This window comes from Geodermatophilus poikilotrophus, assembly GCF_900111455.1.
Lineage (GTDB): Bacteria > Actinomycetota > Actinomycetes > Mycobacteriales > Geodermatophilaceae > Geodermatophilus > Geodermatophilus poikilotrophus.
Map to the genome: position 1 here is coordinate 115,344 of NZ_FOIE01000005.1, position 57,339 is coordinate 172,682.

Sequence of the window (57,339 nt, forward strand, 5' to 3'; positions counted from 1 at the left end):
CCTCGCGAAGACGCACACCATCTGCCCCTACTCGCGTGCCACGGCGGGCAACGTCGAGGTCGGGCTCCACGTCGTCCCGGCGTCCTCCGCCGCCTGAGGGCGGCCCCCTCCCGGGCACCGCCCCGAGCTCGCGAGGGGTGGGGAGGAGGGGGTCCTCTCTCAGCCGCGGGCGGAGGGCTGCGCCGAGCGGGAGGCGCGGAAGGTCCAGAACGAGGGCACGGCCAGCGCCACGACGACCATCGCCACGACGACGAGCACGCCGCCGGAGACCATCGCCGTGGTCACGCCCGCCGCGCTGGCGATCGCGCCGGCCCGCAGGTCGCCCAGCCGCGGACCGCCGGTGACCACGACGATGAACACGCCCTGCATCCGCCCGCGCATGTGCTCGGGCGCGGCCAGCTGCAGCATCGACGAGCGGAGCACCGCGCTGACCATGTCACCGGCACCCGCGACCGCGAGGCAGAGCACCGCCAGCCACAGCGTCGGCGCGAACCCGAAGCCGATGATCGCCACACCCCACACGGCGATCGCCACGACGACGACGGCACCCTGCCGGTCCACCCGCGAGACCCAGCCCGACGTCAGCCCCATGAGCAGCGCGCCGATCGAGACGCCGGCGAACAGCCAGCCCAGGCTGTTCGGCGAGTCGGCGTAGCGGCCCTCGGAGAGCTCCGGGAACACCGCCTGCGGCCAGGCGAACAGCATCGCGATCACGTCGACGACGAAGGTCATCAGCAGCACCGGCTGGGTGCGCAGGAAGGCGAACCCCTCGGCCACGCCGCGCACGGCCGCACCCAGCCGCAGCGGCCCGGCCTCCCGCCCCGGGGGCAGCGGCGGCAGCCCGCGCAGCAGCAGGACGGCGACGAGGAAGCCGAGCGCGTCGACGGCGTAGGTGACCGGCAGGTCCCCGACGGCGATGAGCAGGCCGGCCAGCAGCGGCCCGGCGATGACGCCGACCTGGCGCACGGTCATGGCCAGCGCGTTGGCCGCCGGCACGCCCGCCGGCCCGACGATCGCGGGGATCACCGCGCTGCGGGTGGGCTGGTTGACCGCCGTGAACCCCGAGACGCAGGCGGTGAGCACCCACAGCAGCGCCAGGTTCCCGCCGCCGGGCAGCAGCGCCTGCACGCCCAGCAGGGCACTGGTCACGGCGGAGCCGACCCCGGTGACCAGCATCAGCCGGCGGCGGTCCATCGAGTCGGCGATCGCGCCGCCCAGCAGGCCGAAGACGACGAGCGGCACGAGGGCCACCACCGAGGTGACGCCGACCAGCAGCGAGGAGCCGGTGAGCGCGTAGACCTGGTACGGGACGGCCACCAGCGTCATCTGCTGGCCGAGCATCGTGGCCGCGACGCCCCAGAACAGCCGCCGGTAGTCGGGGTTGCGCAGCGGGGTGGTGTCGAGGGCCCACGCGCGGCGCGGGGACCGGCCCCGGTGCAGGGACCCGCGCCGCGCTCGCGAGGGGTGGGGGGCAGCGGGGTCCTCCTTCACGGGGCCAGGCGCTGGACGACCCAGCCGCCCCCCTCCGCGTCGTCCCGGACGAACCGGAGCCGGTCGTGCAGCCGGTCGGCCCCGCCCTGCCAGAACTCGACGGTGTCGGGCACCACCCGGTAGCCGCCCCAGACCTCCGGGCGCGGCAGCTTCTCCCCGTGCGTGTCGGCGTCCAGCCGGCGCAGCCGCTCGACGAGCTCCTCGCGGGAGTCGACCGGCGTCGACTGGAGGGAGGCGGCGGCGGCCAGCTGCGCGCCGCGCGGACGGGGGTCCCACAGGTCGTCGCTGGCCGTCGGGCCGACCCGCTGCACCCGGCCGGTCACCCGCACCTGCCGCTGCAGCGCGTGCCAGGGGAAGACCAGCGCGGCGCGCGGGTTGACCGCCAGCTGGGCCCCCTTGGCCGAGGCGTAGCTGGTGACGAAGACGAAGCCGTGCTCGTCGTAGCCCTTCACCAGCACGATCCGCGCGTCGGGTGCGCCGTCGGCGTCCGCGGTGGCGACCACCACGGCGTTGGGCTCGGGCAGCTCCGCGGCGACGGCGTCGGCGAACCAGCGGTCGAACTGCTCGACCCAGGTGGGCGCGAGGTCGTCCTCCCGGAGGCCCCGGGTCTCGTAGTCCCTGCGCATGCGGGAGAGGTCGGGCACGCCGTCCATGCTGTCACCCGCCTGCCCCGCGAGATCTGCACAGTGGTGGTCATCGGGCACCCGATCAGCACCACTGTGCAGATCTCGCCGGGAGGGGAGCCGGGCCGCGCCCCGGGTGTCCCCGGCGCGCCGGCACGGCCTAGGGTCGCGGAGGCAGTCGTGCGCCGCCTCCCGTGCGCGCACGAGTCCCGCGCGCAGAGGAGCATGCGAGATGGCGGACGACTTCGTACCCGGCCTGGAGGGCGTCATCGCCTTCGAGACGGAGATCGCCGAACCGGACAAGGACGGCGGCTCCCTCCGGTACCGCGGCGTCGACATCGAGGACCTGGTCGGCAAGGTCACCTTCGGCAACGTCTGGGCGCTGCTGGTCGACGGCAAGTTCGGTCCCGGCCTGCCGCCGGCCGAGCCGTTCCCCATCCCGGTGCACAGCGGGGACGTGCGCGTCGACGTCCAGGCCGCGCTGGCCATGCTGGCGCCCTTCTGGGGCTACCGCCCGCTGCTGGACATCGACTCCGAGACCGCGCGCGACCAGCTGGCCCGCGCCGCGGTCATGGCGCTGTCCTACGTCGCGCAGTCCGCCCGCGGCATCGGCGTCCCGGCCGTTCCGCAGGCGCGCATCGACGAGGCCGCCACGATCGTCGAGCGGTTCATGGTCCGCTGGCGCGGCGAGCCCGACCCCCGCCACGTCGCCGCCGTCGACGCCTACTGGACGTCGGCCGCCGAGCACGGCATGAACGCCTCCACCTTCACCGCCCGCGTCATCGCCTCCACCGGCGCCGACGTGGCCGCCTCCCTCTCCGGTGCCATCGGCGCGATGTCCGGCCCGCTGCACGGCGGCGCCCCCTCCCGGGTGCTGCACATGCTGGACGGCGTCGAGCAGGCCGGCGACGCGGACAAGTACGTCAAGGACCTCCTCGACCGGCACGAGCGGCTCATGGGCTTCGGCCACCGGGTCTACCGCGCCGAGGACCCGCGCGCCCGGACGCTGCGCAAGGCCGCCAAGGAGCTCGGCGCCCCGCGCTTCGAGGCCGCGCTGGCCCTCGAGCAGGCCGCGCTCAGGGAGCTGCGCGAGCGCCGTCCCGACCGGCCGATCGAGACCAACGTGGAGTTCTGGGCGGCGATCGTCCTCGACTTCGCCGAGGTGCCCAGCCACATGTTCACCTCGATGTTCACCTGTGCCCGCACCGCCGGCTGGTGCGCGCACATCCTCGAGCAGAAGAACACCGGCCGCCTCGTGCGCCCGTCGGCCCGCTACATCGGCCCGGCCCCGCGCAAGCCCGAGGAGGTCGAGGGCTTCGACACCATCAAGGTCAAGGCCGTCGACCAGCCGGCCTAGGGGGAGGACCTCCTGCCCCCACCGTGCAAGGACCCCGTTCTCCCCGCCCCCGCAAGCCCAGGGCGGGACCCGCGACGGGGCCGCCGCGGGCCCCTGCAGGGGGCCACCGGCGCCCGACCCCGCCCGTGATCCCCGAGAGGCACCCCCGGATGAGCATCACCATCCCCGCCGACCTCCTGCCCTCCGACGGCCGCTTCGGTTGCGGCCCGTCCAAGGTGCGCCCCGAGGCCCTCGAGGCGCTGGCCGGCAGCGGCGCCTCCCTGATGGGGACCTCCCACCGGCAGGCGCCGGTCAAGGGCCTGGTCCGCCAGGTCCGCGAAGGGCTGACCGAGCTGTTCGACCTGCCCGACGGCTACGAGGTCGTCCTCGGCAACGGCGGGACGACGGCGTTCTGGGACGCCGCGATCATCGGGCTGATCCGCGAGCGCAGCGCCCACGGCAGCTACGGCGAGTTCTCGTCGAAGTTCGCGACCGGCGTCGCCGAGGCGCCCTTCCTCGCCGACCCGGTGGTGGCCAAGGCCGCGCCCGGCTCGCTGGCCCTGCCCTCCGCCACCGACGGCGTCGACGTGTACGCGTGGGCGCACAACGAGACCTCCACCGGCGTCATGGCCCCGGTGCAGCGACCGCACGCCACCGACGACGCGCTCGTGCTCATCGACGCCACCAGCGCCGCCGGTGGGCTGCCGGTCGACGTCACGCAGACCGACGTCTACTACTTCGCCCCGCAGAAGAACCTCGGCGGGGACGGCGGGCTGTGGGTGGCGCTGATGTCCCGCGACGCCCTCGACCGCATCGCCGAGATCAAGGCCTCGGGCCGCTGGATCCCCGGCTTCCTGGACCTGTCCATCGCCGTCGACAACTCGGCCAAGGACCAGACCTACAACACCCCGGCCGTCGCCACGCTGTTCCTGCTGGCCGACCAGATCCGCTGGCTGCTGTCCCTCGGCGGGCTCACCGGCGCCGTCGCCCGCACCCAGGACTCCTCCAGCCGGCTCTACGGCTGGGCCGAGCAGTCGTCCTACGCCACGCCGTTCGTCGCCGACCGCGACCAGCGCTCCTACGTGGTGGGCACCGTCGACTTCGACGAGTCGGTGGACGCCGCCGAGGTCGCGAGGGTGCTGCGCGCCAACGGCGTCGTGGACGTCGAGCCCTACCGCAAGCTCGGCCGCAACCAGCTGCGGGTCGGCATGTTCCCCGCCGTCGAGCCGGACGACGTCAGCGCGCTGACCGCCTGCATCGACTTCGTCGTCGGGAAGCTCTGAGCACGGACCCCTGCGCCCGCCACCCACAGGCCCGCGGCGGGACCCCGCGGTCCGGCCGCCGGGACGGGGCCACCGGCTCCAGGAGGCTCACCCGGCAGCGCGCCACGCCGGGCGAGCCTGCCGACACGCTCACGCGCGCGCGGATAGCCTCGGCAGCGGACTCCCCCATCCCGGGCCGGTCCGCCCGCCGTCCCGACCCGAGCACCCCCCAGGAGGCCGCCCATGCGTTCGCTGCGGCTGGTGGCGCTCACCGACGACGGCAGGAGCCTGGTGCTCGCCCTCGACGGCGCCGAGCCCGGCGAGGAGGGCGAGCGCTTCGAGCTGCCGATCGACGACCGGGTGCGCGCCGCCGCGCGCGGTGACGCCCGCCGGCTCGGCCAGATCGACGTCGAGATCGGCGCGACGCTGCCACCCCGGGTGATCCAGGCCCGCATCCGCGCCGGCGAGACACCCGAGCAGGTGGCGCAGGCCTCCGGCATCCGCGTCGAGCGGATCATGCGCTTCGCCCACCCGGTGCTGCAGGAGCGCGAGCGGGTGGCCGAGCAGGCCCGCGAGGCCCGGGTGCGGCTGTCCGAGGGCGCGCCGTCGGTGCCGCTGCAGCAGTTCATGTCCGAGCGGCTGCGGCTGCTCGGCGCCGACCTCGACGCCGTCCGCTGGGACGCCCACCGCGCCGGCGACGGCGTCTGGCAGGTCACCGCCGCCTGGCAGGCCGGCGCCAAGTCCGGCGTCACCCGCTGGGCCTACGACGTCCCGGCCCGCACCGTCACCCCGGTCGACGCCGCCACCACCGACTTCGCCGAGGGCACCCGGCTGGTGCGCGTCGTCCCGCACGTGCCGCCCGAGCGGCCCGCGCCGGTGCGCCCCCGCCCGGTGTCGGTCGTCCCCGACGACGACGGCGTGCCGGCCCCCGCCTCCTCCCGGCTCGCCCCCGACGAGGACGACGCGCCGGCCGCGGACGACGACGTGCGCCCGGTGCTCCCGGTCGACGTGTCCCCCGCGGTTCCCCGGCGCCCGGACCCCGCCCCACCTGCCGACGACGACGACATCAGCGAGCACGACACCGTCGTCCTCGGCCGTCCCAGCGGTGAGGGGGACGACGACGAGGACCCGCGCGCCCGCATCCCCGCGTGGGAGGACATCGTCTTCGGGGTCCGCCGGCACCGCTGACCTGCGGTCTCCCGTCCGGGCGGCTCGGGGACGGGTGACGCCGGCCACTCCCGGGCAGGTGTCCACGCAGGACCGCCGGGTACCACGAGAGGCATGTCAGCCTCGGTGTCCATGCCCCTCGGCGGCGTGCAGGTCGGTTCCTTCGACAGCTACGAGCAGGCCCAGGCCGCCGTCGACTACCTCGCCGACCAGAAGTTCGCCGTCGAGAACGTCACGATCATCGGTTCGGACCTGCGCCAGATCGAGCGGGTCACCGGCCGGCTCACCTGGGGCCGGGTGCTCGCCGCCGGCGCAGCCGGCGGGGCGTGGTGGGGCCTGTTCGTCGGCCTGCTGCTCGGCATCTTCGCCGTCGAGTCCGGCGCCTGGATCGGCTCGGTCCTGACCGGCCTGCTCATCGGCCTGCTGTTCGGCGCGCTGTTCGCCGCGATCGGCTACTCCGCCAGCCGGGGCCGACGTGACTTCACCAGCACGAGCGCCGTGGTCGCCGGTCGCTACGACGTCATGTGCAACCCCGCCCGCGCCGAGGAGGCCCGGGCACACCTGGCCCGCTTCTCGCTCCGCGGCTGAAGGAAGGACCCCCTGCCCCCCACCGTTCGCAAGCTCACGGCGGGCCCCTGCAGGGGGCCGTTCCAGGACGTCACCTGAGGGTGGCGAAGGCGACCGCGGCTGCGGCCGCGACGCCCAGGGAGTCCACCCCGGTCCGCATCGGGATGCGCGCCCGCACCCGCGCGGCCCGCTGGACCTCCGGGGTCAGCCCCGGCCCCTCCGCCCCGAGCAGCACCGCGGTGCGCGGGTGCGCCTGCGGGTCCACCTCGGCCAGGTCGACGGCGTCCTCGGCCGGGGTGAGCGCGACCGTCAGGTAGCCCGCGTCGTGCAACCGGTCCAGCCCGCCGGGCCAGTCCGGCAGGACGGCGAACGGCAGGGCCAGCACGTGCCCCATCGAGACCCGCACCGAGCGTCGGTACAGCGGATCGGCGCAGCGCGGGTCCAGCAGCAGCCCGTCGACGCCCAGGGCGACCGCCGAGCGGGCGATCGACCCCAGGTTCTCGGCGTCGTTGAGCGCCTCGAGCACGGCCAGCCGGCGGGGTGCGGCCGGGTCCGGCCCGGTCAGCAGCGCGTCGAGGTCGGCCGGCGGGCGGCGGTCGGCGGAGGCGAGCACCCCACGGGTCAGCCGGAAGCCGATCACCTCCGAGAGCACCCACTTGTCCGCCTCGTAGGCCGGAACACCAGCGGGCAGGTCCAGCGCCGCCACCCGTCCGGGCACGCCGAGCACCGCACGCACCCGGTAGGACGAGGCCAGCAGCCGCTCGACCGCCGGAACCCCCTCGACGATCACCGGGCCGGTGCCGCGCTCGGTGCCCGGCGGGCGGTCCCCGGCCTTGAGGTCGCGGAAGTCGGCCACCCGCGGGTCGTCCGGGTCGGTGATCGTCGCGGGGAGCTCGGGCACGGCCCCGATCCTGCCAACCCGCGCCCACCGGGCGGCCGGGTCGCCCAGCCCGCAGGATCGTCGGCGTGCCCTCCTCTCCCACGACCGTCGTCGGCGGCGGCATCGCCGGCACGGCCTGCGCCCGCGTCCTCGCCGAGGCGGGGCTCCGCGTCCGCGTGCTCGACCGCGGCCGGCGGCCCGGCGGGCGGATGGCCTCGCGGACGCTGCACGACCGCACTGTCGACATCGGCGCCTCCTACCTGACCGCGGAGGAGGGCTCGCCGTTCGCGGCGGTGGTCCGCGGCTGGGTCGACCGCGGCCTGGCCCGGCCGTGGACCGACACCTTCGCTGTCGCCGGGCCCGAGGGCCTGCGGTCGACGACCACGGGGCCGGTCCGCTACGCCGCGCCCGGGGGGCTGCGCTCGCTGGTCGCCGACCTGGCGTCCGGGCTGGACGTCGAGAGCGGGCGCACGGTGGCCGCCGTCGGACCCGGCCCGCGGGTGGACGGCGAGGACGTGCCGGCCGCCGTCCTGGCCATGCCCGACCCGCAGGCCCGCCGGGTGCTCGACCCGGCCACGGCCGGCCGGCTGCTCGACGACCGGCCGTGGGAACCCTCCCTGGCCGTTGTCCTGGGGTGGTCGCGGCGGTGCTGGCCGGCCGACCTGCACGGCGCCTTCGTGCACGACGACCCGGCGGTCACCTGGGTCGCCGACGACGGGGACCGGCGCGGGGACGGCGCCCCGGTGCTGGTCGCGCACACCACCGCCGAGCTCGCTGCCGCGCACCTCGAGGACCCCGACGCCGCCGCCGGCCCGGTCGCCGCCGCGGTCGGCCGGGCGCTGGGCATCGACGTCCCGCCGGCCTGGACGACGGTGCACCGCTGGACCCACGCGCGCCCCGCCGAGGCGCGGTCCGAGCCGTTCGGGCTCGCCGACGGGATCGGGGTCTGCGGCGACGGCTGGTCGGCGCCGTCGCGAGTGCAGGCCGCCTGGACCTCGGGCACCGCCCTGGGCCGCGCCCTGCTCGCCACGCCCTGAGGACGTCGGCCCGGCCCTGCTGCGGGCAGGAGGACCCCGTCCCCCTCATCGCTCGCGGCGAGCCGCTGGACGGGGCCTGGCGCGAGCCTGCGGGCGATGGGGGCAGCGGGTCCTCCTAGCGCGCTACCCGCGCCAGCTGGCGGGCCTGGGCGACCAGCCGGCCGGTGGTGTCCCAGATGCGGCACTCCTCGTCCGACCAGCCGCCGGCCACCTCGGTGGAGCGGGACTCGACCAGGCACCAGCCCGGCGCCGGCAGCGCGCGCACCAGCACCTGCAGCTGCACGGTGGGCGCCCAGCCCGTCCGGCCCACGGCGAAGGCGGTGGGCGGCAGGGCATCGGCGAACAGCAGCAGCGCGAAGGGGTCGGGCGCACCGCCGTCGGACAGCCGGATCCAGGACCGCAGCACCCGCTGGTCGGAGAACCGGCCGACCGTCCAGCCCGCCGTCGCGGGGTCGAGCCGGGTGTCGATCCGCCGGACCAGGCCGACGGCCGGCCCGGCGCCCGTGGTCCGGGTGACGACGCAGTCGTCGGGGCCGGGCAGCTGCGGCGCGGCGTTCTCGGTGTACTCGGCCGGCTCGCTGCCGAGCGTCGCCGTCGTCACCTGGGCGGCGATCGACGGGCCGGCCTCCCCGGTGAGCAGCACCGTGGAGTGCGCCAGCGTGCGCCCGGCCGGACCGGACGTGACGGCGAGGTGGGCCGGCCCGGCAGCGGTGGCCCGGAGGTAGCTCGCCGACAGCGCGACCGGGTGCGGGTGCGGGCTGTCCAGGACGGCGGCGCGGGCGGCCACCGCCAGCAGGTAGCCGCCGTTGAGGACGCCGCCACCGACGTCCCAGCCGGGGTCGAGGTCGGCGACCAGCCCACCGCCCTCGGCACGTCGCACGGCGGTCGCGGCGTCGAAGGCGGACGGGGTCCCATCGGTCAGCGGCACGCCCGGGAGCCTGCCAGGGTGGGGTTCCATGGAGTACACGCACCTGGGACGCAGCGGCCTGTCGGTCTCCCGGCTCTGCCTGGGCACGATGAACTTCGGCTGGAAGACCGAGGAGCCCGACGCCCACGACCTGATGGACCGGGCGCTCGCCGAGGGCGTCAACTTCTTCGACACCGCCAACGTCTACGGCTTCGACGCCGGCAAGGGGCGCACCGAGGAGGTCCTCGGCACCTGGTTCGCCCGCGGCGGTGAGCGCCGGGAGAAGACGGTGCTGGCCACCAAGGTCTACGGCTCCATGAGCGACTGGCCGAACGACACGTTCCTCTCCGCCCGCAACCTCGTCCGCTCCTGCGAGGCCTCGCTGCGGCGGATGCGGACCGACTGGATCGACCTGTACCAGTTCCACCACGTCGACCTGGCCACGCCGTGGGAGGAGATCTGGCAGGCCTGCGAGACGCTGGTCGCGCAGGGCAAGGTGCTCTACGTCGGGTCGTCCAACCACGCCGCCTGGCAGATCGCCGCGGCCAACGAGGCGGCCGCCCGCCGGCACTTCCCGGGCCTGGTCAGCGAGCAGTCGCACTACAACCTGCTCACCCGGCACGTGGAGCTGGAGGTGCTGCCGGCCGCGCAGCACTACGGCGTCGGCATCATCCCGTGGAGCCCGCTGGCGCAGGGCCTGCTGGCCGGCGTCCTCGGCGACCAGGCCGGCGACCGCCGCCACCTCGAGCGCAACCGCGAACGCATCGAGCGGCACCGCCCCGCGCTGCAGGCCTACGAGGACGCCTGCCGCGAGTGGGGGTACGCGCCGGCGGACGTCGGGCTCGCCTGGCTGCTGCACCGGCCGGCGGTGACCGCACCGATCGTCGGGCCGCGCACGATGGAGCAGTTCGAGGGCTCGCTGAGGGCCCTCGACGTACGGCTCGACGAGGGGCAGCTCGCCCGGCTCGACGACATCTTCCCCGGTTACCGGGCGGCACCGATGGAGTACGCGTGGTGATCTCGGCACCCTATTAGCAGCCGTCAGTCATCGCGCAACCACCCAGCGCGACACGCCGCCCCCCGGACCCCCAGGACTGGGGGACGGGGGGCCCCTCGGTCACGTGTGCCCGGACCCCTCCCCTCCCCCGGAGCCTCGGGACCGACGAGAGCGGCCGGTGGGGGCGGGCTCTCCGACGCCGGGGGGCGGGTGCGCGTGCACGGGTACGGGGACGAGACGGCCGGGGTGTGCCCGTTCAGCGGAGCCGGCGCCGGGGACGGCGGGACGACGCGCAGCGCGGTGTCGCGGCGGGCCGTGCTCGCCGGGCTGGCGGGCATCGCGGCACTGCCGGTCATGAGCGGGACCGCCCTGGCAGCGCCGGTCCGCCGTCCGCCGGCACCGACGTCGACACCCGCGCCTCCGCCGCCGCCGCGCCGACCGCGGGCCACCCGTGGCGCGCACGCCGTCGGCAACCCGCGCGGGAGCGACATCGCGGTGCGCGCCGGCCGGGACGCCGAGGCCCGCTTCGGGCTGATGTTCAAGAAGCTGCCGGCCTTCGCCCCGCCGGACGCGCTGCTGACCGCGCTGGCGGTCTCGATGAGCGACGGCAAGGCGCCGCTGTCCGACGTCAAGGACTCCGACGTCGCCTTCGACATCGCCGGCATCCCGGCCGGCTACATCTACCTCGGCCAGTTCATCGACCACGACATGACGCTGGACAAGACGCCGCTGACCCAGCAGCAGCAGGACCCGCGGGCGATGACCAACTACGACACGCCCCGCTTCGACCTGGCCAGCGTCTACGGCCGCGGACCGGCCGGCAGCCCCGAGCTCTACGACCCGGCCCGGCCGGGCTACCTGCTGTGCAACGACCACGAGGGGGTGCGCGACCTGCCCCGGGACGACGTCGGCGCGGCCTACCTCGGCGACCCGCGCAACGACGAGAACCTGATCGTCGCCCAGCTCCACGCGGTCTTCCTGCGCCTGCACAACAAGCTGCGCGACGAGGGGAAGAGCTTCGAGCGGGCCCAGCAGCTGGTCCGCTGGCACTACCAGTGGCTGATCGTCAACGACTACCTGCCGCGCATCGTCGGCCGCGACGTCGTCGACCGGCTGGTGCGTCGCCGCCGCGGCGGGCCGATCGAGTTCCTCGGGCGGTTCTACAAGCCGCGCAACCCGCGCAAGCCGTACATGCCGGTCGAGTACTCCGGGGCGGCCTACCGCTTCGGGCACAGCATGATCCGGGCCGAGTACGAGGTGCACGACCAGCACACCGTGCCGATCTTCGGCAACGAGGGCCACCAGGACCTGCGCGGGAACCGCCCGGTCCCGGCCGACCTGTGGATCGACTGGAACTACTTCTTCGAGATCCCCGGCATGAGCACGCCGGACGACCGCAACATGTCGCGAAAGATCGACGCCCAGCTCTCGCTGCCGCTGTCCACGCTGCCGCCCACCGTCGTGGCCCCCACTGCCGGGGCGATCGTCTCGCTGGCCGAGCGCAACCTGCTGCGCGGCAAGCGGCTGGGCCTGCCGTCGGGTCAGGACGTCGCCGCCGCGATGGGCCTCACGCCGCTGACCAACCAGCAGCTCGGGCTCACCGACCCCGGCTGGAAGGGCAGGGCACCGCTCTGGTTCTACGTGCTCAAGGAGGCCGAGCTGCTCGGCGGCAACCGCTTGGGCCCGGTCGGCGGCACCATCGTCGCCGAGGTCGTCCTCGGCCTGATGGCGTGCGACACCGCCTCGTACTTCACCGCGAACCCCGGCTTCGACCCCGGCGCCGGGTACTCCATGGGGCACTTCCTGCTCTGGGCCGACGCCATCGACCCGCGGGCCTTCGAGGTGCCCGAGGAGGAGCTCCCGGAGGAGCCCGAGGACGGCGCGGTCGGGGACGGCACGGTCGAGGACGAGGCGCCGCACGACGAGGAGCCGGAGGCCGAGGAGCCGGAAGACGACGAGGAGCTCGAGCTCCTCGAGCCCGGCGAGGTGCCCGACCCCGCGGCGACCTCCCCGGTGCCCGGCCCGGTGGTGTGAGGCCGGCCCCGTCCAGAGGCTCGCCGCGAGCCTGCGAGCGGTGAGGAGGACGGGGTCCTTCAACAGCCGAGGGGCCAGGCCGCGACCCGGTCGTAGCGCGGCGCGGGGCCGAGGTGGCTCTCCAGCAGCTCCACCTCGGCCACCGGCCAGCCGGGCCCCTGGTAGCCGGCCAGCCGGTCGGGCAGGTCGCCGTCCCCCGGCCGGCCGGGCCGCCAGCGGCCCAGGGTGAGGTGCGCACGGAACGGCCGCTCCTCCACCGGCATCCCGAGGCCCCGGGCGACGGCGGCCAGCCGGCCGGCGAGGGCGCCCAGCGCGTCGCCGTCGCCCGTGACCCCGGCCCAGAACACCTGCGGACGCCGGCGCGAGCCGAACCGTCCGGCGCCGGCGAGCCGGAGGGTCATCGACGGGGTGGCCGCCACCGCGGGGGCCGCCGCGGCCACCAGCTCCGCCACCCGGCCGGGCGGCACCACGCCGAGGAAGAGCAGCGTCAGGTGCCAGCGGTCCGGCGGCGTCCACCGCGGTGCGCCCGGTGTCCGGCGCAGCGGCGCCAGGGCGTCGTCCAGGTCGGCCAGGGCCTCGGCCGGCGGCGTGACCGCGAAGAACAGCCGCCGCGGCCGGGGAGCGGTCAGTCCGGCACCGCCAGGCCGGCGTCGGCGAGCGCGGCCTGCAGCCGCAGCCGCTCGACGTCGCGGGGCCGTCCGGGCGGGACGGTGTCCAGCGCGTGCGACACCTCCAGCAGGCGGGCCGCCTCGGTGAGGACGTCGTCGTAGGCCGCCTGCAGTCCCCGCCGGCGGGCCATCGGCGCCCCGGCCGGCACGGAGGCGAGCTGGCGGCCGAGCCGGCGCAGGTCGGCGGCGACCTGCTCGAGCGGACGCCCCGCCGGCGCGACCGGTTCCCGACGGCGGAGGCGCTGCGGCAGGCGCGCCGACCCGAACACCAGGCGGGCCAGCCAGCCCATGAGGGCGACCGAGCCGACGACGCCCGCGACGATGGCTCCCAGGTGCAGCAGCGAGGTCCCCATGCCGCCTCCGCCGACGACTCGAGAGTGGTGGCCGTCACGGTACGACGGACCGACGGCGTCAGGGCGAGGTCGGCGTCCCGGGTGCCTCGGCCGACGCCGCCTCGGCAACGGCCCGGACCCGTGCCGGCGGCACTGCCCGCGGCCCCACGTGCAGCTGCACCCGCGGGGGGACGACGTGCGCCTCGAGCCGGACCCGCCGCCCCCGCGCCAGCCAGGCCGCCGCGACACCCCCCGCGGCGACCGCGACCGCGCCACCGAGGACGAACCCCCAGGGCGCACCGAAGTGCTCGCAGACCCAGCCGATCAACGGCGCGCCCAGCGGAGTGCCACCCATGAAGCAGGTGAAGTACAGCGCCATGACCCGCCCGCGCAGCTGCGGGTCGACCCCCAGCTGCACGAAGCTGTTGTTGGCCACGCTGAACACCAGGCCCGCCGCCCCCGTGGGCACGAGCAGAGCCGCGAACGACCAGTACGTGGGCATCAACCCGCAGACGATGGAGAACAGCCCGAAGACGACCGCGGCGACGACCAGGAACCGCTGCAGCGGGCGCCGCGTCCGCCGGGTGGACAGCAGCGCGCCGGACAGCGACCCGGCCGCGAAGCAGGTGGTGAGCAGCCCGAACGCCTCCGCGCCGACCCCGAAGACCTCGCGGGCCATGAGCGCGATGGTGACCTGGGAGTTGAACGTGAAGGTGCCCAGCAGGAGCGCCAGCCCCATCGCCAGCCTCAGGTCCGGGCGCGACCACACGTAGGCCAGCCCCTCGCGCAGCTGACCCCGGGCCCGCGCGACCGGTGGGCTGGAGTGCAGCTCGCCCGGCCGCATGCACAGCAGTGCGCCGATGGTGAAGGCGAAGCTGGCCGCGTTGGTCAGGAAGGCCGGCGCGGTGTCGCCCGAGGCCGCCCCGATGAGCAGCCCGGCGACCGCGGGGCCGACCAACCGGGCGCCGTTGAAGATCGTCGAGTTGAGGCTGACCGCGTTGGGCAGCAGCTCCGGGCCGACCAGCTCCGCCACGAAGGCCTGCCGCACCGGTGCGTCGACGGCGGAGACCGAGCCGAGGGCGCCGGCGAGGACGAAGACGTGCCACAGCGCGATGCCGTCGGTGGCCACCAGCAGCCCGAGGACGAGCGCGAGCAGACCCATCAGCGTCTGGGTGGCCACGAGCATGCGGCGCTTGGGGTAGCGGTCGGCGAGCACCCCGCCGTAGAGGCCCAGCAGCAGCGTCGGGCCGAACTGCAGCGCGGTGATCAGCCCGAGGGCCACGCCGTTGTCACCGGAGAGCTGCAGGACCAGCCAGTCCTGCCCGATGCGCTGCATCCAGGTCCCGGTGAGGCTGACCAGGTTGGATGCGGCGTAGAACCGGTAGTTGCGCACGCGCAGCGACCGGAACGCCCCCGAGTCCGCAGTTCTCCTGCTCACCCACTCGCCAGCTTGTCAATGATGCCCGCGGCCTCGCGGAGCACCGCCCGCTCCTCGGCGGTGAGCTGCTGGAGCATGCCGGACAGCCAGGCCTCGCGGGCGCGGGCCTCGGCACCGAGCAGGTCCTCCGCGGCCGGGGTCAGGTCGATGACCACCTGCCGTCCGTCGGTCGGGTGCGGGTTCCGGGTGACCAGCCCCATCCCCTCGAGCGCGACGACGACGCGGGTCATCGACGGCGGCTGGACGCGTTCGTGGCCGGCCAGCTCCCCGGGGCTCATCGGACCGTGCCGCTTGAGGGTGGACAGCGCCGCCAGGTGGGTGAGCGTGACCGAGGTGTCGACCCGCTGGTTGCGCAGCCGGCGGGAGAACCGCATCACGGCCAGCCGCAGGTCGTGGGCCAGCGCCGCGGTGTCCAGCGTCGTCCGGCTCACGGTTGCCCAGCCTAACTAAGGACCTGCCGGCCCCGTCCCGAGGCTCGGCCCGAGGGTGCGAGGGGTGAGGAGGACGGGGTCCACCCTCAGAACAGCTGCTGCAGCGGCTCCAGGGCGAAGTAGACGACGAACAGGGCGGCGATCAGCCACATCAGCAGGTGGACCTCGCGCCTGCGTCCGGCCGCGACGTGCAGGAGCACGTAGCTGACCACGCCGGCGCCGATGCCGTTGGTGATCGAGTAGGTGAACGGCATGATCGCGATGGTCAGGAAGGCCGGGATCACCACCGTCATGTCGTCCCACTCCAGGTGTCGGATCTGGTTGACCATCAGGGCGCCCACGATCACCAGGACCGGGGCCGCCGCCTCCGACGGCACGATCTCCACCAGCGGGGTGAAGAACATGGCGAGCAGGAACAGCACGCCGGTCGCGACGCTGGCCAGCCCGGTCCGCGCGCCGTCGGCGACCCCGGCAGCGCTCTCGACGTAGGTCGTGTTGGACGAGACGCTGGCCGCGCCGCCGGCCGCGGCGGCCACCGAGTCGACCAGCAGCACCGGCTGCGACCTGGGCAGGTTGCGCTTCTCGTCGAGCAGGTCGCCCTCGGCGCCGACCGCGGTGACCGAGCCGACGGTGTCGAAGAAGTCGGCGATCATGATCGAGAAGACGACGAGCAGCGCCGCGATGACGCCGATCCGCTCGAAGCCGCCGAACAGCGAGAACTGCCCCACCAGGGACAGGTCCGGGGCGCTCACCAGTTCCTCGGGCAGGGTCGGCACCTGCAGCGCCCAGCCGCGCGAGTTGACCTCGGCACCGTCCGCGCCGGTCCGCGGGCCGACCCCGGCGACCGCCTCGACGACGATCGCGAGCACCGTCGAGACGACGATCCCGATGAGCAGCGCACCCCTGACCCGGCGGACCACCAGCACGCTGGTCAGCAGCAGACCGACGATGAAGACGAGCAGCGGCCAGCCGGCCAGCTGACCGTTGACGCCGAAGCTGATCAGCGGGCTCCCCGGCCGGATGACGCCGGCGTCGGCCAGCCCGATGATCGTGAGGAAGAAGCCGATGCCGACCGCGATCGCCGTCTTCAGCTGCGAGGGGATCGCCTCGAAGACCGCCCGGCGGAAGCCGGTGAGCACCAGCACGGTGATCAGCAGGCCCTCGAGGACGACCAGACCCATGATCTCCGGCCAGGACATCTGGGTGGCCGCGAAGACCCCGACGATCGCGTTGATGCCGAGGCCGGCGGCCACCGCGAAGGGGTACCGGCCGACGACCCCCATGAGGATCGTCATGACCCCGGCGACGAGCGCGGTGACCGCCGCGACCGAGGCGAAGGGCAGCGAGGCCCCGGTGATGTCGGGCCCCGACAGGATGATCGGGTTGAGCACCACGATGTACGCCATCGTGAAGAAGGTCGTCAGGCCGCCTCGCAGCTCACGGGTGAGCGTCGAGCGGCGGGCGCTGATGCCGAAGTAGCGGTCCAGCCCGTTGCTGGGCCTGACCCGCGGGCCGTCGCTGCGCCGCGGGGTGCGGGCCCCGACGGCGACGTCGGCGGGGGTGCCGCCGTCCCTGGTGCTGCCCGTGGACGGGCGGGACTTCTCTGCCATGACGACTCTCCGGGCGCGCGGCCGGGCCAGCGTGCGGCGGGGGCCGCGCCGGCTGACCGGTGGGGACTGCGATGAGCGGCGACAGCGTGCCACACCCGTGTTCCGACCAGGTGACACGCGCCCCGGCGCCCCAGGTCCTAGGGTCAGGGCGTGCGCCGACCGGCCAAGCAGGCCCCTCCCCCGCTGCGGGTGGACACCCTGCGGGTGGTGCTGGCCGGGACGGCGGTGTGGGCCGTGGCGCTGGTGGTGCTGCTGCTGCTCGGCGACCGGGTGGACCGGATGTGGACCTGGACCTGCGTCGCCGGCATCGCGCTGGCCGGCGTGGGCCTGGGCGTGATGCGCCTGCAGGGACAGCTCGGCCGCCGCGACTGACGAGGGACCTCCTCGCGGAGGAGCTGCTGCGGCGTTCCGGACGCTCCTGCGGCCGGGCAGCACTGCGACGGCGTGCCGGACACCGCAGGAGCCGGCCGGTCGGGACCGGGCCTCGACTCAGTCCGACAACACGTCGAAGGTGCCGGTGTCGTAGCGGGCGGAGCGCACCACCTCGGTCGTGTCGTCGGCCGCCAGCGTGGCCTGGCTGTGCGCGCCGCAGCCGTAGTCGACGGTGACCACGCGGCCGTCGGCCGGGGAGTAGACGTTGCCGCACGCGCCGAAGCCGTGCCGCAGCGAGCCGGCCAGCGGCAGGAAGAACCCGCAGGTGCCGCAGGGGCCGGGCGCCTGGCGTGCCATCGCGGAGCGGGGGCCGAACTCCCCCGCGCTCCAGCGGGCCGCGGTCTCCTCGCGCCCCTCCCGGGACATGACCCGCTCCCGGCCGAGACCGACCTCGGAGGCGACGACGGAGCCCTCGGGGTCGTCGGCGGAGTCGTCGTCGGTGGTGTAGCCGGGGACCAGCCGGGGGTCGTCCTCGGTGGAGGGCAGCACGTCGCCGACCGAGAGGTCCCCGGGACGCAGCCGCTCGTGCCACGGCACCCAGGCCGGGGCCAGCAGCGCCTGCTCTCCGGGCAGCAGCACGACCTCGTCGACGGTCACCTGGTCCTCGCCGGGCACCCGCGCGAGGGTGACCGCCCAGTACCAGCCGACGTAGCCCGGCAGCCGGCTGGCGAAGGAGTGGGTGACCACCTCGCCGAGGTCCTCGCCCACCGGCACGGCCGACGGCGCCTCGGGGGTGGCGCCGAGGTGCTCGCCGACCAGGTCGGGGGACCCGGCGGTCTCGACCGCCGCCGCCCGGGCCTGCTCGACGGCGGTGCTGGGCACGTCGCTCCCCGCGTCAGCGGGGTCGGAGAACTCGGCCACGGCGCCATTCTCCCTGACGCGGGGAGCGGCCAGGAGGCACGGGGGCGCTGTCCGCGTTCTCCCAGGTGGGTGCGGCACCATGGGCCCGTGTCGTCGCCCCGCCTCCCCGGCGCCCGCCGCCGGGCCCTGCGCCGGAGCCCGCCGCCGCCGGGGGGCCCGGCGGCGGAGACGGCACCGCTGGGCGTGCAACGGCCGACCACCCGCCCACTGCCGACGGCCGGGGACGGCGGAGCGCCGCCGACCGGGGCCCTGCCGCCGGCCGCTCCGCTGCCCCCGCCGCCACGGAAGCCGACCGTCACCCGGGTCGCGGCCGCCCGCACCCGGGAGCTGACCGGGGCCGCCGTCCGCCGGGCGCAGACGGCCAGCCGGGCCGACGGCGCGGGCCAGAGCGGGCTGGCCGGGCTGCTGTGGGTCAACGCCCTGCACATGGCCGGCGACGCGATGATCGCCGTCTCGTTGGCCGGCACGCTCTTCTTCGCCGCCACCACCGACGCGCAGCGCAGCAACGTGGCGCTTTACCTGCTGGTGACGATGGCGCCGTTCGCCGTGGTCGCCCCGGTGATCGGGCCGCTGCTCGACCGGCTGCAGCGCGGCCGCCGCTGGGCGCTGGCCGTGAGCCAGCTCGGCCGGGCCGCGCTGGCCCTGGTGATGGTCGCCCACTTCGACGACCTCTGGCTCTACCCGGCGGCGCTGGGCGTGCTGGTGCTGTCCAAGGCGCACAACGTGCTGCGGGCCGCGGTGGTCCCGCGCGTGCTGCCCGGGGCGATGTCGCTGACCTCGGCCAACGCGCGCACGTCGGTGTTCGGCCTGCTCACCGCCGGCGTCTTCGGCGGGATCGGCGCCGGGCTGGCCTGGGCGCTGGGCTTCACCTGGCTGCTGTGGGCCACCGCTGCGGTGTTCGGCTGCGGCGCGGTGCTCGCGGTGCGGCTGCCCCACCACGTCGACGTCCCCACCGGTGAGCTGCCCGCCGACGTGCTGTCCACCGCACCGCAGCCGGTGGCCACGGGACGCCGCCGCCCGGTCAACCCGCGGGTGGTCGTGGCACTGCGGGCCAACGCCGCGCTGCGCGGGCTCGGCGGGTTCCTGACCATCTTCTCCGCGTTCCTGGTGCAGGCCACGGTGGAGGGCGGCTGGCGGGGCACGCTGGCACTCGGCGCGGTCGCGGGAGCGGCCGGCGTGGGCAGCGTGCTGGGCACCGCCGTCGGCTCCCGGCTGCACCGCGTCGACCCCGACCGGGTGGTGCTGTGGTCGGCGGGCACCGCAGCTGCGATCACCGTCGTCGCGGCGGTCTTCTACAGCTTCGCGATGGCCGCCGTGGTCGCCGGCGTGGCCGCCGTCGCCAACGCCCTGGGGAAGGTCGCCCTCGACGCGATCATCCAACGCGAGGTCCCCGAGAGCCTGCGGGCCTCGGCGTTCGCCCGATCGGAGACGGTGCTGCAGCTGTCCTGGGTCGTCGGCGGCGCGCTCGGCATCGCCCTGCCGCCGACCGGCTGGCTGGGGTTCACCGTCGCCGCGGCGCTGCTCGTGCTCGCCGTCGGGCTGGTGCTCTGGGGGCCGCGCCGCCGTGCGACCACCCCGACCACGCCCATGGCGGCCACCGATCCACTGGGCGGGCTCTCGTGAGACGGGTCGTGCTGCCGGCCGCCGTCCTGCTGCTGGCCGGCTGTAGCTCCGGGCCGTCCGGGCCGCAGGACGTCGTCGTGGAGGCCGGCCCGCAGCGGGTGGAGGCCGCCCCCACGCAGTACTGCGTGGACGGCGAGGGGCAGCGCTACGACGTCACCCCGCCGATCATCGAGGTCTCCCCCGACACCACCATCCGGCTCACCGTGCCCGACGCGGTGGCCGAGCGCGGCTGGGGCGTGCAGGTCTTCGATGAGGGGCTGGAGAAACTGCTCGGCGAGGCGCCGGCCGACACCGGCGAGGCGATGTTGGAGGTCAACAGCAACGACGTCGTCCCACCGGCGTTCTACCTCGTCGTCGTCGAGGACGCCGTCGAGGAGTGCGAGGGCTTCAGCGGGGCGTGGCCGATCGGCTTCCTGCGCGCCGGCGCCCAGGGCGGGACGGCGACGGAGTCCACCCCGCCCGCGCCCCAGGGCTGAGGAGAGACCTCCCGGTCCCCGCCGCGAGCCCGGTGACGTGCTGGAACGGCCCCCGTGCAGGGTCCCGCCGCGAGCCCGGTGACCTGCTGGAACGGCTCCCGTGCAGGGTCCCGCCGCGAGCCCGGTGACCTGCTGGAACGGCTCCCGTGCAGGGTCCCGCCGCGAGCCTGCGAGTGGCGGGGGGCACGGGGGTCCTTCTAGTGCTCCAGGTCGGTGGCGACCGCGCGCAGCACCGAGGCGACCTTGCGGGCCTCCGGCCGGTCGGGGTGCCGGCCGCGGCGCAGGCCTTCGCCGACGTCGTCGAGCAGCTTGATCAAGTCCTCGATGATCGGCACCAGCTCGTCGGGCTTCTTGCGGGACCGCTCGGCGTGCGCGGCCGTGACCGACGGCAGCGGGTCGAGGACCCGTACCTGCAGCGCCTGGTCGCCGCGGCGGCCGGCGACGATGCCGAACTCCACCCGCTGACCGGGCTTGAGCTCACTGGTGCCGGTCGGGAGGGCGTCCTTGTGCACGAAGACGTCCGGGCCGTCCTCGCGCGAGAGGAAGCCGAACCCCTTCTCCGGGTTGAACCACTTGACTCTGCCGGTGGGCACGTTGATCCCTCAGTCGTCGGTCGCGGGCGGCCCCGGCACCGGGCCGGGAGGACGGGCGCGGCACGGGCGGCCGCTGCTGTCAGGTTAGTCGCCGAGGGGCGCCGTCCCACCGGTATTGCGCCGCCCGCCTCGCGGACCCGACCTAGCCTGGCGCGGTGCCGCCTGCCGACCACCCCGACTACCGCTTCACGCTCGCCAACGAGCGCACGCTGCTGGCCTGGCTGCGCACCGGACTGGCGCTGGTCGCCGGCGGGGTCGCGGTCTCGGAGTTCGCCCCCGACCTCGGCGTCCCCTGGGGCAGCGCCGCGGTGGCGGTGGCCCTCGTGCTGACCGGGCTGGGTGCGGCGGTGGGCGGCTACGTGCGCTGGCGGCGCAACGAGCGGGCGATCACCGCTGACCGGCCGCTGCCGTCCAGCTGCGTGCTGCCGGCGCTGGTGGCCGCGGTGGCCGCCGTCCTCGTCGTCGTGGCCGTCCTCGTGGGCGTCGAGGTGCTGCGCCGGTGAGCGCCGGCCGGGAGACGCAGCCGGAGCGGACCGTCCTGTCCTGGCAGCGCACCGGCCTGGGCGTGCTCGCCGTCGCCGGCCTGCTGGCCCGCGAGGCGGCGACCGGCGACGCGCCGGTGCGGCTGGCCGGGGCCGGCGCGGTGGCGCTGCTGGGCCTGGGCGTGCTGGGCGGGCTGGCACCGCTGCGCGCACGGGCGGTGGAACGGACCGCCGACCGCGGTGCGGACGTGGCGGTGCCGCGGCTGGCGCTGCTGGTCACCGCCGTCGTCGTCACCGTCGCCGGCGCCGCCCTCGTCGCCGTGCTCAGCCCTCGCTGACCGGCAGCTCGACGATGCCGAGCCGGTCGAGCAGCACGAGGAAGACCGCGGCGAAGTCGTTGCCGGCCACCTCGCGGCGCACCTGGTCCCAGTCGACCTGCTCCCGCAGCGCCCGGGCCACCGGCAGCAGCCGCCCGTAGTCGCAGTAGTGCTCGTCGAGGGCCATCAGCTTGGTGACGACGATGTCGGTGGCCTGCAGCACCGGCATGTGCACCGACAGCACCGGCATGTCCTCGGCCCGGTCGATGAGGTCCTGCTCCACCGGGATGCCGCAGGTGCGCCACAGCACGTCGATGAACGAGTTGCCCTGGACGACCTTGGTCAGCCAGTCCTCGGCCGGGTCGACGACCTCCAGCCCGGCCTCGGCGAGCACCTTGGCCGCCCGCTCGGACTCCGCCGCCGGGACCAGGAAGTCCGCGTCGTGGTCGGGCTCCGGGGCGCCGCGGACCCAGGCCGCGTAGCCGCCGCACAGCGCGAAGGGGACGTCGCCCTGCTTGAGCGCCACGGCGACGCGCTTGAGGAGGTCACGGATCTCGTCGCGGTCCGAGGGCTGCACGCACTGGCTGCTACCCGGGGTTCGCCCGACGGAACGTGGCGGTGTGGACGGCGGCACCCGGGGCACAGGAGTCCCGTGCGGATCGCGACCTTCAACATCCTCCACGGCCGCTCACCGGTCGACGACCGGGTCGACGTCGAGCGCCTCGCCACCGCGGTGAAGGACCTCGACGCCGACGTGCTGGGACTGCAGGAGGTCGACCGGGACCAGCCCCGGTCCCTCGGTGCGGACCTCACCGCGGTCGCCGCCGAGGCGATGGGCGCGGTCGACTCCCAGTTCGTGGCGGCGCTGTCCGGCACCCCCGGCGGCACCTGGATGGCCGCCACCGGCGACGAGCAGCCGGGGTCGGCCACCTACGGCATCGCGCTGCTGTCGCGCTACCCGGTGGTGTCCTGGCGGGTGGTGCGGCTGCCCGCGCTGCGCAGCCGGGTACCGGTCTGGTTCCGCGGCGCCCCCCGCCCGAAGCTGGTGGGTGACGAGCCGAGGGTCGCGGTCGCCGCCGTCCTCGACGGGCCGTCGGGCCAGTTCACCGTCTGCAACACCCACCTGTCGTTCGTCCCGGGCTGGGGCGCGCTGCAGCTGTCGAAGCTGGTGCGGTCGCTCACCGGGACCCGTGAGCCGCTGGTGCTGATGGGCGACCTGAACATGCAGGCCGGCCAGGCGGAACGGGTCAGCGGGCTGCGGCCGCTGGCACCGGCCACGACGCCGACCTTCCCGGTCGACGAGCCGGCCCGGCAGCTGGACCACGTGCTGGCCCGCGGGCCGATCGCCGCGACCGGTCCGGCCGAGGCCGTGCGGCTGCCGCTGTCGGACCACCGGGCCCTCGTGGTGCCCTGCGCCCCCGCCTGACCCTCACTGCTGGCCCCGTCCAGAGGCTCGTCCCGAGCTCGCGAGGGAGGAGGAGGACGGGGTCCTCCTCCTTCACGCGTTGCGGATCGCCTCGGCCGCCTCCAGCCCGAGCTCCCGGACCGAGACCTCGCGCATCTCGACCTTGCGCACCTTGCCGGTGACCGTCATCGGGAACCCGTCGACGATCTTGACGTAGCGCGGGATCTTGTAGTGGGCCAGCTTGCCGGCGCAGAACTGGCGCAGCGCCTCGGGCGTCAGCGGCTCGGCACCCTCGCGCAGCCGCACCCAGGCCATGAGCTCCTCGCCGAAGCGCTCGTCGGGCACCCCGATGACCTGGGCGTCGACCACGTCGGGGTGGGTGTAGAGGAACTCCTCGACCTCGCGCGGGTACACGTTCTCGCCGCCGCGGATGACCATGTCCTTGATGCGGCCGACGATGTTGAGGTAGCCCTCGGCGTCCATGACCGCGAGGTCACCGGTGTGCATCCAGCGGGCGGCGTCGACGACCTCGGCGGTCTTCTCCGGCTCGTCCCAGTAGCCGAGCATCACCGAGTAGCCACGGGTGCAGAACTCCCCCGGCGTCCCCCGCGGCACGGTCAGCCCGGTCTCGGGGTCGATCACCTTGACCTCGAGGTGCGGGTGCACCCGCCCGACGGTGGCGGTGCGCCGGTCGAGGTCGTCGTCGGCGCCGGTCTGGGTGGAGACCGGTGAGGTCTCGGTCATCCCGTAGCAGATGGTCACCTCGGTCATGCCCATCTCCGAGACCACCCGCTTCATCACCTCCACCGGGCACGGCGAGCCGGCCATGATGCCGGTGCGCAGGCTGGAGAGGTCGTAGGAGGCGAAGTCCGGCAGCGCCAGCTCGGCGATGAACATCGTCGGGACGCCGTACAGCGAGGTGCACCGCTCCTCCTGCACCGCCCGCAGCGTGGCCGCCGGGTCGAAGCCGGGTGCGGGGATGACCATCGTGGCGCCGTGGGAGGTGGCCGCCAGGTTGCCCATGCCCATGCCGAAGCAGTGGTAGTAGGGCACCGGGATGCAGATCCGGTCGGCCTCGGTGTAGCCGCAGCCCTCGCCGACGAAGAAGCCGTTGTTTAGCAGGTTGTGGTGGGTGAGCGTGGCGCCCTTCGGGAAGCCCGTGGTGCCCGAGGTGTACTGGATGTTGATCGGGTCGTCGGCCGAGAGCTCGGCCTCGCGCCGGACCAGGAGCTCCCGGTCGCCTGCCCGGCCCGTGGTCAGCAGCTGCTCCCACGCGTCGTCCCCGAGGAAGAGGACCTCCCGCAGGTCGGGGCAGTCCTCGCGGACCTCGGCGACCATCGCCCGGTAGTCGCTGGTCCGGAACTCCGGCGCGCTCACCAGCACCGAGATGCCGGCCTGCTCGAGCACGTAGGCCAGCTCGTGGGTGCGGTAGGCCGGGTTGATGTTGACCAGGATCGCGCCGAGCTTCGCCGTCGCGTACTGCACGAACGCCCACTCGGCGCAGTTGGGCGCCCATATGCCAACCCGGTCGCCCTTGGCGACGCCCAGCGCGTCCAGCCCGAGGGCGACCGCGTCGACCTCGGCGACGAACTCCGGATAGCCGTAGCGGCGACCCGTGGCGCACTCCACCAGCGCCTCGTGGTCGCCCACCCGCGCCGCCGTCCGGTCCAGGTTGGCGCCGATCGTGTCCCCGAGGAGCGGAACGGTCGAGGTGCCACTGCTGTAGGACGGCAGCGCGGGGTGGGTCATGCTCTTCCTCCTCGATGTCGGCCCCCCTGCAGGGGCCCCGGCCCCGTCCCGGGTCCCGCCGCGAGCTTGCGAGGGGTGGGGAGGACGGGGTCCTCCTACGAGCTGCGGGGGGCAGGGGGTCCTCCTACTACTCGCCCGCCTGGACGCCGGCCCGGTTCGGCTTGTCGGTCGGGTGCGCGTACCGCAGCCGGTCGGGCGGCAGCGGGAAGTCGTGGTCCTCACCGAAGGGCGACAGGGGGCCGGCCGACACCGCGAGGAACTCCGTCACCGGGGCCCCGCCGTCGTCCGACTGACCCCAGGTGGGCTCCACCAGGTGCTCGTGCTTGGGGTTTCGCTTGGCCATGTCGCAGTGCCCTCCGTCGTGCGCTGTCCGTGCGGTACACCGCCCGGTGCCCGCGTCTGCCGTGCATCTTGGCTGATGCAGTACCCCGGATGCACGCGGGTCAGCCCCTGCGCCGGGTCAGTGGTGGCGCACCGCGCGGGCGCCGTAGACCGTCGGGACGCCGTCCGCGGTGAGCACCCACTCCCGCGGCCCGACCGGCGCGGCGCGGACCACCGCGTCGTGCAACTGCTGGACCGCCCGGGTCCGCCACACCGCGGTGCTCTCCAGCCGCAGTCGCACGGGGTCCGCCGTGGGGTCGAGCTCGTCGTAGCCCTCGGGCTCGAAGGAGAGCACCGCGGGGCCGGCGATGCGCAGGACGCCGGTCTGCCACGGCACGGTGCGCAGCGCCCGCAGCCAGCGGTGCGACCGCAGCAGCGCGCCGGCCCCGGCGGCGGCCGCGACCGAGCCGACGAACACCAGGCAGACGACCAGGAGGCCGGCCAGCGGCAGCCGCTGCCCGGAGTCGCGCGCGATGGACACCGCCGCGGCGGCGAGCAGCACCCCGAGGACGACGGCGATGACCCCGCCGGCCAGCCAGCGCAGCGCGCCTGCCTGGTAGCCGGTCAGCGCGGTGCGGGTCTGCGGGTCGTCGGCGGCCGGGATCACGCTCCCATGCTGGCAGGGGCGGCGGCGGGGACGGCGACGTAACGTGGACCGGATGTCCTCGCCAGCCCCCTCGACGCTCGCCGCCTGGCTGCGCACCCGCAGTGACGAGCAGCTCGGTGCGCTGCTGGCCGCCCGGCCCGACGTGGCCCGCCCCGCACCCTCCGACGTCGTCGCCCTCGCCAGCCGGCTGGCGGTGCCGGTGTCGGTCGACCGCGCCCTCGACGAGCTGGACGCCGCCACGCTGCAGGTGCTCGACGTGGTGCTGCTCGCCGACACCGACGGGGTGGACGCCGTCGACCTGCCCGCCGCGCTGCCGGCGGTGCCCGACGACGTGCTCGAGGCCGCCGTCGACCGGCTCACCACGCGGGCGCTGCTGTGGGGGGACGACGTGCTGCACGCCCCGGAGCCGGTGCGCCGCGCCGTCCGGTACCCGGCGGGCCTGGGGCGCCGGGCGGTCGAGCTGCGGCTGGCCCTCCCGGCGGACCTGCCGGAGACGCTGGCCGAGCTGCCGGCCGAGGAGCGCGACGTGCTGGAGCGGCTGGCCGGCGACCGGCCGGTGGGCCACCTGCCGGACACCGACGGGCCCGGCTCCTCCCCCGCCCGCCGGCTGCTGCAGCGCGGGCTGCTGGCCCGCATCGATGCGCTCAACGTGGAGCTGCCCCGCGAGATCGGGGTGCAGCTGCGCGGGAGCCTGCCCTACGGCCCGCCCCGGCTGCGGCCGGAGCCGGTGGTCGTCGGGCGCGACCCGGCCGTCGTCGACCGGCAGGCCGCGGGTGCGGCGATGGAGGTGATCGGGCGGGTCGGTGAGCTGCTGGCCCTGCTGGAGGAGGAGCCGGCGGGGCTGCTGCGCAGCGGGGGCGTCGGCGTCCGCGACCAGAAGCGGCTGGCCCGCGCCCTGCACGTCCCCGAGCCCGAGGCCGGCTGGCTGCTGGAGCTGGCGTACGCCGCCGGCCTGCTCGACGTCGGCGGCCCGCACCGCGACGAGTGGTTGCCCACGCGGGCCTTCGACCTGTGGCGCGAGCGGGAGCTGCCCGACCGCTGGGCCACCCTCGCGGCGGGCTGGCTGGCCACCGTCCGGCTGCCCTCGCTGGCCGGGCAGCGCGACGTCGCCGGCAAGGCGGTCAACGCCCTCTCCCCCGACCTGGTGCGGCACACCGCCCCGGCGATCCGCCGCGCGGCCCTCACCGCGCTGGCGGAGTACCCGCCGGGCCGCGGCGTGGCCGCCGACGACCTGGTCGCGCTGCTGCGCTGGCGCACCCCGCGGCGGGCGGACCGGCTGGCCCCGGTGCCCGACCTGCTCGCGGAGGCCGCGCGGCTGGGGGTCGTCGTCGGCGGGGTGCTGTCGGCCGGCGGGCGCGGGTTGCTGGCCACCGGTGAGGACGGCGCGGCCGACGGCATGCGCGGGCTGCTGCCCGACCCGGTCGACCACGTGCTGGCCCAGCCCGACCTGTCGCTGGTGGCGCCCGGCCCGCTGGTCGCCGAGCTCGCGGACACCCTCGCCGTCGTCGCCGACGTCGAGTCCTCGGGCGGGGCGACGGTCTTCCGGGTGTCGGAGTCGAGCGTGCGCCGCGCCCTGGACGCCGGCTGGTCTGCCGGCGACCTGCACGACTTCTTCGCCCGGGCCTCCCGGACGCCGGTGCCCCAGGCGCTGGACTACCTGGTCGACGACGTGGCCCGCCAGCACGGCCGGCTGCGGGTCGGCGCCATCGAGAGCTACGTGCGCTCCGACGACCACGGGCTGCTCTCCCAGGTGCTGAACGACCGGCGGACGGCGAACGCCGAGCTGCGCCGGCTGGCACCCGGCGTCCTGGTCAGCGGGCTGGGCGCCGACGAGGTGCTCACCGTGCTGCGCGAGGCGGGCTACGCCCCGGCCGGCGAGTCCCCCGGCGGTGCGGTCCTCACCCGCCCGCCGGCCCGGCCGCGCGCCGCGGGCCGCCGTCCCGGGGGGTCCGCCCCGCAGGCGCCCCGGCTGCTCACCGGCGAGGAGCTGGCGGCCACGGTGCGGGAGATCCGGGCCGGGGACGCCGCCCTGGCCGCCCGCCGCGGCGAGGCGGTGCGGCAGGTCCCCGGCGTCACCACCGCCGGCACGCTGGAGCTGCTGTCCCGCGCGGTCCGCGACGGCGTGCCGGTGTGGCTGGGCTACGTCGACGCCCAGGGCAGCGGCAGCCAGCGCGTCGTCCAGCCGGTCTCGCTGGCCGGCGGCTTCCTGCAGGGGTACGACGAGCGCCGCGGGGAGAGCCGCACCTTCGCCGTCCACCGGATCACCTCGGTGGCGCTGGTCGAGGACGACGACCTGGCCCCGTCGTCCTGAACCCCCGGCCGGGGTGCGCCTGCGGCGCATCCCGGGGTCGAGGGCGCGCCACGTCCGCACATCGCCTCACCGGTGGACGCGGCGGCTGAGGTCCGCCGCACACCGGTGCGCCGGAAGGCGGTGTCGGTCCCCGGCGTTACCTTCGGATGACCGGCGCTGCCCCGCGCCCCCTCCCCCTCCCCTCCCGAGAGGTCCTGCGTGTCTGACGGCCCCCTGATCGTCCAGTCGGACAAGACCCTGCTGCTCGAGGTCGACCACCCGGCCGCCCGCGACTGCCGCGCGGCGATCGCGCCGTTCGCGGAGCTGGAGCGCTCCCCCGAGCACGTGCACACGTACCGGGTGACGCCGCTGGCGCTGTGGAACGCGCGGGCCGCCGGGCACGACGCCGAGCAGGTCGTCGACGCACTGGTCCGCTACTCCCGCTACCCGGTGCCGCACGCGCTGCTGGTCGACATCGCCGACACGATGGACCGGTTCGGCCGGCTCACGCTGGCCAACAACCCGGTGCACGGGCTGGTGCTCACCACCTCCGACCGCGCGGTGCTCGAGGAGGTCGTCCGCAGCAAGCGGGTGGCGCCGATGCTGGGCGCGCGGATCGACGAGGACACCGTGGTCGTCCACCCGTCGGAGCGCGGGCGGCTCAAGCAGGCCCTGCTCAAGATCGGCTGGCCCGCCGAGGACCTGGCCGGCTACGTCGACGGCCAGGCGCACCCGATCGAGCTGGCCCAGGACGGCTGGCACCTGCGCGACTACCAGCAGGAGGCCGTCGACGGCTTCTGGGCCGGCGGCTCGGGCGTCGTCGTCCTGCCCTGCGGGGCGGGCAAGACGCTGGTCGGTGCCGCGGCGATGGCCGAGGCCAAGGCGACCACGCTGATCCTGGTCACCAACACCGTCTCCGGGCGGCAGTGGAAGCGCGAGCTGCTCGCCCGCACCTCGCTGACCGAGGAGGAGATCGGCGAGTACTCCGGCGAGCGCAAGGAGATCCGCCCGGTCACGATCGCGACCTACCAGGTGATCACCACCCGCCGGAAGGGCGAGTACCGGCACCTGGACCTCTTCGACGCGCAGGACTGGGGCCTGATCGTCTACGACGAGGTGCACCTGCTGCCCGCGCCGATCTTCCGGCTCACCGCCGACCTGCAGTCCCGCCGGCGACTGGGCCTGACCGCCACGCTGGTGCGCGAGGACGGCCGGGAGGACGACGTCTTCTCCCTCATCGGCCCGAAGCGCTACGACGCCCCGTGGAAGGACATCGAGTCCCAGGGCTACATCGCGCCGGCCGAGTGCATCGAGGTCCGGGTGTCGCTCGACGACGAGGAGCGGATGACCTACGCGGTCGCCGAGCCCGAGGAGCGGTACCGCATCGCGGCCACCGCGACCTCGAAGCTGCCGGTGATCCGCCGGGTGCTCGACCGGCACCCCGACGAGCAGAAGCTGGTGATCGGCGCCTACCTCGACCAGCTCGACGAGCTCGGCCGCGCGCTCGACGCCCCGGTCATCCAGGGGTCGACGACCAACCGGGAGCGGGAGAAGCTCTTCGACGCCTTCCGCGCCGGGGAGGTCAAGACCCTGGTGGTGTCCAAGGTCGCCAACTTCTCCATCGACCTGCCCGAGGCCGCCGTCGCCGTCCAGGTGTCGGGGACCTTCGGCTCGCGGCAGGAGGAGGCCCAGCGGCTGGGTCGGGTGCTGCGCCCCAAGGCCGACGGCCGGCAGGCCCACTTCTACACCGTGGTCAGCCGCGACACCCTCGACGCCGAGTACGCCGCCCACCGGCAGCGTTTCCTGGCCGAGCAGGGCTACGCGTACACGATCGTCGACGCCGCCGACCTGGCCGGACCGGGCGAGGTCAACGGCCCCGACTGGGTGGACGAGCCCGCCGACTGAGGCCGGGAGCGCCCGGGACCGCACTCGGGCGCACGGCTCCGCTCAGACCGGGGACGCCGCGTGGTCGCGGTGCGACCCGGAGGGTCGCTGTGTCGCCGTCCACGCGGCGATCTGCGCCCGGGACCGGAAGCCCAGCCGGGTGAGGATCTGCTCGACGTGCGACTCCGCCGTCCGCGGTGAGATGACCAGCCGGGCGGCGATCTCCCGGTCGGTCAGCCCCTGGGCCACCAGGTCGGCCACCTCCCGCTGGCGGCGGGTCAACGGGCCGGCCCCGGGTGGTGCGGGGGTCCCCGCCGCGGGCTCCTCGCCGAGCGCGAGCGCGACCGCCGCGGCCCGCTCCAGGGCGCTGCCCTCGGCGTGCCGGGCGCTCCACCGCTGCGCGCCGAGCGCGCGCCGGGCTGCTCCCGTCCAGTGCCCGTCCATCGTGGTCAGCGGGGCCGGTTGCCGCGCCGGCACCGACCGCCAGACCCCCTCTGCGGCGCCGGCCAGCCGGGCGGCGGTCTCGGCGTCCCCCCGGGCGGCCGCGGTCCACCCGAGCGCGGTCACGCAGAGCGCGACGCCGCTGCGGTCGTCGACCTCGCGCATGAGCCGCAGCGCCTGCTCCTCGAGCCGGGTGGCCTCCGCGGGGTCGCCACCGGCCAGCCGCACCAGGCCCTGGCCCCACAGGGCGTGGGAACGGGTCCACGGGTCGGCGGCGGTCGCCAGGCTCCTGTCGAATGCCGCGTCGGCGGACCCGAGGTCGCCGGCGAGCAGGGCCACCACCCCGACATCGGCCCAGCAGAACGCGTCGGCCGCCGTCCCGACCGCCGCGTGCCGGGCCGCCGCCGCGCGCAGCAGCCGGTCCGCGGCGGGCAGGTCCCCCCGGAACAGCGCCGCCTGGCCGAGGTACTGGGTGGCCAGCGCGCCCACCGCCGGCACATCCAGGGCCTGCGCGTCCCGCGCCGCCTCCTCCAGCAGCGGGACGGCGGTCTCCGGGTCGGTCGCCACGAGCGCGAGGTAGCCGGCGACCAGGAGCCCCCGCGCCCGCTCGGCGCAGGGTGCGGGGACGGCGCGCAGCAGCAGGTCCAGCCGGCGCCGTCCCTCGCCGAGGTGGCCGCGGGCCGCCCAGTACAGCCACGCGTCGGCGACGACGGCGAGGCCGGCCGCCTCCTCGCCGGGCGTGCGCAGGCAGTGCTCCACCGCTCCGGTGAGCTCGGCGTGGACCGCCGCGAGCCGGCCGAAGGCGGCGACCTGCCCGGGCCCGAGGAACTCCGCCGCCGCGTCCGCCACGAGCCGGGTGACCCACTCCCGGTGCCGCCGGCGGACCACCTCCGCCTGCCCGGAGGCGGCGAGCAGCTCGCGGCCGAACGCCCGGACGGTCTCCAGCATCCCGAAGCGGCTCCCCGCGCCGTCCCGGACGACGGTCACCAGGGAGGCGTCGACCAGGTTCCCGATCGCGTCGAGCAGGTCGTCGGCCGGCAGCCCGTCGCCCGCGCACACCGCCGTGGCGGCCGCCAGGTCGAAGCCCCCGGCGAAGACCGCCGCACGCGCCCACAGCAGCCGCTCGCGCTCCCCGAGCAGGTCGGCGCTCCACTCCACCGTCGCCCGCAGCGTGCGGTGGCGGTCCGGCCCCGCGGAGCCGGGACGGCGCAGCAGCCCGAACCGGTCGTCCAGCCGGTCCAACAGCTCGGCCGGGGTGAGCGTGCGCAGCCGGACGGCGGCCAGCTCGATCGCCAGGGGGATGCCGTCCAGCCTCCGGCACAGCTCGGCGAGGGTGCCGTCGTCCTCCGGGGTCAGCACGAGGCCGGGGGCCGCCGCCCGGGCCCGCTGGACCAGCAGCTCCACCGCCTCCGACCCCGCACCGACCGCCAGCGGCGGCACCGCGCACAGCGCCTCCCCCGGCAGGTCCAGCGGCGTCCGGCTGGTGGCCAGGACCGACAGGCCGGGGCAGGCGGGGATCAGTGCGTCGAGCAGCACGGCGCAGGCGTCGCGCAGGTGCTCGCAGTTGTCCAGCACGAGCAGCACCCGCCGCTCACCGAGGACGTCGGCCAGCGACGCCGGCAGCCAGCGGCCCGTGCTGTCCCGCACGTCGAACGCGGCGGCGACCTGCGCGGCGGCGAGCGCGGGATCGCGGACCGCGGTCAGGTCGGCCAGCGTGACCCCGTCGGGGAAGGACCGGCGCAGCTCGTCGGCCACCCGCAGGGCCAGCCGGGTCTTGCCCACCCCGCCCGGCCCGACCAGCGTCACCAGCCGGGACTCCGCCAGCAGCCCGCGCAGCCGGGCCAGCTCGGCCCGCCGGCCGACGAACGGGCTGCGCTCGGCCGGCAGCCGGAACCCCGCTGCGGCAGCGGCCCGCCCACCCATGGCCGGGGACCGTAGTGGCCGGGTACGGGTCCGGGGGAGGACCCGTACCGCCGTCCGGGGATCTCCCGACGCGGACGCCGCCGGCCGGCGGCAGCGTGGCCGCATGGGCGAGCGGCGGCACCGGGAGGAGCTCTTCCTCGTCCAGTTCCGCAGCTGCCCGCCGTCCGTGGGCGACGCGGTGGAGATGCACCACGCCCTCCACCGAGCGGTGACCCGGCTCGGCTCGGCCGGGACGGCGATCCGCTGGTGCGCCGCCTGGCTCCTCCCCGACGACTGCCGGTGCCTGTGCCTCGTGCAGGCCGAACGGGAGGCCGACGTCGTCCTCGCCCGCGACCTGGCCGCCCTGCCCACCGCCTCCGTCGCACCGGCCCGCGCCCTGGACGGGCCGCCCCTCCCCCGAACCGGAAGCAGGTCCTGAGATGTCCGCTCTCGACGGCGGCCGGCGCGTCTCCGCACCGGCGGCCCCCCGCACCGGCGATCCCGACGGCGGCGGCTGGCGCGGCTGGGTGGCCCGCCGTCCCGTGACCGCCTTCCTGCTCGTCGCGCTCCCCCTGGGCTGGGTGGTCCTCGGCGTGCCGGCGCTGATGTACCACGGTCTGCTGCCGGGCGGACGGGTCCCCGTCGAGCTCTTCGCCCTGGCGCTCACCGTCCTGGTGATGCTGCCCGCCGCCGTCTGGGTGGTCTCCGTCGCGGAGGGTCGCGCGGGGGTGCGGCGGCTGTTCGGCCGCACGTTCCGCTGGCGGTTCGGTGCCGGCTGGTGGGTCGCCGTGCTGTTCGCCGTGCCGGTGGGGACCGTGGTCCTGGGCGCCCTGTCCGGCCGGAGCCTGCAGACCGCGGACCTGCCCTCGGTCCTGCTGAGCGGCACGCTGGCGGCCCTCCTGCCCCTGTTCCTGGTCAACCTGTGGGAGGAGACGGTCTGGGCCGGCTTCGTGCAGGTCCACCTCGAGCGCCGGCACGGTCTGGTGGCGGCGGCCGCCCTGACCGGCGTGGCCTTCGCCGCCATCCACGTCCCCATGTCGTTCGCCAAGGAGTTCACCGCGTCCTCGGTGCTGGCGGAGCTGGGGATCGTGCTGGCGATCGCGCTGCCGTTCCGTCTCCTGGCCGGGATCGTGCTGCGCGGGACCGCCGGCAGCGTGCTCGCCGTCGCGGTCCTGCACGCCGCGTGGAACGCCGGCAACGGCGAGGGCTCGGTCGTCGACGACCTGCTGTCCGGGGGTCAGCCGGTGCTGCTCGCCGTGCTGGCCCTCGTCCTCCTCGCGGCCGTCACCGCGCCGCTCGTCCGAGGTCGCGGCACCACCGAGCAGCAGGAGACCGGCACGCGGTCCGTCCCCGTCCGGTGAGCCCCCTGCACCCGGAGGTCCCCCGATGTCCACCACCGACGCCCGCCGGCCCGTCCCCACCCCGCCCGCGGGCTGCGCGACCGGGTCGCGCGGCACCCGCTGACCGCCTCCCCTGGTGGGCGCCACCGTGCGCGGCGCCGCGGGCAGCCGTCCCTGCGCAGCCTGGACGCCCTCCACCTGGCGACAGCCCTGAGCCTCGGGTCGGCTCTGGACGCCTTCGTGGTCTACGACGAGCGACTGGCGCAGGCGGCCGCCGACGCGGGGCTGCCGGTCGTCGCGCCGTCCTGACCCGAGGGGCCACTGGGGTCCGCGGGACGGAACGGCCCGTCCGGCGCGCGAGACGATCGCCACACCGCGCGGCGCCCACGGGCATCTGCGCAGCTCAGGGCCCCGTCGGCGGACGCCATACGTCGTCGCGCGCGGGACGCGCGGGAGGTGGCCGGTTGGGCGTGTTGCTCGCCGCGAAGGCAGGATGACCCTCGACATGGCGAGTGCAGCACGCGCGGAGGCGGTCGCCCCGCAGAGGACCAGCCGACCGCTCCGGGCCTGGCAGCAGGCCGCCCTGGAGAAGTACGAGCAGGAGTCCCCGAAGGACTTCCTGGTCACCGCGACCCCGGGCGCCGGCAAGACGACCTTCGCCCTGACCCTCGCGTCACGGCTGCTGCAGCGGCGCGAGGTCGCCCGCGTGGTCGTCGTCTGCCCGACCGACCACCTGCGCCTGCAGTGGGCCGACGCCGCCGACCGGATGGGCATCGTGCTCGACCCGGGGCTGACCAACGCCGTCGGCCCGGTGCGCGCCGGCACCCAGGGCTACGTGACCACCTACGCGCAGGTCGCCGGCAAGCCGATGCTGCACGCGGCCCGCTCCACCGCGGTCAAGACGCTGGTCGTCCTCGACGAGGTGCACCACGCCGGTGACGGCCTCTCCTGGGGCGAGGCGGTCGAGGAGGCCTACGGCTTCGCTGCGCGCCGGCTGTGCCTCACCGGGACGCCGTTCCGCACCAAGCCCGACGAGCGCATCCCCTTCGTGCGGTACGAGGAGGACGGCTTCGAGGGTGACGACGGCGAGGGCGGCATGGGGCTGGTCAGCCGCGCCGACTACACCTACGGCTACAAGGAGGCGCTGGCCGACAACGTCGTCCGCCCGGTCGTCTTCGCCGCCTACACCGGGACGTCGCGCTGGCGGAACTCCGCCGGCGAGGTGGTCGCCGCCTCGCTGTCCGAGGCCGGCACCCGCTCGGTGGAGATGCAGGCCTGGCGCACCGCGCTGGACCCCAAGGGCCAGTGGGTGCCGCACGTCATCGCGGCCATGGACGACCGGATCACCCACCTGCGCGAGGAGGGCGGCATGCCCGACGCCGCCGGGCTGATCCTCGCCAGCGACCAGGACGACGCCCGCGCCTACGCCAAGATCGTCCGCCGGGTCACGGGCAAGGCGCCCGAGCTGATCCTCTCCGACGACCCCAAGGCGTCGAAGAAGATCGAGCGCTTCGCCACCGGCTCGGCCCGGATCGCGGTCTGCGTGCGGATGATCTCCGAGGGCGTCGACGTCCCGCGGGCCGCCGTCCTGGCCTGGATGACCTCCTACCGGACGCCGCTGTTCTTCGCCCAGGCCGTCGGCCGAGTGGTCCGCGCCCGGGCGTCGCACGAGTCGGCGACGGTGTTCCTCCCCGCCGTCCGGCCGCTGCTGGGCCTCGCCGCCTCGATGGAGGAGCAGCGCAACCACGTCATGCCGCCGCCGAAGACGGTGCAGGGCGACGAGCTGGACCTGGAGCCGCTGCCTCCCAAGGAGCGCGAGCCGGTCACCATGAAGCAGTTCGAGGCGCTGGAGGCCGACGCCCGGTTCGCGCACGTGCTGGCCAGCGGCACCGCGCACACCGGCGAGGGCCGGCCGGCCGCCGAGCCGCTCGCCGCCGAGGAGGAGGACTTCCTCGGCATCCCGGGCCTGCTGACCGCCGAGCAGACGGCGTCGCTGCTGGCCAAGCGGGACGACGAACTGCGGATCCGGATCGCCCAGCGCGCCCACTCCGACGACGACACCGGCGAGCTGCCGGTCGTCGAGGACCACCCCGACGAGGACGACGCCGGCCGCTCCTGGCGCGACGCCGCCGAGCTCCGGCGGGAGGTCAACCGGCTCGTCGCCCGGGTCGCGGCCAAGACCTCCAGGCCACACGGCGTGGTGCACACCGAGCTGCGCAAGGCCGTGCCCGGCCCGCCGTCGGCGTCGGCGTCGGTCGACGTCCTGCGCGCCCGTCGCGAGCGCCTCCGCACGATGCTCTGAGATCGCACTGCCGGTGTTCTTCGTGCGTTGCCGACGCTGCACGACCGGCGATCCACGAGGAGCGCCGGCGGTGCGGTGGCTACCGGGCCACGGCCGCGGGGGCGAGCACGACCGCGCCCGGGGTCAACCCGGAGCCGGGGTGAGCAGCCCGCGGGCGGCCGCGAGGGCCACCGCCTCGGTGCGCCCGCCCGCGCCCAGCTTGGCCAGGATCCGGCTGACGTGGACGCTCGCCGTCTTCTCGCTCATGTAGAGCTCCGCGCCGATCTGCCGGTTGGTGCGGCCCTGGGCCAGCAGCCGCAGCACCTCGGCCTCCCGGGGCGTGAACACCGCGGCTGCCCCGGGCACCCGGCCCACCCCGGGCAGGTCCAGTCGCCCCCGCCGGGCCAGGGCGGTGACCGCCGACCGCAGCGGCGTCGCACCGAGCCGGGTGGCGACCTCCGCGGCCGCCCGCAGGTGGTCCTCCGCAGCCGCCCGGTCGCCGACCGCCAGCAGCGCCTCGGCCAGCCGCCAGCGCGACCGGGCCTGCTCGTAGACGTGCCCGTAGCCGAAGGCGTCGACCGCGGCTCGCCACAGCTCCGGTGCCGCGCGGCCGGCCAGCCGTGCTGCCTCGGCCTCGACCCGGGCCTGCCAGGCGACCGCCTCCACGCCGAACGGCCCGACGCCGCGCAGGTGGTCCACCACCGCCGCGCGGGCCTGGGCCACGAGCTCCTCCCCTGCGTCGACCCAGCGCCGCACGCCCGCGTCGTCGGCCTGCAGGCGGGCAGCCGCGGCGGCGTCGCCGACCGGGGCCAGCGCGGTCGCGACCAGCCGGAGGACGGCCAGCCGGTCGACGTCCCAGTACGTCCGCACCTGCCGCACGGCTGCCCGGGCGCGCTCCACGGCCGTCCCGGCGTCCCCCGCCCAGGCAGCGAGGTCGATCTCCGCCCCGGCCGCCGCCAGCAGCAGCAGGACGTGCGCGTCCAGCCGGTCGGTCAGCCCGCGCGCCCAGACCACCCGCTCGGCGGCCGACGGGTCCCCGCGGCCGACCTGCACCAGCAGTCCGGCGGCGCGCACGTGCGCGGCCATCTCGGGCACGCGCGCCAGCCGGTCGGCCAGCTCCAGGCTGCCGTCCCAGTCCCCCGCGACGTAGCGGGCGGACACGCCCAGGTGGCGCAGCTCGGCGCCGTAGAAGGACCACTCGACCCCGAGCTCGGCCGCCCGGGTGAGCGCCTCCTCGACCCAGCGGAGCGTCGCGGCGACGTCCCCGGCCTCGTAGGGGACGACGGCGAGGTTGAACAGCACCCGCAGCTCGACGTCGGTGTCGCCTGACCGCCGGGCCCGCACGAGGGCCTCCTCGAGCCGCCCGGCCAGGTCGCTCCCGCCCCGCATCCGGGCCAGCGAGACCGCGGTGTCGGCCCAGGCGCTGTCCAGGCCGAGCGCGTCGGCGGCGGCCAGCGCCTCGTCGGCCGCCGCGTCGGCCTCCGCCCGGCGGCCCAGCGACCAGCTGGTGCGCGCGTGGGTGGCCGCGGCCCAGGTGCGCACGGCGGACGGCGGGTCGGCCGGCGCCAGCGCCATCGCCCGGCTGCTCTCCCGGTAGGCCGCGGCCTGGTCCTCGATCCGGCCCAGCGCCTGGGCCAGCCGGTAGTGCACCCGCGCGCGCTCGATCGGGTCGCCGTCCGGGCCGAGCAGGGTGAGCGCCGAGCGGATCAGCGCCACGGCCCGCTGCGGCTCCCCCGCGGTGCGGGCGGCGGCCGCGCTGTCGAGCAGCAGCGCCGGCTGGTCCCGTCCCGCGCGGGCGGCCGCGTCGGGCACCGCCGCCCACAGCGCCAGCGCCGCCTCCAGGTGCTGGAGCTGCTCGGCGGGCGCACCGGCCCGGCACGCCTCGGCCGCCGCCTCCAGCGACGCGGAGAACGCGCCGGCGAGGTCGTTGCTGGCGCGGGCGTGGTGCGCCAGCTCCGCGGCGGTCCCGGCGCCGGGGTTCCCGGCGAGGTACCGGGCGGTCGTGGCGTGCAGCCGCACCCGCTCGCCGGGCAGCAGGTCGGCCAGGACCGCCTCGCGCAGCAGGGCGTGCCGGAACCGGTAGCGGCCGTCGTCGGAGACCACGAGCAGGTGGTGGTGGACCGCCTCGGCCAGCGCGGCGTCCAGCTCGGCCGGTGGCAGGCCGCTGACCGCGGCGACCAGGTCGTGCCGCACCCGCCGGCCCGCGACGGCGGCCACCCGCAGCACCTGCTGGGCCGCCTCGCCGAGCTGCTCGACCCGCGCCAGCAGCACGTCGGTCAGCCCCATCGGCAGCGTCTCCCCGGCGAGGCCCGCCGCGAGCAGCTCCTCGGCGTAGAAGGCGTTGCCCTCGGCCCGGGCGACGACGTCCTCGACGGTTCGGTCGGGCACGTCGGCGGCCAGGCTGCGCACCAGCTCACCCACGGCGGCGTCCGGGAGGGGCGCCAGCTCCAGCCGCTCGACCAGGGGCAGCCGCACCAGCTCGGCCAGCAGCGGGCGCAGCGGGTGGCGGCGGTGCAGGTCGTCGGAGCGGTAGGAGGCGACGAGGGCGACCGGCTCCTCGGACAGCCGGGCGAGCAGGTAGCGCAGCAGGTCACGGCTGGAGCGGTCGGCCCAGTGCACGTCCTCGAGGACCACGAGCAGCGGGGTCTCCGCCGCCAGCTCGCCCAGCAGCGCCGCCACCGACTCGAACAGCTGCAGCCGCCCGCCGTCGGCGACGGGACGGCGGGCCAGCGGCCGGCCGAGGTCGGCGGCGTCCCCCGCCGGCAGCTCGGGGACGGCCGGGGCGCCCCGCCCGGACAGCAGCGCCGGCAGCCCGGGCTGCCCCGACCCGGCGGCCACCCCGCGGAGCAGGTCGACGAAGGGCAGGTAGGGCAGGCCGACGTCGCCGAGGTCGACGCAGTGCCCGGTCAGGACGCGCAGGCCGCGCTCGGCCGCGCGGCCGGCCAGCTCGTCCAGCAACCGGGTCTTGCCGACACCGGCGTCACCGGCGAGGAGCACCGCGGAGGGGTGCCCCTCCCGGGCGCGGTCGACCACGGCGAGCAGCCGGGCGAGCTCGGCCTCCCGGCCCACCAGCGGTCGGTCGTCCCACTGCGGCACGGTGCCGATCGTGGCACGGCCCCCTGCAGGGCACCGCCGCGAGTCTGCGAGCGGTGGGGGGCAGGGGGTCCTTTCGCTGCCCCCCACCACTTGCAGTGGGGAGGAGGAGGTCCTCCTTCAGCTCGCCCGCCGGGTCCGGCGGGGAGTCCAGCCGTGCCGGCGGGTGCGGGTGCCGCGGCCCAGCTGCTGCAGCACCTCGCGGCGGTAGGCGAGCTCGGCCTCGAGTCCGGGGTTGGGGTAGGTCACGACCGTCTCCTGTCGTCGGTGTCGATGACGACGACGGTCGTGCTGAGGGGGAGCCCCCGGCATCGGGCGGTCGGGCAGACCTGCGGCCCCCGATACCGGCTGAGGCCCCTCAGCCGGTCCTCAGCGCAGCTCGGTGCCCTTGGTCTCCCGCAGGGTGAGGATGACGGCGAACGCGATCGCGGCTCCCACCGCCACGTACCAGAAGAACCACAGCGGGTGCCCGGCCCCGGACAGCCAGGTGATCACCAGCGGGGCCGTGCCGCCGAACGTGGCGACGGTCAGGTTGTACCAGGAGCCGATGCCGATGGCGCGCAGCTCCGTGGGGAACAGCTCGCTCATGATCGCCGGGGCGATCGACGCCATGAGCGCGTAGAGCCCGAGGCCGGTGCAGAAGACGACGATGAGCGAGAACAGGTTGTCGCGGACCAGGAAGGACAGCGGCACGATCAGCACGGCCATCGCGCCCGACCAGATCAGCAGCTGCGGCTTGCGGCCGATGTGGTCCGAGAGCTTCCCGAAGGGGTAGCACAGCGCGACGAACAGCGCGGTGCCGATCGACAGCGCGATGAAGACGTCGGTCTTGTCGGCGCCGCGGAAGGTGATCGCGAACGGCGTCAGCGCGCTGAAGAACGTGTAGTACGACAGCGTCGACAGCAGCGTGAACGCGCACAGCTGCACCACGGCCTTCGGGTGGTGCTTGATCGTCTGCAGCAGCGGGTGCTTCGTCGCACGGGCCTTCTCCGCGTTCTCCTCGAACTGCTCGGTCTCGACCAGCGACCGGCGCAGCCACATGCCGACCAGGCCGAGCACGCCGCCGATGAAGAAGGCGATCCGCCAGCCCCAGGACTCCAGCTGGTCCTGGCTCAGGACGCTGGTCAGCACCACACCGAGCAGCGAGGCGGCCAGCAGCGCCGATCCGGTGGAGATGTAGAAGAACGACGAGTACCGGCCGCGGTGGGCCGGCGGGGCGATCTCACCCAGGTAGGCCGAGGCGTTGGAGACCTCCCCGCCGAGGGACATGCCCTGCGCGATGCGCGCCAGCAGCAGCAGGACCGGCGCCAGCCAGCCCACCTGCTCGTAGGTGGGCAGGATCGCGATGACCATCGAGCCGCCGGCCATCAGCAGGATGGTCAGCAGCATCCCGGCCTTGCGGCCGCGGAGGTCGGCGAAGCGGCCGAGCAGGATGCCGCCCAGCGGCCGGAAGAAGAAGGCCAGCGCGTACGTCGACGTCGCCCCGATCAGGGCGAGCGCCTCGTTCTCGGCCGGGAAGAACTGGCCGGCGAAGAAGACGACGAAGGTCGCGTAGACCGTCCAGTCGAACCACTCGACCGCGTTGCCGATGCTGGCCGAGACGAGCGTCTTGACCGGTAGCCGGTGCCGCTCCTCGGTCGTCGTGCCGGGACCCTGCTGCACTGCGCCTGCCATGGGAACCCCACCGATCGTCCGGTTTGCTGGACGGCATCGACCGTAAGGGGGGCGCGGCACGACGGCACGCCGAAGCTGCACGAGGGTCCGGACCGGGCGACGGCCGCCTCGCGGCGAGATGCACAACGCGGCTCCAGGCCCCCGACCGGAGTCGGGGCGGTGGTCCGTGAAGGCGTAACCAAATGGCACCCGGGGGCACGATGCACCCGGCCCGGACGCTCTCGACGCTACCCCCGCCGGAGCGCCGTCACACGGGCCGGGGCGGGTGACTTCGGCCCCTCCCGGACCCGTGCCAGACTCCGCCCGTGGCAGACCTGACCGCCGTCGAGGCGCGCGTGCTGTCCGCCGTCGACGCGGCCTGGGCGGTCTCCCGGCTGCGCGACCTGGTGGCCGTCCCCTCGGTCGGCGGCACGGCCGCGGAGTGCGAGGTGCAGCACCTGGTCGGTGACTGGCTGGAGGAGCTGGGCTGCGCCGTCGACCGCTGGCCGATCGACCTCGCCGCCGCGGCCACGGCGCCCGACGCCCCCGGTCAGGAGGTCGAGCGGACCGAGGCGTGGGGCGTGGTCGGCACCGCCCCGGCCGCGGAGGACGGCCTGCCGGCGCTCGTCCTCTCCGGCCACACCGACGTCGTCCCGCCCGGGGACCGCGCCCGGTGGCCGGCCGACCCGTTCGACCCGCGGGTCGCGGGCGGCGCCGTCCACGGCCGCGGGGCCTGCGACATGAAGGCCGGTGTCGCCGCCGCCCTCGCCGCGCTCTCCGCCGTCCGGACGGCGGGGGTGCGGCTGGCCCGGCCGGTCGCGGTGCACGCCGTGGTCGGCGAGGAGGACGGCGGGCTCGGCGCCTGGGCGACGCTGCGGCGCGGGCACCGGGGCGAGGTGTGCGTCATCCCCGAGCCGACCGCCGGCGCGGTCGTCACCGCCAACGCCGGCGCCCTGACCTTCCGGCTGGAGGTGACCGGGCACGCCGCGCACGCCGCCCACCGCGACCGCGGGGTCAGCGCGGTCGTGCTGTTCGAGCGGGTGCACGTCGGGCTGCGCGCGTTCGAGGCGGAGCGGCAGCAGGATGCCGACCCGCGCTTCGGCGGCGCCCCCCACCCGTACGGCATCAACATCGGGCGGGTGCAGGCCGGGGACTGGGCCAGCTCGGTGCCCGACCGGCTGGTCGCCGACGGCCGCTACGGCGTCCGCCTGGGTGAGGACGTCGCCACGGCGCGGGCCGCCTTCGAGGCCCGGCTGGCCGACGTCTGCGCCGCCGACCCGTGGCTGGCCGAGCACCCGGTGCGCCTGACCTGGACCGGCGGCGCCTTCGCCAGCGGCTCGCTGCCCGGCGGGCACCCGCTGCTGCCCGCCGTCCAGCGCGCGGTGGCCGACACCGGCGCCGGGGTGCCGCCCGAGCGGGCCATCCCCGCAGGCAGCGACCTTCGGCTCTACGCCGCAGCCGGGGTGCCGACCCTGCACTACGGCCCCGGCGACCTGCACCTGGCGCACGGACCGCTGGAGCGGGTGCCGGTCGACGAGCTGGTCACCGCGGCACGGGCGTTCGCGCTGCTGACCCTGCGCACGTGCGGGGTGGCATGACGCTCGTGGGCTTCGAGGCGTGGGCGGAGCTGGCCGGGGACTCCCCCACCTCCCGCACCGAGTGGGCCGCCGTCGTCGCCGCGTGGGGCGAGCCGCACCGCCGCTACCACGACCTCGGGCACCTGGCCGCCGTCCTCGGACTGGTGGGTGAGCTGGCCGGCGCCGCGACCGACCCCGACGCGGTGCGGCTGGCCGCCTGGTACCACGACGTCGTCTACGACCCCCGCCGCACCGACAACGAGGTGGTCAGCGCCGAGCGGGCGCGCGCCGGCCTGCGGGGGCTGGTGCCGCCGGAGCGGGTGGAGGAGGTGGCCCGGCTGGTGCTGCTCACCGCTGGGCACGACCCGGCGCCGGACGACCCGAACGGTGCGGTGCTGTGCGACGCCGACCTGGCGGTGCTCGCCGGCCCGCCGGAGGCCTACGCCGGCTACGCCTCGGCGGTGCGCGAGGAGTACGGGCACCTGTCCGACGCCGAGTTCACCGCGGGGCGCACCGCCGTCCTCGAGCAGCTGCTGGCGCTGCCAGCGCTGTACCGGCTGCCGGCCGTCGCCGCCGAGTGGACGCCGCGGGCGCGGGCCAACCTCGCCGCCGAGCTCAGCCTGCTACGGCGCCGCGCCTCTTCTTGAGCCGCAGACCCGCTCCCACCAGCCGGGCCAGCAGCTCCCGCCCGCCGACCGGCTCGGCTCCGGCGGCCACCGCGACCTCGTAGAGCTCGTCGGGGACGTCGTAGTGGTCGCCCTGGAACGCCCGCCGTGGGATGCCGAGCTCCGTGGCGACGAAGGCGTGCAGCTCGTCGTAGGAGACGTCGCTGACCAGGTGCGACCAGCGCCGTCCTCGCCAGGGCCACACCGGGGGGTCGATCAGCACCGCCACGGCGACAGTCTGCCCGCGGCACTAACGTCCTGCCGGTGAGCGAGGAGATCCGCTGGGGCGTCGTCGGGCCGGGCCGCATCGCGGAGAACGTGGTGGCCGACTTCTCGCAGGTACCCGGAGCCCGGCCGGTCGCGGTCGCCTCCCGCTCGGCCGACCGCGCGGCGGCGTTCGCCCAGCGGCACGGGCTCGAGCGGTCCCACGGCTCCTACGCCGAGATCCTGGCCGACCCGGACGTCGACGTGCTGTACGTGGCCACGCCGCACCCGCAGCACCACGCGGTCGCCCTCGCCGCGATCGACGCGGGCAAGGCGCTGCTGGTCGAGAAGTCCTTCACGGCCACGACCGAGGGCGCGCGTGAGGTCGTCGAGCGGGCCCGGGACCGCGGCGTCTTCGTCATGGAGGCGATGTGGACGCGCTTCCAGCCGGCCGTCGTCCGGTTGCGGGAGCTGGTGGCCGACGGCGCGATCGGCGAGGTCCGCTCGGTGCAGGCCGACCTGGGCGTCGCCCGCGACTACGACCCCGCCGACCGGCTGTTCGCCCACGAGCTCGGCGGCGGCGCGCTGCTCGACGTCGGCGTCTACGTGGTGTCGTTCGCGCAGATGGTGCTCGGCGACCCGGACACGGTCACCGCGACCGGCTCGCTGTTCCCCACCGGCGTCGACGCCGAGGCCGCGCTGCTGCTGGGGTACGCCGACGGCCGCTCGGCCACGCTGACGACCTCGCTGCGGTACCCGACGCCCGGGCAGGCGCGGGTGTTCGGCACCGCCGGCTGGATCGACGTCCTGCCCCGCTTCCACCACCCGCGCACCATCGTGCTGCACCGCGCCGGCGCCGATCCGGAGGAGATCACGCTGCCGCCGTCGGGCACCGGCTACAGCCACGAGCTGGCCGAGGTGACCGAGTGCCTGCGGGCCGGACGGACCGAGAGCGCCGTGATGCCGCTGGCCGACACGCTCGCCGTCCAGTCCGTGCTCGGCCGAGCCGCCGACCAGCTCGGCGTGGCGTTCCGGGAGGACCCGCACGTGCTGGCGTGACGCCACCCGGACGGGTGGTCCGCCGCAGGCCGCGGCTCCGACGACCGACGCCTCACCCCTCCGGCGGGCCGGGGTCCGCTCCCGCGGGCAGCCCCCCGGCCTGCGGCAGCTCCGGAGACGCCCAGGCCCGGCCGGCGGCCTGGTCGGGGGTCGGCACGCGGGTCGGCGTCCGGCCGGTGCGGCGGACCGCCTCGGCGAAGACCACCGCGTCGGTGACGGCCGCTCCGCCGGGGTCGTTGTTGAAGTAGACGAGGACGTCGGAGTCCCCGTGGGTCTCCGACAGCCGCTCGGCCCACACCTGCAGGGTCTCCGGGCGGTACGCCCAGCCCTCGGCACCGGTGTGCAGCCGCAGGTAGCCCCAGCCGGCGGTGCGCCACAGCGGCGCGACCGGCCGCTCGGCGCGGTCGGCCCAGCACAGTGCCGCGTCGTAGCGCTCGAGCAGTGCCCGGACCTCGTCGGTCCACCACGAGTCGTGCCGCGGCTCGACGGCGACGCGGGTGCCGGCCGGGAACTGCGCCAGGCAGTCGCGGAGCAGGCCGGCGTCGGCCTGGAGCGTGGGCGGCAGCTGCAGCAGGACGGCGTCGAGCCGGTCGCCGAGGCCGGCCACCCGCTCCGCCAGCCGGGCGACCGGCTCCTCGGGGTCGCGCAGCCGCTTGACGTGGGTGAGGAACCGGCTGGCCTTGACCGCCCAGCGGAAGTCCGGCGGGGTGCGGGCCCGCCAGGCCTCGAACGTCGTCCGCTCCGGCAGCCGGTAGAAGGCGTTGTTGCTCTCGACCGTGGCGAAGTGCGCCGCGTGGTGCTCCAGCCACAGCCGCTGGGGCAGCCGCTGCGGGTAGAAGCGGCCGCGCCAGTCGCGGTACTGCCAGCCCGACGTCCCGATGACCACTGCCACGGCAGCCGCCTACCCCCTCGGGCCGCCGACGACGCGGACCCGCCGCGCCCCCGGATTGGGGGGATCCGCTCCCCCTCCGCTCGGCTGCCGGGCGCGCCGGTGCGCGACGACCGTGATCCCCACGAGACCGGCCCACGACGGGTGTGGGCGCGGCGCGACTGCGGAGTAGGCGATGACGAGGACACGACCGACCCAGCACGGCGGTCGCGGGGGTGGGCACGGAGCTGTCGGTGCCCCCGCGTCGCGAGCGTCCCGATCCCCCAAGCGACTGATCGCCGGCGGTCTGGCGGCCCTGACGGCCACCGGGAGCCTCGTGACCTTCGCGACCATGGCCCAGGCCGGCACCCCACCGGCGGGGCCCGGCAACATCGAGATCTTCAACAAGCGGAGCATGGTGGCCCTGGAGGGCTACGCCGCCCAGGCCGGCCAGGAGGCCACCGTCGAGGTGCTCCGCGGAGGCCAGACGATCGGCATCGGCGTGGGGACGCTGGACGGCACCGGCTTCCTGGAGTTCAACCACCCCGGCGGCGAGTGCTGGATCGGGGTGACCCCCACCATCAAGCCGGGTGACGAGGTCCGGGTCTCGTTCAGCGGGGAGGCCTTCACGGACTCCGCGATCACCGCCTCCCCCACGGTCACCGAGGTCGCCGGCAGCGGCTTCACCGCGACCGGCAACCTCCCGACCGACCCGGAGAACCGGGTGCGCGGGACCGGCACGGTCACGATCACGGGCACCTACGACCCCGCGGACCCGTGGTTCGACCCGGCTCGGTTCGCCATCGAGACGGTCAACCCGGAGAACGACGACGACAAGACCCCGCCCGGCGAGGACCCGGGCCTGTCCGACAACCGGGCCATGGGCATCAGCCTGGTCCCGGACGACGAGCACCCCAACGGCGAGCCCGGCCTGTGGGACGCCACCGCCACGGCCGACCCCGCGACCGGCACCATCGTGGGCACCTACACGCTCTTCACCGAGGCCGACTACGACCGCGTGCTCGAGGGCGACCACGTCTTCGCGGCGTGGATGGCGGGCGAGGAGCCGGCGCTCGGCCTGACCCAGAACGAGTTCGAGGAGATCCCCGGCCCGGGGATGGGCGGCTGCCCGCCGAGCCCGGACGGCCAGGTGCCGACGGCGCCGACGACGGCTGAGCTGTCCTCGGCCACGGGCTCGACCTCGGTGGACGTCGCCTGGCAGACGCCGGCCCAGCCCGCCGACGCCCCCGAGGTCACCGGCTACCGGGTGGCCGCGATCGGTGGCGCCCACGCCGAGCAGGAGACCGCCGAGCGCACCGGCGGCACCAGCGTCTCCCTCGACGGTCTCGAGGCCGGTGCCACCTACGAGATCACGATCGAGGCCTACAACGGCCGGTGGTCGGCGGTGCAGTCGCTCGGCACGGTGGTCGTCGGCTCCGGCACCGGCGTCACTCCGCCGCCGGACGGCGGGACCGACCCCGGCACGGACCCGACCACGGCTCCCGGGGCCCCGGCCGGACTGACCGCCACCAGCGCGTCGCTGGACAGCGCCGACGTGACCTGGACGGCCGCCGCCGGTGCGACCGGCTACACGGTGACCGCGACCTCGGCCGACACGGCCGCCGCGGTCCCCGCTCCGGTGACGGTCGCTGCTCCGGCGACCACGGCCACGCTCAACGGCCTGACCTCGGGCGCGACCTACACCGTCTCGGTGACCGCCGCCAACGCCAACGGCGAGGGCCCGGCCGCCACGGCCACGGTGTCGACCCTGACGGCGGTGGCCCCCGCGGCGTTCACCCTGACCCGGGTCGTCCCCGGTCACGAGAGCATCACCGCCGAGTGGACGGCGGCGGCGGCCGGCAACGCGGCCAGCCCGGTGTCCGGCTACGACCTGGTCGCCACCCCGGCGGACGGGCAGGCCCCCGTCACCGTCGCGGCGACCGGCACCACCGGCACGGTGAGCGGGCTCAGGAACACGGTGGAGTACACGCTCACCGTGGTCGCCAGGAGCGGCACCGCGACCACCAGGGGCACGGTGCCCGCGACCGTCGACAACACGGTCACGCCGACCGACGTCGTCACGGTCACCCGGGCGCAGTACCGGGCCGACAAGCGGGAGTACCGGATCTCGGGCACCGCGCAGGACGCGACGGTGAACCGGGTGCACGTCCGGCTCGGTGACGTCGCGGGGTCGGGGACGACCATCCAGCTCAACGTGCCGGTCGCGGCCGACGGCACCTGGGCGGTCGACCTCCGGAACGGTCCGACCCTGCCGACCAGCAACCGCATCAACGTCACCTCGGACTCGGGCGCCAGCACGGTCACCCTGATGACGCGGACGCGCTGACCGGCGTCGGGGCCGGGGCGCGTCCCCGGCCCCGACGGCGACCGGACGGACCGAGGGCCCGTTCCCGCACACCGCGGGGGCGGGCCCTCGGCCTGCACGCGTGAGGCCGCGGCCGCGCGGGCACAGGACGCGCGTGACCGACCTCCCCCCGACCGTCTTCGTCCTGTTCGGCGCCACGGGCGACCTGGCCCGCCGGATGGTGCTGCCGGCCTTCTTCGAGCTCGCCCAGCGGGGGCTGCTGCCGGAGGACTGGCGGCTGGTCGGCAACGGCCGCGGCGACGTCTCCCACGAGGACTTCGCCGGGCGGGTCCGCGACGCGCTCACCGAGTTCGGGCCGCACCCCGACCAGGGCCCCTGGGAGGAGTTCGCCGGCCGGCTGCGCTTCGCCGGCGGCGGCTTCGAGGAGGCCGACCCCGGCAGCCTGCTCGACGTCCTCGGGGAGGCGCGCGAGGAGCTCGGCGGGGACCCGCAGCTGGTCCACTACCTCGCCGTACCCCCGTCGGCCTTCGAGAAGCTGACCCGCGCGCTGCCGCAGCACGGGCTGACCGAGGGCGCCCGGGTAGTCTACGAGAAGCCCTACGGCACCTCGCCGGAGAGCTTCCGCGAGCTCGACGACCTCGTGCTGTCGGTGCTCGACGAGGACCAGGTCTTCCGCATCGACCACTTCCTGGGCAAGGAGGGCACCCAGGACCTGCACGTGCTCCGCTTCGCCAACGCGCTGTTCGAGCACGTGTGGCACCGCGACCACGTGGCGCAGGTGCAGATCGACGTCCCGGAGGACCTGGACGTCGCCGACCGCGCGGAGTTCTACGACGCGACCGGCGCTGCCCTCGACATGCTGGTCACCCACCTGTTCCAGGTGGCCGCCGAGGTGGCGATGGAGCCGCCGGCCGGCTTCTCCCCCGCCGACCTGCAGGCCGCCCGCGAGGGGGTGCTCGCCGCCTTCCGTCCCCTCGACCCCGACGAGGTGGTGCTCGGCCAGTTCGACGGCTACACCGACACCGAGGGCGTGGCCGACGACTCGCGGACCGACACCTACGTCGCCGCCCGGCTGTGGGTCGACACCGACCGCTGGCGCGGCGTCCCGTTCGTGCTGCGGACCGGCAAGCGGCTGGCCGCCAGCGAGCAGCGGGTGAGCCTGCTGCTGCGCCGTCCCGACGGGCCGGTCACCGACGTCCCCGGCCACGGCAACGTGCTGTCCCTGTCGCTGTCGGGGTCCGGCGCGGTGGACCTGCAGGTCGTCGCCAAGGAGCCCGGCCCCGACCTCTCCCTCGCCACGGCGACGGCCACGCTCGAGCTGGCCGACGTCCCCGGGGGGACGCCGCTGCCGCCCTACGTGTCCCTGCTGCACGACGTGCTCGTCGGCGACCGGTCGCTGTTCACCAGCAGCGACGGCCTGGCGCACGCGTGGCGGGCGTTCGCCCCGCTGCAGCAGCGGCCGCCGCAGGTGCACCGCTACGCACCCGGCTCCTGGGGCCCGCCCGAGGCCGAGGCGCTGGCCGAGCCGTGCGGCTGGCTGCTGGGCGACGGACGCCGGGACTGACGGAGGGCCACCCACTCTCCACCGGCGAGATCGGCGATCTCGCCAGGCGACGCACCCCGCGAACGCCGACAGGGGCGGTCCGCTGGGTAGCGGACCGCCCCTGCCGGGCAGTGCTGGTGGTGCGGCGAGGAGCCTGGAACGGCTCCCTCGCAGGGCCCCGGGACGCGCGAAGCGTGTTCCGGGGGGCGAGGGGGTCCTCCTAGAAGTCCATGCCGCCCATGCCGCCGTCGCCGCCCGGCATGGCCGGGGCTGCCTTCTCCGGCTTGTCGGCGATGACGGCCTCGGTGGTGAGGAAGAGCGCCGCGATGGAGGCGGCGTTCTGCAGCGCCGAGCGGGTCACCTTGGCGGGGTCGATGATCCCGCTGGCGACGAGGTCCACGTACTCGCCGGTCGCGGCGTTGAGGCCCTGACCGGTCGCGGAGTTGCGGACCTTCTCCGCGACGACGCCACCCTCGAGGCCGGCGTTGATCGCGATCTGCTTCAGCGGCGCCTCGAGCGCGACGCGCACGATGTTGGCACCGGTCGCCTCGTCACCCTCGAGCTCGAGCTTCTCGAACGCGACGGTGGTGGCCTGCGCCAGGGCGACGCCACCACCGGCGACGATGCCCTCCTCGACGGCGGCCTTGGCGTTGCGCACCGCGTCCTCGATGCGGTGCTTGCGCTCCTTGAGCTCGACCTCGGTCGCGGCGCCGGCCTTGATGACGGCGACGCCACCGGCCAGCTTGGCCAGGCGCTCCTGCAGCTTCTCGCGGTCGTAGTCGGAGTCCGACTTCTCGATCTCGGCGCGGATCTGGTTCACCCGGCCGGCGATCTGGTCGCTGTCACCGGCGCCCTCGACGATCGTCGTCTCGTCCTTGGTGACGACGACCTTGCGGGCGCGGCCCAGCAGGGAGACGTCGGCGGTGTCGAGCTTGAGGCCGACCTCCTCGCTGATGACCTGGCCACCGGTGAGGATGGCGATGTCGGTCAGCATGGCCTTGCGGCGGTCACCGAAGCCGGGGGCCTTGACCGCGAGGGACTTGAAGGTCCCGCGGATCTTGTTCACGACCAGGGTCGCCAGGGCCTCGCCCTCGACGTCCTCGGCGATGATGGCCAGCGGCTTGCCCGACTGCATGACCTTCTCCAGCAGCGGGAGCAGGTCCTTGACCGAGCTGATCTTGCTGTTGACGACGAGCACGTACGGGTCGTCGAGGACGGCCTCCATGCGCTCGGCGTCGGTGACGAAGTAGGGCGAGATGTAGCCCTTGTCGAAGCGCATGCCCTCGGTGAGCTCGAGCTCGAGGCCGAAGGTGTTGCTCTCCTCGACGGTGATGACGCCTTCCTTGCCGACCTTGTCCATCGCCTCGGCGATGAGCTCGCCGATGGCCGGGTCAGCGGCGGAGATCGACGCGGTGGCGGCGATCTGCTCCTTGGTCTCGACGTCCTTGGCGGTCGAGAGGAGGTACTCGGTGACCGACTCGACGGCCTTCTCGATGCCCTTCTTCAGGGCCATCGGGTTGGCGCCGGCGGCGACGTTGCGCAGACCCTCGCGGACGAGCGCCTGGGCGAGCACGGTGGCGGTGGTGGTGCCGTCACCCGCGACGTCGTCGGTCTTCTTCGCGACCTCCTTGACGAGCTCGGCGCCGATCTTCTCCCACGGGTCCTCGAGCTCGATCTCCTTGGCGATGCTCACACCATCGTTGGTGATGGTGGGGGCGCCCCACTTCTTCTCGAGGACGACGTTGCGGCCCTTGGGACCGAGGGTCACCTTGACGGCGTCGGCGAGGGTGTTCATACCCCGCTCGAGGCCGCGGCGAGCCTCTTCCTCGAAGGCGATCATCTTGGCCATGTGGTGATGTCCTCCATGCATGGATCGCTGCACGGCCGGGACCGGCGCCCGCGACGGACGACACCGGTGGCGCGGGCGCTCCGTCGGCCCGCGCACCAGTGCCTCACCGTTCCGACCTGATTGGCACTCGGCACTGTCGAGTGCCAGCCCGAGTCTGGCACTCGCCCCTGCCGAGTGCAAGGACGGGGGGACGGCGGCCGGTGTTCCGGTCCCGGGACGACCCCGGGTACCTCCGGGGGTCTCAGCGAGGGGGGGTCCCGCCGGAGAACTCCGCGGTCGGCACGGGCACCGGCCCCCCGCCGGCCGTGGCGCCCTCGGGACGACGGGCCGCCACGGCGGCCAGGACCCGCAGCACCAGCGACGGCGACAGGCGCATGAGCCGCCACATGACGCGAGCCTGGCGCGGCGCCACGATGACCGGCCGGTTGCGGTCGACACCGCGCAGGACGTCGGCGGCCAGGGCGTCGGCGCCGTACAGCCGTCCACCGCTGAACCGGGTGACCACCTCGCGAGCGTCGATCGCCTCGACGCTGGGCACTCGCGGCAGGTCCGCGGGCACCCCCTTGTCGAGGATCGGGGTGTCGACACCACCGGGACAGACCACGCTCACCCGGACCCCCCGCGCAGCGCCCTCCGCGCGGAGGCTCAGGGACAGGCCGACCACCGCCCACTTCGTCGTCGCGTAGGGAGCCGAACCGGGCATCGGGAGCAGGCCGGCCAGCGACGCGGTGTTGACGATGTGGCCGTGCCCCTGACGGAGCATCAGGGGGTACGCGGCCTGCACCCCGTGCACCACGCCCCGCAGGTTGACGTCGAGGGTCCGGGCCCAGTGCGCCAGGGTCAGCTCCTCCGCCGGCCCGCCGATGCCGAGCCCGGCGTTGTTGAACAGCAGGTCCAGCCGACCGTGCCGCTCCGCGGTCCCGTCGACCAGTGCGGCGACGGCGTCGGCCTCCCGCACGTCGACGGTGACCGCCGTGGCCGCACCGGGTCCCGCCGCGTGCAGTCGCTCGGCGACCTCGGCCGCCGCGTCCCCGTCGACGTCGGCGAGGACGACCACGTCACCGCGGCGCACCAGCGCCGTCCCCAGCGCCCGGCCGATCCCGGACGCACCCCCGGTGACGATCGCGATCCGCGACACGACCCCTCCTCCTCCGGCCGGTACCCGACGGGCACACCAGGGGGAGCCTCCCGCCCGCCCGGGCGAGGAGCACGTCCCGCCGGTCCGCGAGCTCGTCGGCACCGGCTCCCGCGGACCGGCCGACGGCGTGCCGAGCCACCCCGTCACGGGGCGCGACGGGACGTGACCCGCCGGACACGCCGGAGGCCCGGCCCCCACGAGGGGGACCGGGCCTCCGGCGGACTGGGGTCAGGCGCTGCGCACGGCGTCGGCCTGGGGACCCTTCTCGCCCTGGACGACCTCGAAGGTGACCCGCTGGCCCTCGTCGAGGCTCTTGTAGCCGTCCATCTGGATGGCCGAGTAGTGGACGAAGACGTCCTGGCCGCCGTCGACGGCGATGAAGCCGAAGCCCTTCTCGGCGTTGAACCACTTCACGGTGCCCTGTGCCACGTGTGCTCCCACGTTTCGTGCGTGCGGACGGCCTCCCCACCGACCGGGGAGGCCGGGTCGAGCTCTTCCGCCCGTCGAACACGAACGTGGAACCGAACCGCGGGAGAACGTACAGCACGAAACGCCTGGTGAGACCAGGCTCACGCGCACGGCACACCAGATGGGGGGACGTCGCCCCGGAGGACCGGCAGCGCGCCACCCCGGTGGGTCAGCCGATGAGACCGGCCGCCCGGGCCGACGACAGCGACGGGGACACCCGGTGGGTCGGCCCGACGACCGGCTCCAGCGGGTCGAGGGTCTTCAGGCCCTCCCCGGTGTTCAGGACGACGGTCTCCGCCGCCGGGTCCAGCCGGCCGTCCTCGACCAGCAGGCGCAGCACCGCGGTGGTGACGCCGCCGGCGGTCTCGGCGAAGACGCCGGTCGTGCGGGCCAGGTCGCGGATGCCCTGCACGATCTGGGCGTCGTCCACCCGGCCGACGGCACCGCCGGTGCGCCGGATCGCGTCGAGGGCGTACGGCCCGTCGGCGGGGTTGCCGATGTTCAGCGACTTGGCGATGCCGGTCGGCTTCACCGGCTTGACGACGTCCCAGCCGTTGTCGAAGGCGGTGGCGATCGGGTCGCAGCCGGCCGACTGGGCGCCGAAGATGCGCCACTCGGTGGCCTCGACGATGCCCGCCGCGGTCAGCTCGCGGAACGCCTTGTCCACCTTGGTGAGCAGCGAGCCCGAGGCCATCGGGATGACGACCTGGGCCGGGATCCGCCAGCCGAGCTGCTCGGCGATCTCGTAGCCCATCGTCTTGGAGCCCTCGGCGTAGTAGGGCCGCACGTTCTGGTTGACGAACGCGGTGTCCTCGAACTCGTCGGTCTCGGCGAGCTCGCTGGTCAGCCGGTTGACGTCGTCGTAGGAACCGTCGACGGCGACCAGCGTCTGCCCGTAGACGGCCGACTGCACGACCTTCCCGGGCTCGAGGTCCGAGGGGATGAAGACGAAGGAGGGCAGCCCGACGCGGGCGGCGTGCGCGGCCACCGAGTTGGCCAGGTTGCCGGTCGAGGCGGCGGCGATCTTGCTGTAACCCAGCCGCTTGGCCGCGGTGGCGGCGAGGCTGACCACGCGGTCCTTGAACGAGTGCGTGGGGTTGGCCGAGTCGTCCTTGACCCACAGCCCGCCGGTGAGGCCGAGCTCGGCGGCCAGCCGGTCGGCGCGCACCAGCGGCGTCATGCCCGGGTCGAGGGTGACGCGGTCGGCCGGGTCCTGACCCACCGGGAGCAGCGCGGCGTAGCGCCAGATGTTCTGCGGGCCGGACTCGATCTGCTCGCGGGTGACCGCCCGCATCAGCTCGGGGTCGTAGTCGACCTCCAGCGGGCCGAAGCACTCGGCGCACGCGTGCTCGGCGATCAGGCCGAACGTGGCGCCGCAGTTGCGACAGACGAGCCCGCGGGCTGGGGACGGCGCAACGGGGCCGCCCGCGCTCGAGTCGGCCTGCACAGAACCGGGAGCGGTCAGGGTCATGCGACGACTACCTCCTCATCTTCCCCGCGTCGGGCCGTCGAGCCGCGCGGGACGGAATTGGCACCTTCCGCTGCGCTGACGCGCGGTGCGGCGGTTGCCGGGGCTTCGTCGGGCCGTGTCCCTCTGCCCCTCTGGATGAGTGGAACGCCCAGGACTCTACCCACCTGACGGGCACCGCAGCGGGCCGGGCCAGGATGGGCCGGTGAGCACGCGCGTCGTCTACACCGACCTCGACGGCACGATGGTCGGCCCGCGCGGCTCGTTCTGGCACACCGCCGCCCGCGACCTCACCGCCGACCCGGCCACCGCGCTGCACGACCTGCACCGCGCCGGCGTCGCGCTGGTCCTGGTCAGCGGGCGCACCTTCGAGCAGGTCGTGGAGGCCGCGCGCATCTTCGCCGCCGACGGCGCCATCGCCGAGCTGGGCTCGGTGGTCAGCTGGGACGGCGGCCGCGGCGTGCACCGGCTGACCGGCGCGCTGCCCGAGGAGCACGCCGGCCGGACGCCGATGGAGGTGATGGCCGAGCTGGACCTCGTGGAGGACCTGCTCGCCCGCCACGCCGGCCGCCTGGAGTGGCACGCGCCCTGGCACGCCACCCACCTCACCGACGCGCTGCTGCGCGGCCGGGTCGACCCGCTGGCCGTGGACGCCGAGCTGGCCGAGCGCGGCGCGGGCTGGCTGACGCTCAAGGACAACGGGGCCATCCCGGCGACGTCCCGCATGACGCTGGCGCCCGAGGGGCTGCCGCCGCGGGTCTACCACCTGATGCCGCGCGGCATCTCCAAGGGCGCGGCCATCGCCTGGGACCTCGAGCGGCGCGGGCTGACCCCGGCCGACGCGGTGGCCATCGGCGACAGCGTCAGCGACTTGGAGATGGCGCCGGCGGTCGAGCGGCTGTGGATCACCGCGAACGGGGCCACGGTCGACGGGATGGCCGACCGGCTGGCCGCCGTCCCCAACGTGACCGTGACCGACGCCCCCATGGGCGAGGGCTGGGCACAGGCCGTCCGCGCGTCGCTGTGACACTGCGATCCTCTCGATCGCACCGCGGCCGATCGCCGTCCCCCTGCTGCGCGGAGCCGCTGCGCGCGAACGCGGGGAGGACCCTCCGGGCCCGTCCCCGCGTCCCGCCCTCGCAGGGCGGCTCACCTCGTACTACGACGTGACGTCGCGGCGGGAGAAGTGCCGGAAGCCCAGCGCCGTGAACACCGCCGCGTAGACCAGGGACTGCACGACACCGCGGAACAGGTCGCCGGAGTCGACGGGGGTCTGCAGCAGGTCGGTCCAGGCGAACTCCTCCGCGGTCGGGAAGAAGTCGCGGATGGAGCCCAGCTGCTCGACCTGGTCGAGGATCGCGAACACGAACATCGTGAACACCGCCCCGCCGACCGCGGCCAGCGGCGCGTCGGTCACGGTGGACAGCCAGAACGCCAGCGTGCCCACGACCAGCAGGTGGACGGCGAGGTAGCCCACCATCCCGGCCAGCCGCAGCAGCCCCTCCCCCTGGCCCAGGGTGACGCCGACCGGCGTCTGCACGGCGCCGAAGCCGAACGCGATGCCGCCGGCGAGCAGCGCCGTGAGCACGAGGGCGACCAGCGCGCCCACCGAGAGCACCAATGCGGCCAGCCACTTCTGCCGGAGCAGCCGCATCCGCGGCACCGGGGTCGCCAGCGTGTAGCGCAGCGACCCCCACTGGGCCTCGCTGGCCACGGTGTCACCGAAGAACAGCGCGTAGACCACGACCAGGAAGAAGCTCGTCGTCGCGAAGAGCACGAACAGGGTGAAGTTCAGCCCGCTCGAGGTGGCGACGTCGACCAGGTTGATGCGGGCGTTCTCCTCGGCCTCCTCGGTGCCGCCCAACTGGAGGGCGGCGATGAGGACCAGCGGCAGCGCCGCCATGAGCACCAGGACCCCGAGGGTGCGCCGGCGCCGGAACTGCCTGCGCAGCTCGACCGACAGCCGCAGGGTCCGCTCGGGGCGGTAGCCGGCGACCGCCCCGGTCGGCTGGACGTGAGCGGTCATCAGGAGTCCTCCCCCACCAACGCCAGGAACGCGTCCTCCAGCCGGCGGCGCGGCGTGAACGCGTCGACCGCGATGCCGGCCGCCACCAGCGCCTGCAGCGCGGGCGCCCGGCCGGTGCCGTCGAGGTCGGCGACCAGTCCCTCGTCGGTGCGCTCCACCGTCACCCCGGGCAACCCGGTGAGGACGGCGGCCGCCCGGTCGCCGTCGGCGTCGTCGGCCAGGCCGACCAGCACCGACCCGCCCGTGCCGACGATCTCGTCGACCGTGCCCTGGGCGATCTTCTGCCCCTTCGCCATGACGACCACGTGGCTGCAGGTCTGCTCGATCTCGCTCAGCAGGTGGCTGGAGACGATCACCGTGCGGCCGGTCGCGGCGTAGGAGCGCAGCACCTCGCGCATGGCGTGGATCTGGGGCGGGTCGAGCCCGTTGGTCGGCTCGTCGAGGACCAGCAGGTCCGGCAGGCCGAGCATCGCCTGGGCGATCGCGACCCGCTGGCGCATGCCCTGGCTGTAGCGGCGCACGGGCCGGTCGATCGCGGCGCCGAGGCCGGCGACCTCGATCGCCTCCTCCATGTGCGCGTCCTCGGCGGGGCGCCCGGTGGCGGCCCAGTACAGCCGCAGGTTGTCGCGGCCGGACAGGTGCGGCATCAGCCCGGTGCCCTCGACGAAGGAGCCGAGGCGGGACAGCACCGGCGTGCCCGGGCGGATCTCGTGGCCGAAGACGGTGATCCGCCCCTCGGTCGGCCGGATCAACCCCATGAGCATGCGCAGCGACGTCGTCTTGCCCGCGCCGTTGGGGCCGAGCAGCCCGAGGACCTGGCCGCGGCGCACCTCGAAGGAGAGGTCGCGGACCGCGACGAAACCGTCCTTGTAGGCCTTGGTGACGCCGGTGAAGCGCAGCGGCACGTCCTCCCCGTCGGGCTCGACGACCGAGACCCGGCGGCGGCTCCGGCGCCCCCACAGCACGGCGGCCAGCCAGCCGAGCAGGCCCAGCGCGGCCACTCCGCCGAGCAGGACCCACCAGCGGGAGGTGCCGTTCGGGTCCTCGGTGCGCCCGTCGACCTGCGGGACGGCGAGCGCGGCGGCGTCCCCGCCGGTGGCCAGCGCGACCGAGTAGACGGCCGCCTCGGACGGCAGCGCGAAGGCCTGGTCGGTCGAGGAGACCACCACGCGCATCGTGTGGCCGGCCTCGAAGCGGTGCACGATCCCCGGCAGCGTCACGCTGATCTGCGTCGGGGCCGTGGGGTCGGCGGACAGGCCGGTCAGCGCCAGCGGCGCGACCAGGCCCGCCGGCAGGGTCGCCGTCCCGTCGGGGGCGACGTCGTAGAGCTTGGCGAACAGCGTCGCCGAGCCACCGGGCGAGGCGACGGCGAGGTCGATCGTCGAGGCGCCGACGACCTCCACCGCCTCGCCGAGCGGTTCGCTCTCGAAGGCGGCGAACTGGCCGGGGATCTCGAACGACGTCCCCGCCAGCGCCGAGGCCAGCGAGCCCAGTCCGGGGACGACGGTGATCGCGGCCGGCGTCCCACCGGCAGGCGTGACCACCGGCTGCAGCGGCC

At 75.4% G+C, this 57,339-nt stretch carries 52 protein-coding genes and 1 riboswitch (2 of these 53 running past the window's edge); of the genes, 25 read left to right on the forward strand and 27 right to left on the reverse strand.

Features of this window, described 5'->3' with window-relative positions; translation table 11 throughout:
* A protein-coding gene (locus BMW27_RS12530) for an organic hydroperoxide resistance protein (RefSeq protein WP_091444577.1) crosses the window boundary here: on the forward strand, positions 1–97 show its end. It extends 347 nt beyond the left edge of the window; 97 of the gene's 444 nt are visible here — the last part of the coding sequence; the start codon falls outside the window, past its left edge; the stop codon is at positions 95–97.
* 62 nt (positions 98–159) lie between these two features.
* Here BMW27_RS12530 and BMW27_RS12535 read toward each other — a convergent pair whose 3' ends face one another.
* Positions 160–1,491 (reverse strand): MFS transporter, encoded by a 1,332-nt coding sequence (locus BMW27_RS12535; protein WP_091444580.1) that lies wholly within the window; start codon positions 1,489–1,491, stop codon positions 160–162.
* Positions 1,488–2,144, reverse strand: coding sequence for a pyridoxamine 5'-phosphate oxidase (gene pdxH, locus BMW27_RS12540; RefSeq protein ID WP_091444582.1), 657 nt, complete (start codon positions 2,142–2,144; stop codon positions 1,488–1,490). Before pdxH ends, BMW27_RS12535 begins: the two co-directional genes overlap by 4 nt.
* A 202-nt stretch (positions 2,145–2,346) precedes the next feature.
* Between pdxH and BMW27_RS12545 the strand changes: the two genes are divergently transcribed.
* From BMW27_RS12545 to BMW27_RS12560, 4 genes are all read left to right on the forward strand, one after another.
* Complete coding sequence (locus tag BMW27_RS12545; protein WP_091444585.1) at positions 2,347–3,471, forward strand: citrate synthase 2; 1,125 nt, start codon at positions 2,347–2,349, stop codon at positions 3,469–3,471.
* 149 nt (positions 3,472–3,620) lie between these two features.
* Complete coding sequence (gene serC / locus BMW27_RS12550) at positions 3,621–4,733, forward strand: phosphoserine transaminase (RefSeq protein ID WP_091444589.1); 1,113 nt, start codon at positions 3,621–3,623, stop codon at positions 4,731–4,733.
* A gap of 222 nt (positions 4,734–4,955) precedes the next feature.
* Entirely contained in the window at positions 4,956–5,900 is a 945-nt protein-coding gene (sepH, locus tag BMW27_RS12555; RefSeq protein ID WP_091444592.1) for a septation protein SepH, read from the forward strand.
* A gap of 93 nt (positions 5,901–5,993) precedes the next feature.
* The gene (locus BMW27_RS12560; protein ID WP_091444595.1) at positions 5,994–6,467 is read left to right on the forward strand and encodes a YflT domain-containing protein; all 474 of its coding nucleotides are present in this window, start codon (positions 5,994–5,996) and stop codon (positions 6,465–6,467) included.
* 70 nt (positions 6,468–6,537) lie between these two features.
* Here BMW27_RS12560 and BMW27_RS12565 read toward each other — a convergent pair whose 3' ends face one another.
* Positions 6,538–7,347: a TrmH family RNA methyltransferase gene (locus BMW27_RS12565; RefSeq protein ID WP_091444599.1), complete on the reverse strand. Its 810-nt coding sequence runs from the start codon at positions 7,345–7,347 to the stop codon at positions 6,538–6,540.
* A gap of 65 nt (positions 7,348–7,412) precedes the next feature.
* On the opposite strand from BMW27_RS12565, the gene BMW27_RS12570 reads away from it, so the two are divergent.
* On the forward strand, positions 7,413–8,363 hold the full coding sequence (locus BMW27_RS12570; RefSeq protein WP_091444602.1) for an NAD(P)/FAD-dependent oxidoreductase: 951 nt from the start codon (positions 7,413–7,415) through the stop codon (positions 8,361–8,363).
* A 115-nt stretch (positions 8,364–8,478) separates the two neighbouring features.
* On the opposite strand, the gene BMW27_RS12575 is transcribed toward BMW27_RS12570, so the two are convergent.
* On the reverse strand, positions 8,479–9,291 hold the full coding sequence (locus BMW27_RS12575) for a thioesterase family protein (RefSeq protein ID WP_091444605.1): 813 nt from the start codon (positions 9,289–9,291) through the stop codon (positions 8,479–8,481).
* Positions 9,292–9,319: 28 nt separating this feature from the next.
* On the opposite strand from BMW27_RS12575, the gene BMW27_RS12580 reads away from it, so the two are divergent.
* Both BMW27_RS12580 and BMW27_RS12585 read left to right on the forward strand, forming a co-directional pair.
* Complete coding sequence (locus tag BMW27_RS12580) at positions 9,320–10,288, forward strand: aldo/keto reductase (RefSeq protein WP_091444609.1); 969 nt, start codon at positions 9,320–9,322, stop codon at positions 10,286–10,288.
* Between the two features lie 195 nt (positions 10,289–10,483).
* Positions 10,484–12,301 carry a peroxidase family protein gene (locus BMW27_RS12585; RefSeq protein WP_139206892.1) on the forward strand — a complete coding sequence of 606 codons (1,818 nt, stop codon included), beginning with the start codon at positions 10,484–10,486 and terminating at the stop codon, positions 12,299–12,301.
* Between the two features lie 59 nt (positions 12,302–12,360).
* On the opposite strand, the gene thpR is transcribed toward BMW27_RS12585, so the two are convergent.
* The 5 genes from thpR to BMW27_RS12610 all read right to left on the reverse strand — a co-directional run bounded on the left by thpR (position 12,361) and on the right by BMW27_RS12610 (position 16,780).
* Positions 12,361–12,930 (reverse strand): RNA 2',3'-cyclic phosphodiesterase, encoded by a 570-nt coding sequence (gene thpR, locus BMW27_RS12590; protein ID WP_091444616.1) that lies wholly within the window; start codon positions 12,928–12,930, stop codon positions 12,361–12,363.
* A complete protein-coding gene (locus BMW27_RS12595) occupies positions 12,927–13,322 on the reverse strand; it encodes a hypothetical protein (protein ID WP_217638143.1) in 396 nt (131 codons plus the stop codon). Before BMW27_RS12595 ends, thpR begins: the two co-directional genes overlap by 4 nt.
* Positions 13,323–13,380: 58 nt before the next feature.
* On the reverse strand, positions 13,381–14,739 hold the full coding sequence (locus BMW27_RS12600) for an MFS transporter (RefSeq protein WP_091444617.1): 1,359 nt from the start codon (positions 14,737–14,739) through the stop codon (positions 13,381–13,383).
* Positions 14,736–15,170, reverse strand: coding sequence for a MarR family winged helix-turn-helix transcriptional regulator (locus BMW27_RS12605; RefSeq protein WP_091444622.1), 435 nt, complete (start codon positions 15,168–15,170; stop codon positions 14,736–14,738). Before BMW27_RS12605 ends, BMW27_RS12600 begins: the two co-directional genes overlap by 4 nt.
* An 86-nt stretch (positions 15,171–15,256) precedes the next feature.
* Positions 15,257–16,780, reverse strand: a complete 1,524-nt coding sequence (locus BMW27_RS12610) for an NCS2 family permease (RefSeq protein WP_091444625.1) — start codon at positions 16,778–16,780, stop codon at positions 15,257–15,259.
* A gap of 150 nt (positions 16,781–16,930) precedes the next feature.
* Between BMW27_RS12610 and BMW27_RS12615 the strand changes: the two genes are divergently transcribed.
* Positions 16,931–17,152, forward strand: coding sequence for a DUF2530 domain-containing protein (locus BMW27_RS12615; RefSeq protein ID WP_091444628.1), 222 nt, complete (start codon positions 16,931–16,933; stop codon positions 17,150–17,152).
* Positions 17,153–17,269: 117 nt separating this feature from the next.
* Here BMW27_RS12615 and BMW27_RS12620 read toward each other — a convergent pair whose 3' ends face one another.
* Complete coding sequence (locus tag BMW27_RS12620; RefSeq protein ID WP_091444631.1) at positions 17,270–18,073, reverse strand: DUF3027 domain-containing protein; 804 nt, start codon at positions 18,071–18,073, stop codon at positions 17,270–17,272.
* A gap of 87 nt (positions 18,074–18,160) precedes the next feature.
* On the opposite strand from BMW27_RS12620, the gene BMW27_RS12625 reads away from it, so the two are divergent.
* Both BMW27_RS12625 and BMW27_RS12630 read left to right on the forward strand, forming a co-directional pair.
* A complete protein-coding gene (locus BMW27_RS12625; RefSeq protein ID WP_091444635.1) occupies positions 18,161–19,696 on the forward strand; it encodes an MFS transporter in 1,536 nt (511 codons plus the stop codon).
* Positions 19,693–20,172 (forward strand): DUF2771 family protein, encoded by a 480-nt coding sequence (locus BMW27_RS12630; RefSeq protein WP_091444637.1) that lies wholly within the window; start codon positions 19,693–19,695, stop codon positions 20,170–20,172. Before BMW27_RS12625 ends, BMW27_RS12630 begins: the two co-directional genes overlap by 4 nt.
* 197 nt (positions 20,173–20,369) lie before the next feature.
* On the opposite strand, the gene BMW27_RS24610 is transcribed toward BMW27_RS12630, so the two are convergent.
* Complete coding sequence (locus tag BMW27_RS24610; RefSeq protein WP_091444640.1) at positions 20,370–20,765, reverse strand: cold-shock protein; 396 nt, start codon at positions 20,763–20,765, stop codon at positions 20,370–20,372.
* Positions 20,766–20,920: 155 nt separating this feature from the next.
* On the opposite strand from BMW27_RS24610, the gene BMW27_RS12640 reads away from it, so the two are divergent.
* Positions 20,921–21,268 carry a YidH family protein gene (locus BMW27_RS12640; protein WP_091444642.1) on the forward strand — a complete coding sequence of 116 codons (348 nt, stop codon included), beginning with the start codon at positions 20,921–20,923 and terminating at the stop codon, positions 21,266–21,268.
* Positions 21,265–21,585, forward strand: a complete 321-nt coding sequence (locus tag BMW27_RS12645; RefSeq protein WP_091444645.1) for a DUF202 domain-containing protein — start codon at positions 21,265–21,267, stop codon at positions 21,583–21,585. Before BMW27_RS12640 ends, BMW27_RS12645 begins: the two co-directional genes overlap by 4 nt.
* Here BMW27_RS12645 and BMW27_RS12650 read toward each other — a convergent pair.
* Complete coding sequence (locus BMW27_RS12650; RefSeq protein WP_091444648.1) at positions 21,572–22,141, reverse strand: nucleotidyltransferase family protein; 570 nt, start codon at positions 22,139–22,141, stop codon at positions 21,572–21,574. The two genes, BMW27_RS12645 and BMW27_RS12650, sit on opposite strands and share 14 nt — an antisense overlap.
* Before the next feature lie 75 nt (positions 22,142–22,216).
* On the opposite strand from BMW27_RS12650, the gene BMW27_RS12655 reads away from it, so the two are divergent.
* Entirely contained in the window at positions 22,217–22,990 is a 774-nt protein-coding gene (locus BMW27_RS12655; RefSeq protein WP_091444650.1) for an endonuclease/exonuclease/phosphatase family protein, read from the forward strand.
* Positions 22,991–23,062: 72 nt separating this feature from the next.
* Here the strand turns inward: BMW27_RS12655 and BMW27_RS12660 are convergent, their stop codons facing one another.
* The 3 genes from BMW27_RS12660 to BMW27_RS12670 all read right to left on the reverse strand — a co-directional run bounded on the left by BMW27_RS12660 (position 23,063) and on the right by BMW27_RS12670 (position 25,706).
* Positions 23,063–24,718 carry an AMP-binding protein gene (locus BMW27_RS12660; RefSeq protein WP_091444654.1) on the reverse strand — a complete coding sequence of 552 codons (1,656 nt, stop codon included), beginning with the start codon at positions 24,716–24,718 and terminating at the stop codon, positions 23,063–23,065.
* A 127-nt stretch (positions 24,719–24,845) separates the two neighbouring features.
* On the reverse strand, positions 24,846–25,061 hold the full coding sequence (locus tag BMW27_RS12665; RefSeq protein ID WP_091444657.1) for a hypothetical protein: 216 nt from the start codon (positions 25,059–25,061) through the stop codon (positions 24,846–24,848).
* Positions 25,062–25,178: 117 nt separating this feature from the next.
* Entirely contained in the window at positions 25,179–25,706 is a 528-nt protein-coding gene (locus BMW27_RS12670) for a hypothetical protein (RefSeq protein ID WP_091444660.1), read from the reverse strand.
* 52 nt (positions 25,707–25,758) lie between these two features.
* On the opposite strand from BMW27_RS12670, the gene BMW27_RS12675 reads away from it, so the two are divergent.
* A complete protein-coding gene (locus tag BMW27_RS12675) occupies positions 25,759–28,017 on the forward strand; it encodes a helicase C-terminal domain-containing protein (protein ID WP_091445137.1) in 2,259 nt (752 codons plus the stop codon).
* 198 nt (positions 28,018–28,215) lie between these two features.
* Positions 28,216–29,901 carry a DNA repair helicase XPB gene (locus BMW27_RS12680; protein ID WP_091444663.1) on the forward strand — a complete coding sequence of 562 codons (1,686 nt, stop codon included), beginning with the start codon at positions 28,216–28,218 and terminating at the stop codon, positions 29,899–29,901.
* Between the two features lie 42 nt (positions 29,902–29,943).
* On the opposite strand, the gene BMW27_RS24365 is transcribed toward BMW27_RS12680, so the two are convergent.
* Positions 29,944–32,244, reverse strand: a complete 2,301-nt coding sequence (locus BMW27_RS24365) for an ATP-binding protein (RefSeq protein WP_091444667.1) — start codon at positions 32,242–32,244, stop codon at positions 29,944–29,946.
* Between the two features lie 103 nt (positions 32,245–32,347).
* Here BMW27_RS24365 and BMW27_RS12690 point away from each other — a divergent pair, with 103 nt between their 5' ends.
* From BMW27_RS12690 to BMW27_RS12700, 3 genes are all read left to right on the forward strand, one after another.
* On the forward strand, positions 32,348–32,662 hold the full coding sequence (locus tag BMW27_RS12690) for a hypothetical protein (RefSeq protein ID WP_091444670.1): 315 nt from the start codon (positions 32,348–32,350) through the stop codon (positions 32,660–32,662).
* Position 32,663: 1 nt separating this feature from the next.
* Positions 32,664–33,584, forward strand: a complete 921-nt coding sequence (locus BMW27_RS12695; RefSeq protein WP_091444673.1) for a CPBP family intramembrane glutamic endopeptidase — start codon at positions 32,664–32,666, stop codon at positions 33,582–33,584.
* A 484-nt stretch (positions 33,585–34,068) separates the two neighbouring features.
* Positions 34,069–35,865 carry a DEAD/DEAH box helicase gene (locus BMW27_RS12700; protein WP_091445138.1) on the forward strand — a complete coding sequence of 599 codons (1,797 nt, stop codon included), beginning with the start codon at positions 34,069–34,071 and terminating at the stop codon, positions 35,863–35,865.
* A gap of 123 nt (positions 35,866–35,988) precedes the next feature.
* Here the strand turns inward: BMW27_RS12700 and BMW27_RS12705 are convergent, their stop codons facing one another.
* The 3 genes from BMW27_RS12705 to BMW27_RS12710 form a co-directional block, all read right to left on the reverse strand.
* On the reverse strand, positions 35,989–38,940 hold the full coding sequence (locus tag BMW27_RS12705; protein WP_091444677.1) for a helix-turn-helix transcriptional regulator: 2,952 nt from the start codon (positions 38,938–38,940) through the stop codon (positions 35,989–35,991).
* A gap of 117 nt (positions 38,941–39,057) precedes the next feature.
* A complete protein-coding gene (locus tag BMW27_RS24370; RefSeq protein WP_281244758.1) occupies positions 39,058–39,186 on the reverse strand; it encodes a hypothetical protein in 129 nt (42 codons plus the stop codon).
* A 120-nt stretch (positions 39,187–39,306) separates the two neighbouring features.
* Positions 39,307–40,611 (reverse strand): MFS transporter, encoded by a 1,305-nt coding sequence (locus tag BMW27_RS12710; protein WP_091444679.1) that lies wholly within the window; start codon positions 40,609–40,611, stop codon positions 39,307–39,309.
* Between the two features lie 305 nt (positions 40,612–40,916).
* Here BMW27_RS12710 and BMW27_RS12715 point away from each other — a divergent pair, with 305 nt between their 5' ends.
* Complete coding sequence (locus BMW27_RS12715) at positions 40,917–42,188, forward strand: ArgE/DapE family deacylase (protein WP_091444682.1); 1,272 nt, start codon at positions 40,917–40,919, stop codon at positions 42,186–42,188.
* Positions 42,185–42,814 carry an HD domain-containing protein gene (locus BMW27_RS12720; RefSeq protein ID WP_091445139.1) on the forward strand — a complete coding sequence of 210 codons (630 nt, stop codon included), beginning with the start codon at positions 42,185–42,187 and terminating at the stop codon, positions 42,812–42,814. Before BMW27_RS12715 ends, BMW27_RS12720 begins: the two co-directional genes overlap by 4 nt.
* On the opposite strand, the gene BMW27_RS12725 is transcribed toward BMW27_RS12720, so the two are convergent.
* Complete coding sequence (locus BMW27_RS12725) at positions 42,783–43,061, reverse strand: DUF4031 domain-containing protein (protein WP_091444685.1); 279 nt, start codon at positions 43,059–43,061, stop codon at positions 42,783–42,785. The genes BMW27_RS12720 and BMW27_RS12725 overlap by 32 nt on opposite strands.
* 35 nt (positions 43,062–43,096) lie before the next feature.
* Between BMW27_RS12725 and BMW27_RS12730 the strand changes: the two genes are divergently transcribed.
* Entirely contained in the window at positions 43,097–44,095 is a 999-nt protein-coding gene (locus BMW27_RS12730; protein ID WP_091444688.1) for a Gfo/Idh/MocA family protein, read from the forward strand.
* 52 nt (positions 44,096–44,147) lie between these two features.
* Here the strand turns inward: BMW27_RS12730 and BMW27_RS12735 are convergent, their stop codons facing one another.
* Positions 44,148–44,987 (reverse strand): DUF72 domain-containing protein, encoded by an 840-nt coding sequence (locus tag BMW27_RS12735; protein WP_091444691.1) that lies wholly within the window; start codon positions 44,985–44,987, stop codon positions 44,148–44,150.
* 313 nt (positions 44,988–45,300) lie between these two features.
* Between BMW27_RS12735 and BMW27_RS12740 the strand changes: the two genes are divergently transcribed.
* Positions 45,301–47,310, forward strand: a complete 2,010-nt coding sequence (locus BMW27_RS12740) for a fibronectin type III domain-containing protein (RefSeq protein WP_139206893.1) — start codon at positions 45,301–45,303, stop codon at positions 47,308–47,310.
* Between the two features lie 133 nt (positions 47,311–47,443).
* Positions 47,444–48,853 (forward strand): glucose-6-phosphate dehydrogenase, encoded by a 1,410-nt coding sequence (locus BMW27_RS12745; protein ID WP_091444698.1) that lies wholly within the window; start codon positions 47,444–47,446, stop codon positions 48,851–48,853.
* Positions 48,854–49,052: 199 nt separating this feature from the next.
* Here the strand turns inward: BMW27_RS12745 and groL are convergent, their stop codons facing one another.
* From groL to thrC, 4 genes are all read right to left on the reverse strand, one after another.
* The gene (gene groL, locus BMW27_RS12750; RefSeq protein WP_091444702.1) at positions 49,053–50,681 is read right to left on the reverse strand and encodes a chaperonin GroEL; all 1,629 of its coding nucleotides are present in this window, start codon (positions 50,679–50,681) and stop codon (positions 49,053–49,055) included.
* 241 nt (positions 50,682–50,922) lie between these two features.
* Entirely contained in the window at positions 50,923–51,819 is an 897-nt protein-coding gene (locus BMW27_RS12755) for an SDR family NAD(P)-dependent oxidoreductase (RefSeq protein WP_091444706.1), read from the reverse strand.
* A 228-nt stretch (positions 51,820–52,047) separates the two neighbouring features.
* Complete coding sequence (locus tag BMW27_RS12760; protein ID WP_012946987.1) at positions 52,048–52,248, reverse strand: cold-shock protein; 201 nt, start codon at positions 52,246–52,248, stop codon at positions 52,048–52,050.
* A 208-nt stretch (positions 52,249–52,456) separates the two neighbouring features.
* Entirely contained in the window at positions 52,457–53,758 is a 1,302-nt protein-coding gene (gene thrC / locus BMW27_RS12765) for a threonine synthase (RefSeq protein WP_091444710.1), read from the reverse strand.
* 12 nt (positions 53,759–53,770) lie between these two features.
* A riboswitch (SAM riboswitch) is annotated at positions 53,771–53,900 on the reverse strand.
* Positions 53,901–53,960: 60 nt separating this feature from the next.
* On the opposite strand from thrC, the gene BMW27_RS12770 reads away from it, so the two are divergent.
* Positions 53,961–54,782 carry an HAD family hydrolase gene (locus BMW27_RS12770; RefSeq protein ID WP_091444713.1) on the forward strand — a complete coding sequence of 274 codons (822 nt, stop codon included), beginning with the start codon at positions 53,961–53,963 and terminating at the stop codon, positions 54,780–54,782.
* 132 nt (positions 54,783–54,914) lie between these two features.
* On the opposite strand, the gene BMW27_RS12775 is transcribed toward BMW27_RS12770, so the two are convergent.
* Together BMW27_RS12775 and BMW27_RS12780 are read right to left on the reverse strand one after the other, a co-directional pair.
* Positions 54,915–55,781, reverse strand: a complete 867-nt coding sequence (locus tag BMW27_RS12775; RefSeq protein ID WP_091444716.1) for an ABC transporter permease — start codon at positions 55,779–55,781, stop codon at positions 54,915–54,917.
* A protein-coding gene (locus tag BMW27_RS12780) for an alpha/beta fold hydrolase (RefSeq protein ID WP_245743529.1) crosses the window boundary here: on the reverse strand, positions 55,781–57,339 show its 3' portion. 1,357 nt of this gene lie beyond the right edge of the window; only the last 1,559 of its 2,916 coding nucleotides appear in the window; its start codon lies beyond the right edge, outside the window — the gene reads right to left on this strand; it ends in the stop codon at positions 55,781–55,783. The genes BMW27_RS12775 and BMW27_RS12780 overlap by 1 nt, the downstream gene beginning before the upstream one ends.

What these genes read in the sequence shown, in the direction of transcription:
- serC (WP_091444589.1), top strand. Translation starts at nt 3,621, where the DNA reads ATGAGCATCACCATCCCCGCCGACCTCCTGCCCTCCGACGGCCGCTTC.
- groL (WP_091444702.1), bottom strand. Translation starts at nt 50,681, where the DNA reads ATGGCCAAGATGATCGCCTTCGAGGAAGAGGCTCGCCGCGGCCTCGAG.
- BMW27_RS24365 (WP_091444667.1), bottom strand. Translation starts at nt 32,244, where the DNA reads ATGGGTGGGCGGGCCGCTGCCGCAGCGGGGTTCCGGCTGCCGGCCGAG.
- BMW27_RS12775 (WP_091444716.1), bottom strand. Translation starts at nt 55,781, where the DNA reads ATGACCGCTCACGTCCAGCCGACCGGGGCGGTCGCCGGCTACCGCCCC.
- BMW27_RS12700 (WP_091445138.1), top strand. Translation starts at nt 34,069, where the DNA reads ATGGCGAGTGCAGCACGCGCGGAGGCGGTCGCCCCGCAGAGGACCAGC.
- BMW27_RS12560 (WP_091444595.1), top strand. Translation starts at nt 5,994, where the DNA reads ATGTCAGCCTCGGTGTCCATGCCCCTCGGCGGCGTGCAGGTCGGTTCC.
- BMW27_RS12580 (WP_091444609.1), top strand. Translation starts at nt 9,320, where the DNA reads ATGGAGTACACGCACCTGGGACGCAGCGGCCTGTCGGTCTCCCGGCTC.
- BMW27_RS12675 (WP_091445137.1), top strand. Translation starts at nt 25,759, where the DNA reads ATGTCCTCGCCAGCCCCCTCGACGCTCGCCGCCTGGCTGCGCACCCGC.
- BMW27_RS12610 (WP_091444625.1), bottom strand. Translation starts at nt 16,780, where the DNA reads ATGGCAGAGAAGTCCCGCCCGTCCACGGGCAGCACCAGGGACGGCGGC.
- BMW27_RS12665 (WP_091444657.1), bottom strand. Translation starts at nt 25,061, where the DNA reads ATGGCCAAGCGAAACCCCAAGCACGAGCACCTGGTGGAGCCCACCTGG.
- BMW27_RS12660 (WP_091444654.1), bottom strand. Translation starts at nt 24,718, where the DNA reads ATGACCCACCCCGCGCTGCCGTCCTACAGCAGTGGCACCTCGACCGTT.
- BMW27_RS12710 (WP_091444679.1), bottom strand. Translation starts at nt 40,611, where the DNA reads ATGGCAGGCGCAGTGCAGCAGGGTCCCGGCACGACGACCGAGGAGCGG.
- pdxH (WP_091444582.1), bottom strand. Translation starts at nt 2,144, where the DNA reads ATGGACGGCGTGCCCGACCTCTCCCGCATGCGCAGGGACTACGAGACC.
- thrC (WP_091444710.1), bottom strand. Translation starts at nt 53,758, where the DNA reads ATGACCCTGACCGCTCCCGGTTCTGTGCAGGCCGACTCGAGCGCGGGC.
- BMW27_RS12690 (WP_091444670.1), top strand. Translation starts at nt 32,348, where the DNA reads ATGGGCGAGCGGCGGCACCGGGAGGAGCTCTTCCTCGTCCAGTTCCGC.
- BMW27_RS12595 (WP_217638143.1), bottom strand. Translation starts at nt 13,322, where the DNA reads ATGGGGACCTCGCTGCTGCACCTGGGAGCCATCGTCGCGGGCGTCGTC.
- BMW27_RS12695 (WP_091444673.1), top strand. Translation starts at nt 32,664, where the DNA reads ATGTCCGCTCTCGACGGCGGCCGGCGCGTCTCCGCACCGGCGGCCCCC.
- BMW27_RS12720 (WP_091445139.1), top strand. Translation starts at nt 42,185, where the DNA reads ATGACGCTCGTGGGCTTCGAGGCGTGGGCGGAGCTGGCCGGGGACTCC.
- BMW27_RS12545 (WP_091444585.1), top strand. Translation starts at nt 2,347, where the DNA reads ATGGCGGACGACTTCGTACCCGGCCTGGAGGGCGTCATCGCCTTCGAG.
- sepH (WP_091444592.1), top strand. Translation starts at nt 4,956, where the DNA reads ATGCGTTCGCTGCGGCTGGTGGCGCTCACCGACGACGGCAGGAGCCTG.